This is a genomic window from Neisseria sp. 19428wB4_WF04, assembly GCF_015235335.1.
Taxonomy (GTDB): domain Bacteria; phylum Pseudomonadota; class Gammaproteobacteria; order Burkholderiales; family Neisseriaceae; genus Neisseria; species Neisseria musculi.
The window spans coordinates 1-57,268 of the sequence record NZ_JADGLG010000010.1; the positions used below are offsets into that span (position 1 = coordinate 1).

Annotated in this window: 50 protein-coding genes and 1 pseudogene; 26 read left to right on the forward strand and 25 right to left on the reverse strand. The window is 55.5% G+C overall.

Annotated features, from left to right (window positions below; all coding sequences use genetic code 11):
* Positions 1-255: 255 nt before the first annotated feature.
* The 6 genes and pseudogenes from ribD to IR141_RS03900 all read right to left on the reverse strand — a co-directional run.
* Positions 256-1,350, reverse strand: coding sequence for a bifunctional diaminohydroxyphosphoribosylaminopyrimidine deaminase/5-amino-6-(5-phosphoribosylamino)uracil reductase RibD (gene ribD / locus IR141_RS03875; protein ID WP_135034354.1), 1,095 nt, complete (start codon positions 1,348-1,350; stop codon positions 256-258).
* Between the two features lie 149 nt (positions 1,351-1,499).
* A complete protein-coding gene (locus tag IR141_RS03880) occupies positions 1,500-2,060 on the reverse strand; it encodes a cytochrome C (protein WP_135034355.1) in 561 nt (186 codons plus the stop codon).
* Positions 2,061-2,119: 59 nt separating this feature from the next.
* Entirely contained in the window at positions 2,120-2,587 is a 468-nt protein-coding gene (gene nrdR, locus IR141_RS03885) for a transcriptional regulator NrdR (protein ID WP_135034356.1), read from the reverse strand.
* A 430-nt stretch (positions 2,588-3,017) separates the two neighbouring features.
* Positions 3,018-3,527 (reverse strand): 4-hydroxyphenylacetate 3-monooxygenase, reductase component, encoded by a 510-nt coding sequence (gene hpaC / locus IR141_RS03890; protein ID WP_135034357.1) that lies wholly within the window; start codon positions 3,525-3,527, stop codon positions 3,018-3,020.
* A gap of 8 nt (positions 3,528-3,535) precedes the next feature.
* Positions 3,536-3,979, reverse strand: coding sequence for a homoprotocatechuate degradation operon regulator HpaR (gene hpaR / locus IR141_RS03895; protein ID WP_135034358.1), 444 nt, complete (start codon positions 3,977-3,979; stop codon positions 3,536-3,538).
* A gap of 694 nt (positions 3,980-4,673) precedes the next feature.
* Positions 4,674-6,896, reverse strand: a pseudogene (locus IR141_RS03900) (penicillin-binding protein 1A); the annotation flags it as partial.
* 150 nt (positions 6,897-7,046) lie between these two features.
* On the opposite strand from IR141_RS03900, the gene pilM reads away from it, so the two are divergent.
* The 8 genes from pilM to pta all read left to right on the forward strand — a co-directional run bounded on the left by pilM (position 7,047) and on the right by pta (position 16,197).
* Positions 7,047-8,144, forward strand: coding sequence for a type IV pilus assembly protein PilM (pilM, locus tag IR141_RS03905; protein ID WP_135034360.1), 1,098 nt, complete (start codon positions 7,047-7,049; stop codon positions 8,142-8,144).
* Position 8,145: 1 nt separating this feature from the next.
* Positions 8,146-8,754 (forward strand): PilN domain-containing protein, encoded by a 609-nt coding sequence (locus IR141_RS03910; RefSeq protein WP_135034361.1) that lies wholly within the window; start codon positions 8,146-8,148, stop codon positions 8,752-8,754.
* Positions 8,755-8,757: 3 nt separating this feature from the next.
* The gene (locus IR141_RS03915; RefSeq protein WP_135034362.1) at positions 8,758-9,399 is read left to right on the forward strand and encodes a type 4a pilus biogenesis protein PilO; all 642 of its coding nucleotides are present in this window, start codon (positions 8,758-8,760) and stop codon (positions 9,397-9,399) included.
* A 17-nt stretch (positions 9,400-9,416) separates the two neighbouring features.
* Entirely contained in the window at positions 9,417-9,947 is a 531-nt protein-coding gene (locus tag IR141_RS03920) for a pilus assembly protein PilP (protein ID WP_135034363.1), read from the forward strand.
* 14 nt (positions 9,948-9,961) lie between these two features.
* On the forward strand, positions 9,962-12,133 hold the full coding sequence (pilQ, locus tag IR141_RS03925) for a type IV pilus secretin PilQ (protein ID WP_135034364.1): 2,172 nt from the start codon (positions 9,962-9,964) through the stop codon (positions 12,131-12,133).
* Positions 12,134-12,198: 65 nt separating this feature from the next.
* Positions 12,199-12,759: a shikimate kinase gene (locus IR141_RS03930; RefSeq protein ID WP_135034398.1), complete on the forward strand. Its 561-nt coding sequence runs from the start codon at positions 12,199-12,201 to the stop codon at positions 12,757-12,759.
* A gap of 167 nt (positions 12,760-12,926) precedes the next feature.
* Complete coding sequence (gene aroB / locus IR141_RS03935) at positions 12,927-14,006, forward strand: 3-dehydroquinate synthase (RefSeq protein WP_135034365.1); 1,080 nt, start codon at positions 12,927-12,929, stop codon at positions 14,004-14,006.
* A gap of 679 nt (positions 14,007-14,685) precedes the next feature.
* Positions 14,686-16,197, forward strand: coding sequence for a phosphate acetyltransferase (gene pta, locus IR141_RS03940; protein ID WP_135034366.1), 1,512 nt, complete (start codon positions 14,686-14,688; stop codon positions 16,195-16,197).
* Between the two features lie 437 nt (positions 16,198-16,634).
* Here pta and IR141_RS03945 read toward each other — a convergent pair whose 3' ends face one another.
* Positions 16,635-17,684 carry a metallophosphoesterase gene (locus IR141_RS03945; RefSeq protein WP_135034399.1) on the reverse strand — a complete coding sequence of 350 codons (1,050 nt, stop codon included), beginning with the start codon at positions 17,682-17,684 and terminating at the stop codon, positions 16,635-16,637.
* A 233-nt stretch (positions 17,685-17,917) separates the two neighbouring features.
* Between IR141_RS03945 and IR141_RS03950 the strand changes: the two genes are divergently transcribed.
* Entirely contained in the window at positions 17,918-18,286 is a 369-nt protein-coding gene (locus tag IR141_RS03950; protein ID WP_135034367.1) for a glycine zipper domain-containing protein, read from the forward strand.
* Between the two features lie 53 nt (positions 18,287-18,339).
* On the opposite strand, the gene IR141_RS03955 is transcribed toward IR141_RS03950, so the two are convergent.
* On the reverse strand, positions 18,340-18,537 hold the full coding sequence (locus tag IR141_RS03955; RefSeq protein WP_135034368.1) for a hypothetical protein: 198 nt from the start codon (positions 18,535-18,537) through the stop codon (positions 18,340-18,342).
* A gap of 273 nt (positions 18,538-18,810) precedes the next feature.
* The gene (locus IR141_RS03960) at positions 18,811-19,953 is read right to left on the reverse strand and encodes a class I SAM-dependent RNA methyltransferase (protein WP_135034369.1); all 1,143 of its coding nucleotides are present in this window, start codon (positions 19,951-19,953) and stop codon (positions 18,811-18,813) included.
* Between the two features lie 902 nt (positions 19,954-20,855).
* On the opposite strand from IR141_RS03960, the gene trpC reads away from it, so the two are divergent.
* From trpC to IR141_RS03975, 3 genes are all read left to right on the forward strand, one after another.
* Entirely contained in the window at positions 20,856-21,638 is a 783-nt protein-coding gene (gene trpC, locus IR141_RS03965) for an indole-3-glycerol phosphate synthase TrpC (RefSeq protein WP_135034371.1), read from the forward strand.
* 183 nt (positions 21,639-21,821) lie between these two features.
* The gene (locus IR141_RS03970; RefSeq protein WP_209304406.1) at positions 21,822-22,070 is read left to right on the forward strand and encodes a TM2 domain-containing protein; all 249 of its coding nucleotides are present in this window, start codon (positions 21,822-21,824) and stop codon (positions 22,068-22,070) included.
* A gap of 245 nt (positions 22,071-22,315) precedes the next feature.
* Positions 22,316-23,605 (forward strand): prolyl oligopeptidase family serine peptidase, encoded by a 1,290-nt coding sequence (locus IR141_RS03975; protein ID WP_167743035.1) that lies wholly within the window; start codon positions 22,316-22,318, stop codon positions 23,603-23,605.
* Between the two features lie 653 nt (positions 23,606-24,258).
* On the opposite strand, the gene murU is transcribed toward IR141_RS03975, so the two are convergent.
* The 5 genes from murU to IR141_RS04000 all read right to left on the reverse strand — a co-directional run bounded on the left by murU (position 24,259) and on the right by IR141_RS04000 (position 28,979).
* Positions 24,259-24,963 carry an N-acetylmuramate alpha-1-phosphate uridylyltransferase MurU gene (gene murU / locus IR141_RS03980; protein ID WP_135034373.1) on the reverse strand — a complete coding sequence of 235 codons (705 nt, stop codon included), beginning with the start codon at positions 24,961-24,963 and terminating at the stop codon, positions 24,259-24,261.
* Between the two features lie 744 nt (positions 24,964-25,707).
* Positions 25,708-26,253, reverse strand: coding sequence for a crossover junction endodeoxyribonuclease RuvC (ruvC, locus tag IR141_RS03985; protein WP_135034374.1), 546 nt, complete (start codon positions 26,251-26,253; stop codon positions 25,708-25,710).
* Between the two features lie 98 nt (positions 26,254-26,351).
* The gene (locus tag IR141_RS03990) at positions 26,352-26,714 is read right to left on the reverse strand and encodes a hypothetical protein (protein ID WP_135034375.1); all 363 of its coding nucleotides are present in this window, start codon (positions 26,712-26,714) and stop codon (positions 26,352-26,354) included.
* Positions 26,715-26,914: 200 nt separating this feature from the next.
* Entirely contained in the window at positions 26,915-28,384 is a 1,470-nt protein-coding gene (locus tag IR141_RS03995) for a YdiU family protein (protein ID WP_194198373.1), read from the reverse strand.
* Between the two features lie 388 nt (positions 28,385-28,772).
* Positions 28,773-28,979: a hypothetical protein gene (locus IR141_RS04000; protein WP_135034376.1), complete on the reverse strand. Its 207-nt coding sequence runs from the start codon at positions 28,977-28,979 to the stop codon at positions 28,773-28,775.
* 271 nt (positions 28,980-29,250) lie between these two features.
* On the opposite strand from IR141_RS04000, the gene IR141_RS04005 reads away from it, so the two are divergent.
* Positions 29,251-29,625 carry a hypothetical protein gene (locus IR141_RS04005; protein ID WP_135034377.1) on the forward strand — a complete coding sequence of 125 codons (375 nt, stop codon included), beginning with the start codon at positions 29,251-29,253 and terminating at the stop codon, positions 29,623-29,625.
* 18 nt (positions 29,626-29,643) lie between these two features.
* The gene (miaB, locus tag IR141_RS04010; RefSeq protein WP_135034378.1) at positions 29,644-30,963 is read left to right on the forward strand and encodes a tRNA (N6-isopentenyl adenosine(37)-C2)-methylthiotransferase MiaB; all 1,320 of its coding nucleotides are present in this window, start codon (positions 29,644-29,646) and stop codon (positions 30,961-30,963) included.
* A gap of 822 nt (positions 30,964-31,785) precedes the next feature.
* Here the strand turns inward: miaB and IR141_RS04015 are convergent.
* Together IR141_RS04015 and metK are read right to left on the reverse strand one after the other, a co-directional pair.
* Complete coding sequence (locus IR141_RS04015; protein WP_135034379.1) at positions 31,786-32,364, reverse strand: DUF1043 family protein; 579 nt, start codon at positions 32,362-32,364, stop codon at positions 31,786-31,788.
* A 356-nt stretch (positions 32,365-32,720) separates the two neighbouring features.
* Positions 32,721-33,890 carry a methionine adenosyltransferase gene (gene metK, locus IR141_RS04020; protein ID WP_135034402.1) on the reverse strand — a complete coding sequence of 390 codons (1,170 nt, stop codon included), beginning with the start codon at positions 33,888-33,890 and terminating at the stop codon, positions 32,721-32,723.
* Positions 33,891-34,625: 735 nt separating this feature from the next.
* Between metK and IR141_RS04025 the strand changes: the two genes are divergently transcribed.
* From IR141_RS04025 to hisB, 3 genes are all read left to right on the forward strand, one after another.
* Positions 34,626-35,522, forward strand: coding sequence for a lysophospholipid acyltransferase family protein (locus tag IR141_RS04025; RefSeq protein WP_135034403.1), 897 nt, complete (start codon positions 34,626-34,628; stop codon positions 35,520-35,522).
* A 281-nt stretch (positions 35,523-35,803) separates the two neighbouring features.
* On the forward strand, positions 35,804-36,883 hold the full coding sequence (gene hisC / locus IR141_RS04030) for a histidinol-phosphate transaminase (protein ID WP_135034380.1): 1,080 nt from the start codon (positions 35,804-35,806) through the stop codon (positions 36,881-36,883).
* A 100-nt stretch (positions 36,884-36,983) separates the two neighbouring features.
* On the forward strand, positions 36,984-37,925 hold the full coding sequence (gene hisB, locus IR141_RS04035; protein ID WP_135034404.1) for an imidazoleglycerol-phosphate dehydratase HisB: 942 nt from the start codon (positions 36,984-36,986) through the stop codon (positions 37,923-37,925).
* Positions 37,926-38,606: 681 nt separating this feature from the next.
* Here hisB and IR141_RS04040 read toward each other — a convergent pair.
* Positions 38,607-39,587 carry a PhoH family protein gene (locus tag IR141_RS04040; protein WP_135034381.1) on the reverse strand — a complete coding sequence of 327 codons (981 nt, stop codon included), beginning with the start codon at positions 39,585-39,587 and terminating at the stop codon, positions 38,607-38,609.
* A gap of 432 nt (positions 39,588-40,019) precedes the next feature.
* Here IR141_RS04040 and trmB point away from each other — a divergent pair, with 432 nt between their 5' ends.
* Positions 40,020-40,730 (forward strand): tRNA (guanosine(46)-N7)-methyltransferase TrmB, encoded by a 711-nt coding sequence (gene trmB / locus IR141_RS04045; protein WP_135034405.1) that lies wholly within the window; start codon positions 40,020-40,022, stop codon positions 40,728-40,730.
* 268 nt (positions 40,731-40,998) lie between these two features.
* Here trmB and IR141_RS04050 read toward each other — a convergent pair whose 3' ends face one another.
* Complete coding sequence (locus IR141_RS04050; RefSeq protein ID WP_135034382.1) at positions 40,999-41,955, reverse strand: bile acid:sodium symporter family protein; 957 nt, start codon at positions 41,953-41,955, stop codon at positions 40,999-41,001.
* Positions 41,956-42,109: 154 nt separating this feature from the next.
* Between IR141_RS04050 and IR141_RS04055 the strand changes: the two genes are divergently transcribed.
* The 3 genes from IR141_RS04055 to bioA all read left to right on the forward strand — a co-directional run bounded on the left by IR141_RS04055 (position 42,110) and on the right by bioA (position 45,487).
* Positions 42,110-42,463, forward strand: coding sequence for a hypothetical protein (locus IR141_RS04055; RefSeq protein ID WP_135034383.1), 354 nt, complete (start codon positions 42,110-42,112; stop codon positions 42,461-42,463).
* A gap of 131 nt (positions 42,464-42,594) precedes the next feature.
* Positions 42,595-43,629 carry a Holliday junction branch migration DNA helicase RuvB gene (gene ruvB / locus IR141_RS04060; RefSeq protein WP_135034384.1) on the forward strand — a complete coding sequence of 345 codons (1,035 nt, stop codon included), beginning with the start codon at positions 42,595-42,597 and terminating at the stop codon, positions 43,627-43,629.
* Between the two features lie 562 nt (positions 43,630-44,191).
* A complete protein-coding gene (gene bioA, locus IR141_RS04065) occupies positions 44,192-45,487 on the forward strand; it encodes an adenosylmethionine--8-amino-7-oxononanoate transaminase (protein WP_135034385.1) in 1,296 nt (431 codons plus the stop codon).
* Positions 45,488-45,738: 251 nt separating this feature from the next.
* On the opposite strand, the gene IR141_RS04070 is transcribed toward bioA, so the two are convergent.
* Complete coding sequence (locus tag IR141_RS04070) at positions 45,739-46,134, reverse strand: hypothetical protein (RefSeq protein ID WP_135034386.1); 396 nt, start codon at positions 46,132-46,134, stop codon at positions 45,739-45,741.
* A gap of 250 nt (positions 46,135-46,384) precedes the next feature.
* On the opposite strand from IR141_RS04070, the gene IR141_RS04075 reads away from it, so the two are divergent.
* Positions 46,385-46,918, forward strand: a complete 534-nt coding sequence (locus IR141_RS04075; protein WP_135034387.1) for an NUDIX hydrolase — start codon at positions 46,385-46,387, stop codon at positions 46,916-46,918.
* 413 nt (positions 46,919-47,331) lie between these two features.
* Here the strand turns inward: IR141_RS04075 and IR141_RS04080 are convergent, their stop codons facing one another.
* Together IR141_RS04080 and IR141_RS04085 are read right to left on the reverse strand one after the other, a co-directional pair.
* Entirely contained in the window at positions 47,332-47,622 is a 291-nt protein-coding gene (locus tag IR141_RS04080; protein WP_135034388.1) for a ribosome alternative rescue factor ArfA, read from the reverse strand.
* Between the two features lie 116 nt (positions 47,623-47,738).
* Positions 47,739-48,557, reverse strand: a complete 819-nt coding sequence (locus tag IR141_RS04085) for a pyruvate, water dikinase regulatory protein (protein ID WP_135034389.1) — start codon at positions 48,555-48,557, stop codon at positions 47,739-47,741.
* 456 nt (positions 48,558-49,013) lie between these two features.
* Between IR141_RS04085 and ppsA the strand changes: the two genes are divergently transcribed.
* On the forward strand, positions 49,014-51,401 hold the full coding sequence (gene ppsA / locus IR141_RS04090) for a phosphoenolpyruvate synthase (RefSeq protein ID WP_135034390.1): 2,388 nt from the start codon (positions 49,014-49,016) through the stop codon (positions 51,399-51,401).
* A gap of 195 nt (positions 51,402-51,596) precedes the next feature.
* Here ppsA and IR141_RS04095 read toward each other — a convergent pair whose 3' ends face one another.
* The 4 genes from IR141_RS04095 to ttcA form a co-directional block, all read right to left on the reverse strand.
* Complete coding sequence (locus IR141_RS04095; RefSeq protein ID WP_135034391.1) at positions 51,597-52,913, reverse strand: MFS transporter; 1,317 nt, start codon at positions 52,911-52,913, stop codon at positions 51,597-51,599.
* Positions 52,903-53,097: a cbb3-type cytochrome oxidase assembly protein CcoS gene (ccoS, locus tag IR141_RS04100; protein WP_167743037.1), complete on the reverse strand. Its 195-nt coding sequence runs from the start codon at positions 53,095-53,097 to the stop codon at positions 52,903-52,905. The genes IR141_RS04095 and ccoS overlap by 11 nt, the downstream gene beginning before the upstream one ends.
* Positions 53,097-53,414, reverse strand: coding sequence for a hypothetical protein (locus IR141_RS04105; protein WP_135034406.1), 318 nt, complete (start codon positions 53,412-53,414; stop codon positions 53,097-53,099). The genes ccoS and IR141_RS04105 overlap by 1 nt, the downstream gene beginning before the upstream one ends.
* A 282-nt stretch (positions 53,415-53,696) precedes the next feature.
* Positions 53,697-54,641 (reverse strand): tRNA 2-thiocytidine(32) synthetase TtcA, encoded by a 945-nt coding sequence (ttcA, locus tag IR141_RS04110; protein WP_135034393.1) that lies wholly within the window; start codon positions 54,639-54,641, stop codon positions 53,697-53,699.
* A 274-nt stretch (positions 54,642-54,915) separates the two neighbouring features.
* Between ttcA and lptE the strand changes: the two genes are divergently transcribed.
* The 3 genes from lptE to IR141_RS04125 all read left to right on the forward strand — a co-directional run bounded on the left by lptE (position 54,916) and on the right by IR141_RS04125 (position 57,168).
* On the forward strand, positions 54,916-55,395 hold the full coding sequence (gene lptE, locus IR141_RS04115; protein WP_135034394.1) for an LPS assembly lipoprotein LptE: 480 nt from the start codon (positions 54,916-54,918) through the stop codon (positions 55,393-55,395).
* Complete coding sequence (holA, locus tag IR141_RS04120) at positions 55,395-56,396, forward strand: DNA polymerase III subunit delta (RefSeq protein ID WP_135034395.1); 1,002 nt, start codon at positions 55,395-55,397, stop codon at positions 56,394-56,396. The genes lptE and holA overlap by 1 nt, the downstream gene beginning before the upstream one ends.
* A gap of 352 nt (positions 56,397-56,748) precedes the next feature.
* Positions 56,749-57,168, forward strand: a complete 420-nt coding sequence (locus IR141_RS04125) for a LapA family protein (RefSeq protein WP_135034396.1) — start codon at positions 56,749-56,751, stop codon at positions 57,166-57,168.
* The last annotated feature ends 100 nt before the right edge of the window (positions 57,169-57,268 follow it).

Genomic DNA, 57,268 nt, shown 5'->3' on the forward strand with positions numbered 1-57,268 from the left:
GGTGCATGGGGCGGGGCGGCAGAAAATGCCGCCTGCGGCGCAACGAGGCGGCGCGGGGCGGTATTTGCATATGTGATAAATATTTGAATAGATATTGCAAAAGGATAAACTGCTTCGGAAAGGCAGGGGCCGTTTGATTCGGTTGCGGGCAGCCCGCCTGATTGAAGCAGCCGGCAGGGTTTACAAAAATTTTCGCCGCTTCGGCAGCAAAAGCGCAGTTTGAGTGATATTGCAGAATATTTACAATAAAATAAGTTATTTTTGCAAAACCCATTTGATGTCTTGGCCGCAAGGCTCCAGCAGCGTGGTTTTCCAGCTTGGCTGCGCGGCGAGCATCTGTGGGTTTTCTTTGATTGAAAACAAACCTTTACCTTGCCCGCCCAAAATTTTGGGCGATTGGTAGCACACGATTTCGTCTATCAGGCCGGCTTCGATGAATGCGCCTGCCAGGGTGGCGCCGGCCTCCACCATCACTTCGCCGAACCCCCGCTCTGCCAGCAGAGCCAGCAGGCTGTGGAGGTTGATGCGCCCGTTGAGTTCAGACGGCCTTAGAATTTGCAGATGCTGGTGGTTTGTGTATTTTTGTAAAGATTTCGGTTGGTTATTTAAAGTGGCGATAAGGGTGGGGCTGCCGCCGTCCTGCACCACGCGGCTTTCGAGCGGGGTTTTCAGACGGCTGTCGAGCACCACGCGGGCAGGCTGGCGCAGGGTGGGGAAAGCGCGCACATTCAATTGCGGATTATCCGCCAAAATAGTGCCTGCCCCCGTTATCACGGCGCAGCTCTCGGCGCGCAATATCTGAACATCGGCGCGGGCTTCGGGGCCGGTAATCCATTGGCTGCGGCCGTCTGAAAGCGCGGTTTTGCCATCAAGGCTTGCCGCACATTTGAGGCGAACAAACGGCCTGCCGCGTTCGATACGCGAAAGAAAGCCGCGGTTGAGCGCGCGCGCTTCGGTTTCGAGCAGGCCGCATTGTACTGCTATGCCTGCTTCGCGCAGCCTTGCCAAGCCTTGCCCTGCCACTTGGGGATTAGGGTCGGACATGGCGGCGACCACGCGTGTTACGCCTGCCTGAATTAGTGCTTCGGCGCAGGGCGGGGTGCGGCCGTGGTGGCTGCAGGGCTCCAGCGTAACATAGGCGGCGGCACCGCGAGCCATTTCACCGGCCTGGCGTAGGGCGTGCACTTCGGCATGGGGTTCGCCCGCGCGCACATGGAAACCCTGCCCCACGATTTGTGTGCCGTGCGCCACCACGCAGCCCACGCGCGGATTGGGCGAAGTGGAAAAACGCCCTTGGCGGGCAAGCGCAAGGGCGGTGTGCATCATGGCGGTGTCGTTTGCGTCAAACATTTTTCAGACGGCCTCGGTTGTAAGGGGGGGGAATCTCAGGCCGTCTGAAAGCAGGCGGTATATCTGCGAAACGGTTTTCTTGCGGCAGTGCTACATTTTGTCGAAGTGTTTTGCCGTTGCGTTTGCGGTTTCAGATGGCTCAAATGGCGTTATTTCGTTAAATTCACTTCTTTCAGCACGGCGGCCAAATCTTCCCGGCCGGCGGTGCTGCTCAAAGCGCACACGTTATAGAGGGCGGCAGTTTCGTAAATGGCGATGCAGTTTTCGTGCAACTGCGTATCGGCGCTGTTTTGGGTGAAGCGGTAGTTCATGCGCGTGTCGGTGGCGGCGCCGGTTTGCACTTGGCTCAGAGATTTGTCGGCATGAAGTGCGGCTTTCAGGTTGGCGAAGTAGGTTGCGGCATCGGTTTTGGGGGTGCCGAGATTGGCAACATAAATCGTGATGCCGCTGGATTCATCGCGCTGCAGCAGCGTGAGTTCTCCGGTATCAACGCCATCGGGCAGATCGCCGCCCGAAGCATCGGCAAAATGGCTGCCCTGAATCACGATGCTGATTTTGCCATCGCTGCCGGTGAGGGTTTGCACGGCATCGGCATCGGAGGCTGCGGATACCTGTGCGCTGTCGGCAGGCACGGAAGTTTCGGCTTTTTGGCCGCAGGCGCATAACCCCAACAGGGCGGCGGCAGCCAAAGCAAAAGCATAGGGTTTCATCAAATCAGGTTCCGTAAGTGGGGTAAAAAAACGGTTGGCAGTATATCAAACTTAAAGGCTTAACGCTTGCCTGCACTCTCTTGGGGCAGGGTGGCGATGGCCTGGGTGAATTCCGACACGTCGTTGAAACTTTTATACACCGAGGCAAAGCGCACATAGGCCACTTGGTCGATTTTTGCCAATTCTTCCATCGCCATTTCGCCCACCAGTTGCGAAGACACTTCTTTATGGCCCAGGCGGTAAAGACGCTGTTCGATAAGGGCAACGGTGTCGTCTATGGTTTCATCGTCTATCGGGCGTTTGTGCAGCGCGCGCTCCAGGCTGGTGCGCAGTTTGTGGGGGTTGAACGGCACGCGGCTGCCGGTGCTTTTGATGATTTGCGGCATACGCATTTCGATGGTTTCGAAGGTGCCGAAGCGCTGACCGCAGGCAGGGCAGCGGCGGCGGCGGCGGATGCTGTTGCTTTCCTCTAAAAGCCGCGAGTCGGTAACCTGGGTGTTGGAGTGGTGGCAAAAAGGGCATTTCATATGCGTTGCACGGCTGGTGGTGGTTGGAGCGATTGTAGCGCAAATTATACTGTTTCCGTACAAATATACTGTTGCTGTATAGTTTGCCGGGTGTTCCGGTTTAAAGAGCAAGAGAGCCGTATTTGTCTTGAATTAAGAACATGGCTTTGCAACATTCAAAAGCTGTTTAATCAGTTGGGTTTTCATGATTTTTGCCTGAGCTTAGGCGGCATGGGCGTGAATCCGCTTTATTTTTGGTGCCGGGCAGCAAGCTGAGACAGTATGGAACCGGTTCTGCTGCCCGGGCGGCTGGCAAAGCCGTTCCCCCGGGTTCGGGCGCGGCTGCACTGCAACGGTAATGAAGCGGGTTCACCGTAGGGTGTCTGCGGTGCCTGCGGTGCCTGCGGTGCGGATCAGATGGCAGAGATAAGTTTTTTCAGACGGCCTTGCTTTATTTCAGGCTGTTGAAGTTTCTGCGGAGGTAAACCAGCACCGGTTCGGTGGTGTTGCTTATTTTGATTTCGTTGATTTCCACGTAAAACACATGATGGGTGCCGATTTCGTGCCGGGCGGTGATTTTGCCGTGCAGGTGGGCGGGCGCGCCTTCCACCTGCAGTTGGCCGGTTTGGCCGCGGTGCCAGATATGGTATTTGAAGCGTTCTTCAGGCGACAGCGGGGTAAGGCCGGCGAAGTGTTCGGCGATGTCTTGCTGGCCGGCAGATAGCACATTGATACACAAGTGGTTGTTGGCGGAAAGTATGGGAATGATGGCCGATTGGCGGTTGATGCACAGCAGCATGGTGGGCGGCTGGTCGGTGATGGGGGCGACAGCGGTCATGGTGATGCCGTAGCGCCCCGCGTTGCCGTCTGTGGTGATAACGTGAACGCCGGCGGCGAATGAGGCCATAGCATCGCGAAAGGGCTGTTGCAGGGGGTGTGTTGCGGTGTGTGTGTCGGTCATGGGTGGGATTATGGTTGGTCGAGATGCCCGCTGATGTGGGAGAGTTCGGTCAAAAGGCTTTGCAGTTGCCGCATTTTTTCTTTTGAAAACACGGTTTCGATGCGGTCGTAGCACTTATCGACTTCGGCACCGAGCGAATGGTAAAGCTGCCCGCCTTCGGCGGTGAGTTTCAGATAAACGCGGCGTTGGTCGTTGGAAGGTTTCAGGCGCACCAGCAGTCCGGCTTTTTCAAGACGGGTGAGAATACCGGTGAGGCTGGGGCGCAGGATGCAGGCTTGGTTGGCTAAATCTTGGAAATCCAAAGTGCCGTTTTCGGCCAAAAGGCGGATGATGCGCCATTGTTGGTCGGTTAGGCCGGCGTTGTGCAGAATGGGGCGGAACTGCGTCATCAGGGCTTCACGCGCCTGAATCAGGCTGATGTTCATAGATGCGTGTTTCGAGGGGTGGGGCATGACGGTTCTCCGTTGTTTTTCTGATGTAATGGTATATCGGCTGTTTAGCGGCTAATATTATTCCAATACGCTGTGAATCTCAATGTTATTTGCAGAAGCATTGAAAACAGGCTTTCAGACGGCCCGGTTTAAAATCTGCCGCCTGTGAATTTCCTCCCGGCATCCTGCTTGGCCGGGCGGCCCGGTAAGCGGGCGTTTTTGCAATTATGCCGGCCGTCTGAACGGCAGCTGCGGGCGGTGGCGGATTCGCTTTATTTTTGTTGCGGCGTTGCCGCACCTCGGCGCAAAGGAGGAGGTTTTGGCCGGTCGCCCAAGCACAGAGCCTGTTACGCATGGTTTGAGGTTTGCGTCCGGCACGGGAAATGAAGGGGGATTCGCTATATCGGTTTTGTAAATATGATTAATGTAGGCGGAATTGGCGGGGGAATCATCGGAGTCGTCTGAAAAAGGCCGTCTGAAACTTTTCAGACGGCCTTGGTTTGATGGTTTTTCAGAATAAGTTATCCAACTGTGAAGACTGTGCCGGCGGCCTTGCGGGAGCTTGGTCGGCACCGCTTTCGCCCCGTTCTCCGCTTTCTCTGTTTAAGGGCTCCACCGGAGTTTCTATCGGGCGGTATTGCGGCGCAGAGGGGCGTTGTCTGCCTTCGCCCACCTCGGTGTCGCGTTCGTCACTGCGCACGGGGCGGCTCGAACGGTTATCCAACGGCAGGTCGGGGTTGGTAGTTTGGCGTTCTTTCAAGAAGAAGTCGCCGCCGCGGGCAACCAGGCCGTCGGGAGCCTTCATGCCGACAGCAGGCACGCCTTTGAGCGCAAAGCGCATATATTCCACCCACACGGGTAGGGCGATTCTGCCGCCGTAGCCCGCATTGCCCATGCTGCGCGGTTTGTCGTAACCGATATATACCGCTGTTACTACATCGGGGTTGAAGCCCACAAACCATGCGTCTTTGTTGTCGTTGGTGGTGCCGGTTTTGCCGGCAATATCCGAACGGCCCAATGCCCTGGCTCCGGCGGCGGTGCCCGAACGCACAACGTCCTGCATCATTTTATACATGATAAAGGCGTTGCGCGGATCAATCGCCTGAGGGGCATTGCGTCCGGCTTCCAGCGGCTGCATCTGGGCGCGCAGACGGCCTTGTCCATCGTAAATCCGGTCGATAACATAAGAAGACACTTTATACCCGCCGTTGGCAAATACGGTATAGCCCTCAGCCATTTTGATCGGCGTGGTTTCGCCCGTGCCCAATGCCATCGACAGCCCTGCGGGTATTTCAGACGGCCTGAAGCCGAAGCGTTGGATGTATTCTTGCGCATAGCCCACGCCGATAGACATCAGAATACGGATAGAAACCATATTTTTCGAGGCGGTTAGGGCTTGGCGCAGAGTGATAAAGCCGGCGTAACGGCCGTCTGAATTTTTCGGGCTCCAAACCGTGCCGTTTTTACCCTGCCCCGGCAGGTTGATCGGCGCATCGTTGATGGAGGTGGCCATGGTCATGCCTTTGGCCAGGCCTGCCGAGTAAACAAAAGGTTTGAAAGACGACCCGGGCTGGCGCTGTGCTTGTGTGGCGCGGTTAAACGCTCTGCTGTGGAAATCGTAACCGCCTACCAGCGCGCGGACGGCTCCGGTTTTGGCTTCGAGCGACACCAAGGCACCCTGCAGCAGGGGTTCCTGCCCCACCGACCAGCGTTTGCCGTTTTGCTTCACCCTGATCACTGCGCCGCGGCGTATTTGCGCATCGCCCATTTTCTTGTTGTTTACGGCCTTGACCGCAAAACCGAGCGCGGCCGTGTCTAATGTGGGTTGCTTGCCGTTGGGCAGTTGGATTTTCACTCCTTTTCGGGAAGCTTCAAGCACTACTGCCGGCATCATGCCGTCAACCGTGTAAAGCGTTGACAGATATTGCCCCGCTGTTTCTTCGGCATCATCGGTTTTACTCAGGTCCAAATAATGTTCCGCACCGCGGTAGCTGCTGCCGCGGTCGAAACCGCGCAAAGTTTTGCGCAATGCTTCGGTTGCTGTGCGCTGATTGGCGGAGTTTACCGTGGTATATACCCTGAAACCTTGTGTATAAGCTTCTTCGCCATATTTGTCGTATAACTCTTGGCGGACCATTTCAGCCACATACAAGGCGTTTTGGTTGATTTTCTGCACATAACGCTTGTAGTGCAGCTCTTCTGCCAAAGCCGCATCGCGCTCCTGCGGTGTAATCATCTTTTCCCCAACCATATTGTTGAGAATATACTTCTGGCGCAATTGGGCACGCTCAGGATTGACAATCGGATTGAATGTTGACGGAGCCTTCGGCAAGCCGGCTAAAATTGTGGCCTCGGCCAAGGTTAAATCTTTGACATCTTTATTGAAATAAATTTGTGAAGCGGCTGCGAAACCATAGGCGCGCTGCCCCAGATAAATTTGGTTGAAATAAAGCTCGAGAATCTGATCTTTGCTTAATGACTGCTCGATTTTATAAGCAAGCAACGCTTCGTTGAATTTACGGGTGAAGGTACGCTCGTTGCTCAGATAAAAATTGCGTGCCACCTGCTGGGTGATGGTGCTTGCCCCCGACTGCACGCCGCCGGTCAGATTTCCTACCGCCGCGCGCATCACGCCGATAACGTCCACGCCCCAGTGGTCATAAAAACGTTTGTCTTCGGCGGCGACCACAGCGTTTTTCAACACCTGCGGAAAATCGCCGATTCTGGTGAAAGACCGCCTTTCCTCGCCATAAACACCGATAATCTCACCATCCGAAGAATAAACCGTCAGCGGCATTTTGGGTTGGTAGTGTTGTACGGCATCCAATGAAGGCAGTTTGGGGTAGGTAACCAAAATAGCTATTGCAACCAAACCTACAACAAACAAAACCAAGCCCAAAATCAAACCTATACAGGTCGTTATAATTTTTTTAATCATGACTAATTAATAAAGTTACCATTAAAAGCATCAAATCAAGTAAAATAGGTAAAGATTCATCAATACAAGGTTATGTTTTTGTAAACCCGTATGGAATCCGTTACGGAAGATAAAACTGTTACTCACTCCACATAACAGGGACGTTACATCATGCAATTAGCAAAAAAACAAAAGAATACAAATAGTAAAACGTCATCCAACCTCAGCCACCGCTCAGCGGTCGGTATCGATATCGGCCAACACGCCATCAAGATGGTGCAATTATCAGGGCGTAGTTTAAACCAAATCCAGTTGGAAAAATACGTTATCACCAAGCTGCCTAAAAATATTATCAAGGGCAATAAAATACAAGACTACGAACAGCTTGTTACATATCTGCAACATTCCTATGCGCAGCTTCACGCTTCTGCCAAGAACTTTGTTGCAGCTTTGCCACAGAGCTTGGCTACCATTGAAAACGTTGTTTATAACGCGAAAGAAACCGATTTGGATTTGGACGGTTTTGCGGAGTTCGAAGTTTCCCAAGTTGCGCCTATTGAAGAAATGAACTTCGATTATCAAACAGTCGGCACTTCCGTTATACCTGCAGGGCAACGTGTTTTGCTGACCGCTGCCCGTAAAGACGACATAGAGCCGCGCATCGAAGCCTTTGAGAGTGCAGATTTGCCGCTTGCGGCCATGGATATTGACTTATTCGCGCAAAACAATGCCTTTTCTTTTTGGATTAACCAGCATGCTCCCGAGCTCGAGCATGAAAAAATTGCTGTTTTCGGCATTCATGCCACCCAAATGTACGCGGTGATCGCCCAAAACGGCCAAATTCTTTACCGGCAGGAAACACCGGTGAGTACAGAACAGCTCAACCAGCTCATTCAGCGCACTTATCAGGTTACCGAAGAAAAAGCCGCCCAAATGATGAATGCCTCTGCCAAGCCCTCTGATTACCAAAGTGCTGTTGCCGACCGCTTCAATATCCAAGTGGCTCAAGAAATACAACGGGTATTGCAGTTTTACTATGCTACGCAATCGAGCGAACAATATTCCAACGTAAAACACATCCTGCTTACCGGCACCGCATCACAGCAACCGGGCTTGGCTGAAACCATTTTCTCGCATACCAATACTGCCACCGAATGTGTGCACCCGATTCTGTATGCAAATAACAGCAGTAAAGTAGATATCCCACAACTACAAATAGATGCACCGACTTTAACACTGGCCTTTGGCTTGGCATTAAGGGGACTGTAACATGATTGAATTAACCAAGATTAATCTTCTTCCTTATCGTGAAGAGATTCAGCAAAAGAAAAAGCAACAGTTTAAAACGCTGATGCTGTTTGCCTTGTTGGCAGGTATCGGTTTGTCGGCACTTACTTATTTAGGTATCGGCAACGCCGTGAGCAGCCAGGAAGAGCGTAATGAATTCTTAAGCCGGCAGATTACCAAGTTGGAAGAAGACTTGATTGAAATCAACAAGCTGCAAAAAGAGAAAGAAGATTTTCTTGCCAGAAAGCAAAAGGTAGAAGAGCTTCAGGAAAAAAGGTTTCAGGCGGCCTATATTATTGACACGCTCAATGTATTGATTCCCGAAGGCACTTACCTGACAGCCATTAATGCCGAGAATCCGACTACCTATACTGTCAGCGGCAAAGCCACCAGCGACAACAAAATCGCCATGTTTATGCGTTCCATCCCCAGTACGGGCATCTTCATGCAACCGGAGCTGCTAAACATCAAAAAAGTGGATAACGAACAAGAATTTACATTGAAAGTACTTTTAAACCAAGCTTATTACACATTATCGGCAGCAAACGGCCAGGCTCCCGCCCAAGCCGAAACTGCCGCACAAGGGAAATAAAACATGGCTGCAAATTCACTTAAAAACCTAGACATTAAAACGCTCCATTTGCTGAATATGCCTAGCAAGCTGGCTTTGGCAGGTTTGGTGGTCGCAGGTGTTTTGGTTTTGGGCTACGTTGCCCTTTTCCGTTCTCAATTGGAAGCTTTGGACGCTGCCAGCGCCAAAGAAATCGAGTTGAAAGAAACCTACACTAAAAAAAGTATCGAAGCGGCAAACTTGGATAACCTGAAAGCTGAATTGGATGCCATCCGCTCATCGTTCAACGTTTTGCTTAAGCAATTGCCCACCGATGCCGAAATTCCCAATCTGATTCAGGAGCTTCATCAGGCAGGCGCCACCAACGGGCTGCGTATGGACAGCGTTGCCCCCGGAGCCTCGGTTAATGACGGGCCTATCCAGATTTTGCCGTATGAAATCGCCATCACCGGAAAATACAGCCAAATCAGCCAATTTGCTCGAGATGTCGGCACTCTTTCGCGGATTATTACTTTGGAGTCATTAAAAATCAGCAATAAAGACGACAAAAGCAACCTGCTGACCCTGAGTGCCACGGCCAATACTTATAAAGCCCGCCCTGCCGAAGAAGTGGCAGCCGAGCTTGAAGCAGCCAAAGCAGCCAGCGAAGCACAGAAACCCCAATAACTCCTGAGAGAACCATCATGAAAAACAAAATACTGCTCGCAGGCATATTGGCGTTATCCGCCTGCACCCCGGCTCACGAAGATTTGAACCAATGGATGAACGAAACCCGCCAGCAATCCAAATTGAAAGTGATTCCCTTTGAAGCGCCTTCAGTCAGCCAGGCCAAAACCTATACACCGCCTAACCACAGCGGCCTGAATGCCTTCGACAGCAAGCGTTTGAATGCCGCGCAACAAGGGGCTAACGCACCGAATGCCAACCGTCCGAAAGAAGTGTTGGAAAACTTTAGCTTGGAAACGCTGAAATATGTAGGCACTTTAAGCAAAGGAAACCGGGTTACCGGTTATGTGGAGGCCGATGGCCATGTTTATACCGTACAACCCGGCAACTACATCGGCCAAAACCACGGTCGGATTCAAAGCATCACAGCCGACCTGATTACGATTACAGAGCTTGTAGAAGATACCTACGGCAACTGGACTTACCGAAAAGCAGAACTACCGTTGAGCAGCAGTGCAGACAATAACGCCGCTCAAACCAACAAATAACAAGGGGCTTACTCATGAACTCACGCAACATTAAAAAAATATTTGCCGCCATCAGCATCGGCTTTGCCGTTCAGACGGCCTTCGCAGGCAATATTACCGATATCAATGTATCGTCTTTGCCAAATAACCAAAAAATCATCAAAATCAAATTTGATAAAGATGCAGCCACCCCGCGCGGCTTCATTACCACCACACCTGCGCGTATCGCTCTGGATTTCAGCAACACCAACGTGCAACTGCCGCAGCCCGTGTTGGAATACGCCGATCCGTTGATTAACCAGATCACAGCCGCCCAAAATAATGACCGCACCCGTATTCTGTTGGGTTTGAACAAAGCCGGTCAATACAACACCGAAATCAAAGGCAATGAAGTGTGGGTGTATGTGAGCGAGGCGGCCGGCCAAACCACCCGGTCTCCGCAACAACCCGCTAACCCGGCAGCAGCCGCGCCGGCCGCATTTGCTGCTGCCAGCCCGACCCGTCGCGAGCAGGCGGTTGCATCTGCCAATATCGATTTCCGCAAAGGTGCCCGCAACTCAGGTATTGTTGAGTTGAGCGCTTTGGGCTTTACCGGCCAGCCGGATATCAAAAAGCAGAGCGACCGCATCACCGTTACGCTGAAAAACCACCCGCTGCCTGCCCAGGCGCAACGCAGCTTGGATGTAAGCGATTTCAACACCCCCGTTCGCAACGTAACCATGAAACGCATCGGCAACGACACCCAACTGGTTATCCGCAACCAAGGCAGCTGGGATGTAGACACACAATCCGCCAATGGCCGCTTCAGTTTTGAAATCAGCCGCAAAGCCAACATCGCCTCGCAGGGTTTGTCTGCTACACCCAACAAATCGTTTAACGGCCGCAAAATTTCTTTAGATTTCCAAGATGTGGAAGTGCGTACCATTCTGCAGATTCTCGCCAAAGAATCCGGTATGAATATCGTTGCCAGCGACACCGTTAACGGCAAAATGACGCTTTCCCTGAAAGACGTGCCGTGGGATCAGGCGTTGGATCTGGTGATGCAGGCGCGCAATCTCGATATGCGCCGCCAGGGCAATATCATTAATGTTGCGCCCCGTGAAGAGCTGTTGGCTAAAGATAAAGCCACCTTGCAGGCGCAAAAAGAAATCGATGATCTCGGCCCCTTGTTGTCGCAAACATTCCAGTTGAAATATAAAAACGTAGAAGAGTTCCGAAAAATCCTGCGTTTAGACGAAAGCGGCAGCAGCAGCGACCGCAACACATTGTTGAGCGGACGCGGCAGCGCACTAATCGATCCGGCCACCAACACCTTGATTATTACCGATAACCGTACGGTTATCCAAAAATTCCAAAAGCTGATTGACGAGCTTGATGTGCCTACCCGCCAAGTGATGGTGGAAGCCCGGATTGTTGAAGCCAATGACGGCTTTGCCCGCGATATCGGTGTCAAATTCGGCTACACCGGGATTAACGGCCGTTCCACATGGGCTTCCAATTGGGCAGATGCGACCGGCAACACCACAACCAACTATAACAACAACTTGGCAAGAGCCAATGCGATTCTCAGCGGTTCGAATACGATTCCGTCTGCCTCGCCGCTGACCATGAATCCGAATATCAGCCTGCCGGTTTCCGCCGCCACCTCCAGCATTGCGCTGGTTCGTGCAGTTTCATCGGGTGCGCTGGGCTTGGAGTTGGCTGCGATGCAGGAGCAGAGCAAGGGTAAGATCATTTCAAACCCCCGTGTGCTGACCCAAGACCGAAAAGAAGCCACCATCGAATCGGGCTCGGAGATTCCTTATGAAGAAGCCACTTCGAGCGGTGCCACATCCATCAGCTTCAAGAAAGCGGTTTTGGGTTTAACCGTTACGCCCAACATTACCCCCGAAGGGCAGGTGATTATGACGGTGAAAATCAACCGCGACAGCCCGTCAAGCTGTATTTCAGGCGGCGTAACCACCACATGTATCAGCACCAAACAGCTGCAGACCCAGGCTATGGTGGAAGATGGCGGTACATTGATTGTGGGCGGTATTTATGAAGAAGAAAATGGAAGCACAGTTGCCAAAGTGCCGCTGCTGGGCGACATTCCGGTTTTGGGTAATCTCTTCAAATCGCGCACCCGCAACGAAAAACGCCGTGAGCTGCTGATTTTCATCACACCGAGAATCATGGATCATGTGGGCAGCAATCTGCGTTATTAAAGGCCGTCTGAAAACTGCTTGGCGGAGATGAAGCATTAAACATCATGCCGATATTTTCGTTTACAATGCCTGCTATGGAAAACATAGCAGGCAATTTATTTTTAATCGGTTTGATGGGGGCGGGCAAAACCACATTGGGCAGGCATATAGCCCAAATGCTGAACCGCCCTTTTTACGACAGCGATCAAGAAATCTGCAGGCGCACCGGCGTGTCGGTTCCGACCATTTTCGAATTGGAAGGCGAGCAGGGCTTCCGCGATCGTGAAACCGCAGTGATAAACGAGTTGAGCGCGTTGGATAACATCGTGCTGGCCACAGGCGGCGGCGCGGTGCTGCGTGAGGAAAACCGCCGCAGGCTGCGTGAGCGCGGCACCGTGGTTTATCTGCACGCCTGCCCCGAGGTGCTGATCGAGCGTACCCGCTGCGACACCAACCGCCCGCTGCTGCAAGTGGCAGACCCCCTGGCCAAACTGCGGGAGCTGTATAATCTGCGCGACAGTGTTTACCGCTCCGCCGCGCACATCATTATCGAAGCCAACCGGCAAAGCTGCCATAAAAACGCCGAATATCTGTTGCAGGCGTGGGCGCAGCCGCCTGCATCATCCGTTTGCAACGATAAAAAATAAGCAAACGGCTTTTAGGGCGCAGTCGAAATGTGCGGCATAATAGGCCGATACCTTTGGAAAATATCTTAAAAGCCGTTTGAAACACGATAAGGTTTCAGACGGCATGCCTGATAACCGCAGCCCTGTTGTTGTATTTTCCGTAACCCGATAGAAACGGAGCCGCCATCGTGCAAACCCTGACCGTAGCCACCCCCACCCGCCAATACCCCATCTTTATTGGCGGGAACCTGATTGCCCAAGCCGACATCCTGCTCAAACCTTACTTAAGCCAAAAAGCCGCCATCGTTACCAACGAAACCGTTGCAGCGCTGCATCTGCCCGCTTTTCAGACGGCCTTAAGCAGGCTTGGCATCGGGTATTTCGATATTGTGCTGCCCGATGGGGAGCAGTATAAAAACTGGCAAACCCTCAACCTGATTTTTGATGGTTTGATGCAAAACCGTGCCGACCGCAAAACCACGTTAATCGCCCTCGGGGGCGGCGTGATCGGCGACATCGCCGGCTTTGCGGCTGCCGCCTATCAACGCGGCATACCGTTTATCCAAGTGCCCACTACCCTGCTGAGCCAAGTCGATTCATCGGTAGGCGGCAAAACTGCCATTAATCATCCGTTGGGTAAAAACATGATTGGTGCGTTTTACCAACCGCGCGCGGTGCTTGCCGACTTAAGCACACTCGCCACCCTGCCTGCACGCGAGCTTTCCGCCGGCATGGCCGAAGTTATCAAATACGGCGCATTGGGCGACTGTGATTTTATCGCCTGGCTGGAAGAGCATATGCCCGCGCTCATGCGGCAGGAGCCCGTTCTGTTGGCGGAGGCCGTGTATCATTGCTGCAAAATGAAAGCCGATATTGTTGCCCGAGACGAAACCGAACAAGGCATCCGTGCATGGCTCAACCTGGGGCACACTTTCGGCCATGCCATCGAAGCCGAAATGGGTTACGGCGTATGGCTGCACGGCGAAGCCGTGGCCGCAGGTATGGTGCTGGCCTGTCGCCTGTCGGAAACTTTAGGCCGTCTGAAACCTGCCGACACCCAACGCATTGCCAACCTGCTGAAACAGGCCGGCCTGCCCGCTGCCCCGCCCCGTTTTGCCTTTGAAAAGTGGATAGAACATATGCGGCACGATAAAAAAGTAGATAACGGCACCATGCGTTTTATCGGGCTGAACCGCTTGGGCGAAGCCAATATCACCGAAATCACCGATATGGAAATCCTGCGCACAACCCTGCAGCCCTATCTATAAAAAAAACTGCAACCGCCCGGCGGCGGCGAATTCCGCATCGATATGTCGGAATACATGGAAAAACACGCCGTTGCCCGCATGATTGGTGCGCCCCGCTATGCGGCTGCAGAGAAGGCGGCCGACTCACCGGGCAGGTGTGCCGTAAACTTCACAGCGTGATTCTGCCCATAGTTAAAAAGTTAAAATCGAAACCTTTGCAAGTTATTGAGGCCGTCTGAAATACCCGTTCACCGTCATTTTAGAGCAGGGCGGGAATTCAGACGTTTGGTATTCAAGTGTCTGTTTAAACAATACTTCAACTTTTCAACCCGGATTCCTGCCGGCGAAAGGGCAGCGCAGCGGGCTTGCGAAACCGATGGCGGGATTCAAATATTTCAGACGTCTTTTTTCAGACGGCCTGTTAAGGCATGGTTGCCAAGATCTCAAACCGCTTGCTCAGTAGCCGTTCCGTCATCCCCGGGCCTGACTCGGGTATCTCAAAGCTTACGGTAACCCGAGACAACCGCTTCAAGCCCGGGTATGGCGTATACTTTTTCCGCCCGTCACAGCGGCTTGATTTCAAACAATAAAGCAAACTGAGTGCGGCCGCGCAAAAATTACGGGTATAAACCGCCTAATCAAAGTGATAAAATAACTCCCGATTTTCCCTTTCCGGTTTCAGTTTCTAAAAGGATTATTTATGGCTACCGTATTGATTGTTCCCGTATCTGCCCGTTCAGACGGCTGGGCCGTAACCCAGGCCGTTGCCGCCGCCCTGCCCGATGCCGCCGTTTTCCGCGCGCTTGACGAAAGCGGCGAAGCCGAAAAAATGCTGTGTGCCGGCAAATACGATGATTGGCTCGATATGCTGGTGTCGCGCGTTACCCAAGTAAACGCTGAAAATATCGTTATCAAAGGCATCAAACCCGATGCGGAAAAACTGTTTCTTTCCACCCGCAATCTCGAATTGGCCCTGTCGCTTGATGCCAACGTGGTGTTTTCCGTGTTTTCCGACAACGAAGACATCGAACATCTCACCAACAAGCTGAACATCGCCAAACAAGCCTATGCCACCGCGCCGGGCGTGCTGGCGGGTTTTATTCTTGACGGCAATGCCGATGCGGGCGTAGGTGCCGCCGTGGCCGAAAAAACCGGCCTGGCCTGTTTCGGCTCTTCGCAAAACGTTACCGACACCGATCTGCTGCTGAAAAAAACCGGCCGTATGTCGCCCGCGCAATTCCGCGTCAACATGATGGAATCCGCACGCCGTGCCGACAAACGCATCGTATTGCCCGAAGGAGCCGAGCCGCGCACCGTGCAGGCCGCCGCCATCTGCCACGAAAAAGGCATCGCCCGCTGCGTGTTGCTGGCACCGCGCGCAGAAGTGGAGGCCGTTGCCAAAGAACGCCACATCACCCTGCCCGATTCATTGGAAATCATCGATCCCGCCACCCTGGTCGAGCAATATGTCGAGCCGATGTGCGAACTGCGCAAGAGCAAAGGCCTAACCCCCGAGCAGGCACGCGAACAGCTGCAAGACACCGTGGTGTTGGGCACCATGATGATGGCGCAAAACCATGTGGACGGCCTGGTGTCCGGCGCCGTACATACCACCGCCAACACCATCCGCCCCGCCCTGCAACTGATTAAAACCGCCCCCGGCGCCAGCCTGGTTTCCAGCGTATTCTTCATGCTGCTGCCCAATCAAGTGCTGGTGTATGGCGACTGCGCAGTCAATCCCGAGCCTACCTCCGAGCAGCTGGCAGACATCGCTATCCAATCTGCCGACTCCGCCAAAGCCTTCGGCATCGAACCCAAAGTGGCAATGATTTCCTACTCAACCGGCACATCAGGCGCAGGCCCCGCCGTGGAAAAAGTGGCGCAGGCCACCGCCCTGGTGCGCGAAAAACGCCCCGATATCGATGTGGACGGCCCGCTGCAATACGATGCCGCCACCGTGCCCAGCGTGGCCAAATCCAAAGCACCCGACAGCAAAGTGGCCGGCCAGGCCACCGTGTTGGTGTTTCCCGACCTCAACACCGGCAACTGCACCTATAAAGCCGTGCAGCGCAACGCCAACGTGTTGAGCGTGGGCCCGATGCTGCAAGGCTTGCGCAAGCCCGTAAACGACCTGTCGCGCGGCGCTTTGGTGGACGACATCGTTTACACCATTGCGCTTACCGCCATTCAGGCTGTTCAGATGGCCGGATAAACAACTCGGCGATAACACAGCAGGCCGTCTGAAAGCTTTTTTTCAGACGGCCTGCTGTGTTATCGTTTGAATCCTTTTCACAAAAACCGCTTCAAGCCAACCGTTCCAAACTTGAAAACATAGGTTTCCCGTTAGGGCAACCCTGTTCCGAATGATATAGGCCGGGGGCTTTGCAGAAATACCTCAGGCCGTCTGAAAGGCTGAAATACCGTTGTTTCCGCCATAACGCTGTTCCGGCGCGTGCAGCAATGGGGATGAGAGTTTGAAATATCGGTTAAAACAGATGCGCAGATGCCGAACATTTGGATTTCCGCCTGTGCGGGAATAACGGCCGATAAACTTCTTGCAGAGTTTTCTGCATTCTGCAACCCAGCCTTTTGCAACACTCAGGCCGTCTGAAAACATGATTTCAGACGGCCTGTATCATGGCCAAACCCTTAAACCGTTTGCTCGATATCGCCGTTGTCGAACACCAACACCCGCTCCGGCCAGCACATAGCCGCCAGGCGGAACTGCGATTGTGCGGGCGGGATGCCCTGTTTGCGGTCGCGCCAGCGCGCGCCGGCGGAAAAGTCGGTGCAAAACACATTTCGCTTTGCGCCGTGCCAGGCATTGCCCGCTGCGGGCAGAATGTTTTCGCGGCCGGACTTACCCGGCTGCGGCCGCCAGCTGCGCCAGTAATGGCCGATTAACACGGGCACGGATTCGCGGTAGCTGTTCCACCAGCCGCAGCGGGCGGTGTAACGCCAGCGGCCGCCTGCGTAAAACGGTTGCGGTGCGGGCTGCTCGATGCCGCTGGTGAGCGCGCGTATGGGGTGCAGGCGGCTGCGGTTGAGCTCGTATTGTGCGGTGGCGGGCATGGGCGGCGGTGTCTGATGCGGGTTTTGGGCGGCTTCGGCGTAACGCTGCTGTTCGCGCAGATAGTCGGCATACCAGGGGGCGGTTTGCAGTTGCGCGTCCAGCTCGCGGTCGAAGCGGCGGTATTGTTGGGTGAGGCTTTCGCCGCGCGCTTCTTCCAGCCGGGAAAAGGTGTGCGGCAGCCAGGCGGCGTGGACGATGCGCACATCGCTGCGCGCCCATATCAGCGGTTGCTCGGCCAGGCGGCTTTCGAGCGCGTGGCGCGCGTGGGCGGGCAGGGTGTGCCAGGGGGCGTAAAGGGCGGCATCTTTGGCGGCGCGCTCGGGAAAAAACCAGCCGGATCCGTCTTTGGGGTCGTGCATCAGGGCGTTGAGTTCGTGGTTGCCCAAAACGGTGAAGGCGTTGCCTGCATCGTGCATTTCCCAAAACCATGCGAGCACGGCCGGGCTGTCGGGGCCGCGGTCGCACAGATCGCCTGCGAACACGAGTTTTCTGCCTTTGGGGTGGCTGCCGTTTTCACGGTAGCCGAGATGGTGCAGCAGTGCTTGCAGGGCGTCGATTTCACCGTGAACATCGCCGATGATGTCGAGCGGTGCGGCGGGCAGGGTGCGGCGGTAGCAGTAGGGCATGGTTTGGGTTTCCGTTGTAAGGTGCCGGCCGTCTGAAGGCGGCGGTTCGGTGTGGAAGGCGCAGCGTAGCCGGGGGCTGCGCAATATTACATTGTGTGTGCATATCTTTAAATAGATTGCAGGTATGATGCAGCCGGTTGCCGAAACAGGCCGTTTGTCGGCATTTTATCGGGTGTTGCCGCATTGTGTGGTAAAAGGCAGCCGTTTTCCCGAAACAATACGGAGAGTGTTTTATGAATATGGTCCGCAAATCTATGATAACCGTGTTGGCTGCTTCGGCGCTGGTGCTGGCGCCGCTGGCGCAGGCGCGGATGACCGACCGCACCACGGCTACGATTGTGGGTGCTGCCGTGGGCGGCGTAATCGGCAGTGCTGCCGGCAACAATATGGAAAGCACGCTGATCGGCGCGGCATTGGGCGGTACGGCGGGCAATCTCTACGCCAAACGCAACCAAAAGCGCAAGGCGGCCGAGCGCGTGGTTTACCGCGATACAACGCACCACCATCATCATTATTACGGCCACGGTAACAAACGCCACTACGGCCCGCCGCACGCGCATTACAAACATCACGGCGGACGCGGCCACCGGCACCACCATTAACCGCTTGCTTAACGGTGTCCGCGCGCAGATTGAAAATTTCCGCAGGTTCAACATCAAAGTGCGGCTTTTTTGATATGGAAAGCGGGTCTGTCTGCGATGAACTGCACTCCGAAAATCGGCTTCCAAGCCATTTTCGGGGTGCAGTTTTTTATGGATAATTTTTTATGGGTAATAGGTTTACGGCAAAACATCATAAAACGATACAGTATGGCCTTGCGCTTCCCCTGCTTGGTTTCGGTGTGTTGCGCCATCGGAGCGGTGCCGCGCGGGAATGATGAAAAAGGGCATTTCAGACGGCCGGGTTTTGCCGGAACCTTAGCCTGAATGATGTTTCGGATATTTGGCGCGGCGCAGGCCGGTTTGGGTTTCAGACGGCCTCTGTTAAGCAGATCTCTTTATTTTCGTGCAAGGCCACGGGCAGCGCGGATAATGCGGAACCGGTTTTATAACCGTCCGTGCCGGCAAAACCGTTATTTTGGAGTTGCGGCGCACAACGCCGTAACGGCAAAGGGGATAGGACAGCCTTAACGGTTCGACCCCGCCACCATATCGAGCAGAAACAGGCGGCAGTCGAGATTGCCGTTAAACAGCGGAATTTTGCGTTTGGGCGAGAGGCGCATCAGTTTGGGTATGTCGCGGTCGGCGGTGAACATGCCGGCGCGCCAGCCCGCGTAGTGCTGTTTGAGCCACGTGCCCAGCTGCGGGTAAAGCGCGTGCAGCGCCTGCACTTCGGCCAGCCGCACGCCGTAGGGCGGGTTGGAAACCATGATGCCGTTTGCGCCGTTGGGGCGGGCAGACTGGGCATCCTGCACGCTCCAGCGAATCAGGCTGCCCGCGCCGGCGGCTTCGGCGTTGGCTTGGGCGGTGCCGATGATGCGGCGGTCGTTGTCGCTGCCCGCGATTGGCGCGGGCGTTTGCGGCAAAATCTGCCGCTCTGCTTCGCTGCACAGGCTCTGCCACAGGGCGGCATCGAAGTTGGCGAGTTTTTCAAAGCCGAAACGGCGCATCAGGCCGGGGGCGCGGCGCAGGGCAATCCAGGCCGCTTCGATGGCGAGGGTGCCGCTGCCGCAAAAGGGGTCTTGAAACGGCTGCGTGCCGTTATAGCCCGCCAGCTGCAGCAGGCCGGCGGCGAGGTTTTCGCGCAGGGGGGCTTCGCCCGTGTCTTGGCGGTAGCCGCGTTTGAACAGGGCTTCGCCGCTGGTGTCGATAAAAATCTGCGCGGTTTGCCCGCCGATAAAGGCGTGTATGCGCACATCGGGTCGGGTTTTGCTGACACTGGGGCGAGAGCCGAGCGCATCGCGGAAGGCATCACACAGGGCATCTTTAATTTTCAGGGCGGTAAAATCAAGGCTTTTCACCCGCGCGTGCCTGCCTTCCACTTTCACTTTGAAGGTGTGTTCCAGCCCGAACCAGCTGCTCCAACGGATATTGCGGGCGAGGGTGTAAATGTCGGCTTCGCTGCGGTAGCCGCCTTCGGCCAGCTGCAGCAGCACGCGGCCGGCGGTGCGCGAATGCAGATTGATGCGGTAAGCCTGTTCCAGTGCTCCTTTGCAGGCTGCACCGCCGTCTGTGGGTTTGATTTGGCCGCAGCCCAGCGCGAGCAGCTCTTGCTGTAAAACGCTTTCAAGGCCGCGCGGGCAGGTGGCGAAGAGGGAATAGTGGGTCATAGGGGCTTCCGGGACGGCGCCGGTTCAGGCCGTCTGAATCGTTAAAAATCACATGGTGCGGCCGATTATAGCCGTGCGCAAGGCTCTGCGGCAGAATATTTCAGACGGCTTGTTTGTTTTGTGTGTCGGAAAAATCGGGCTGTTTGCGCTGTTTGTGTCAAACGGCTTGTTTTTGCAGTAACGGCGGTTCCGTAATTTTGAGTATCCCCAAGCACTACACGGCTTTGCCGTACTTTTCGGTGTTTCTTGCAGCTTTTCACAACCCTGACACGGGTTTTCAGACTGAATACGGAAAGTGCAAACCAAGCCGGGTTTTTCTACATTTTTTATGATGCTTTTTTCCACGGGTTATTGCGAATGCAGCCATATTATCAGCACCGCCGCTACCACACGGTTGCGCGGCCGGTGTGTGCAAACGGCCGGATATGGGCGCGCAGTGGCAGTTATACCCTCCGCCCGCCGCTATGGAGAGCCCGCTGCATTTCCATGATGGTGCCGCCATCCCGTCTCAAAGAGAACGGTTTTATGCGCTGCTGAATCCTCGTCAAAATTTTGTACTGCCTGTATGGTTTGGGGCTTGCCCTGCGCCGAAAATACAGTAAATTCACGATAGCGGCATGATGTTGTCGGCCACACATCGGTAATGTTTGCCCGAAATACAGCCCGGCGGTTAACCGGCATCACTTTTGCTGCCGGTATGGAGATTCAAACTGCAAGCGTTTGCAGGCGCGGGTTGGCGGAGTGGATCGGCGTGTGGGTGCCGGCCGTCTGAAACGGTGGCTTTCCAACGGCCTTATCTTTTATACTTCGGCATCTGTTTGCCAATATCTGCCGATTCCGCTCCGTTTCAGACGGCCTGATGCAGGCGGCCGTCTGAAAACCTATCTGACCGAAAGTTTGCCATGTCCGACATCTTAAACAAAATTCTCGCCACCAAAGCCGAAGAAGTCGCCGCCGCCCGAGCCGCGTTGCCGCTAAACGAGCTTAAGCCACAGGCGCAGGCGGCCGAACCGGCGCGCGGATTTGTCGAAGCCATCGCGGCCAAACATGCCGCCGGCTTGCCGGCAGTGATTGCCGAAGTGAAAAAAGCCAGCCCGTCTAAAGGTTTGATACGCCCCGATTTCGACCCCGCCGCCATTGCGCAGGCATATGAACGTGCCGGCGCAGCCTGCTTGTCGGTGCTCACCGATGAGCAATATTTCCAAGGCTCGCCAAACTACCTCAAACAAGCGAAGGCCGCCGTGGCCCTGCCCGTGTTGCGTAAAGATTTCATCATCGACAACTATCAGCTTTACCAAGCGCGCGCCTGGGGTGCCGATGCAGTGCTGCTGATTGCCGCCGCGCTTAAGGCGCACGAATTGGAGCAGTTCGAACACACTGCACACGAATTGGGCATGGCGGTGCTGCTGGAGCTGCACCACCCCGCCGAGCTGGAAAAATGCCGCAACCTCACTACACCGCTTTGGGGCGTAAACAACCGCAATCTGCACACATTTGATGTGTCGCTGCAGCAAACGCTCGAGCTGCTGCCCGCACTTGCAGGCAAAACCGTCATCACCGAAAGCGGCATCCGCAATAAAGAAGACGTAACCCTGATGCAAAACCACGGCGTACACACCTTTCTCATCGGCGAAACCTTTATGCGTGCCGGCAATATCGAAGCAGCGGTGAAGGCTCTGTTTTGATACCGAGGCCGTCTGAAAACTTTCAGACGGCCAAAAGCACCGGCCAAACCGGCTTTCCGTTTCAGGGCGGATTTCAAAATTAAACCAGCGCGTTTGCCTGTTTTTACGAAAAAACACTTTGAATTTAAAGCCGCGCACACCATTTGGAAAATGTTCAAACACCCCACAACGCAAGGAAAAACCATGCACGCCCCGAATGTTCCCGTTTCTTATGCCGCATCTTATCCGCACACCTGCAACAAAGCCCTTTATGTGGCGATGGCACTACTGTTCGGCACCTTCGGCGTACACAAATTCTGCGCCGGCCGGGTGTGGATGGGGATAGGATATTTTCTACTCAGTTGGACGTTTATCCCGACCATTGTCGGCATTATCGAGGGTATATTTGCCGCATTCAAACCCACCGACTCGCTGGGCGCCATCGTGGTGTGAGCGGTCGGACATTGAATCTGCCCAATTCCGCTGCCCCATCCCTGCGCCCCCATTGCCAGCGGCCTTAACGGTATCGAAAAAGTGCAGATTCACGATACGGAAGGCCGTCTGAAATATTCAGACGGCTTTTTTGATTTTTTAACGCTTAGGCGATAAAACCGCCGTTCCGTATGGTGGTGCACACAAACTTCGGGGGAGCGGTTATAGTGGCATATCATCCCTGCCGGTTTTTGAAAGTATGGATTATGAAAAAAATCACTGCTGTTTTAGCCGCCGCCGGTTTGGTTGCGGCCTTGTCGGGCTGCCAGGCCTTATCTTCCGTGTTTCCTGCCGAGCATGCTGCTGCGGCCGACCTTGTGCAGGAAGTGGCCGCGGTAACCGAAGTGTTCGGCGATGGCCAGAAAATTACTGCTGCTGTGGTGAAATACGCGGCCGAAATCAGCAATGCTTCGTTGCAGCCTGAAGATTTCGCCGTGGCAAACCGAACGGTAACCAAAGTGTATGCCAACAATGCGCCGGTTACTGCCGAGCAGCCTAAAAACGGCCGCTATGTGGTGCTGGAGCTTTCTAAAAACGATGAAGATGCCGTAGCCTTCGGTATGGAAGGGCGCGACATTATCCGCCGCAGGCCCGAGCTGAAAGTTACCCAAACCGGCGATATTGCCGATACGAGGGGTAACACCATTGCCGCCAACGGTAATGAGCGGCAGAGCAAAACGGCGCTAAATCTGGTGGTGGACGATTTCAAACAGGCTTCGTTTGCCGACCCGCAAACCGGTGCAACCGTTCATTACAATTTGTTTGTGCCGAAAAATTACAATCCGAAGAAAACCTATCCGCTGGTGTTGTTTATCCACGATGAGGGCATTGCCGGCAGCGATGTTAAAGCTACCCTGCAACAGGGCTTGGGTGCGGTGGTTTGGGCTTCGCCCGAGTCGCAGGCCAAAAATGAAGCGTTTGTGCTGGCACCGCAGTTCGGCCGTCAAACCGCAAACGGCAAAACTGCAGCCGCCAATGATGCGGATGCTGTGATCAATCTTATCAAATATCTGCAAACACGATACAGCATCGACACTGCGCGCCGCTACGCTACCGGCCAGGCAGAAGGCGGCATGGCGGTAATGGCGATGGGCGGCAAACACCCTGATTTCTTTGCCGCTTCTTACATTGTGGCTGCGCAGTGGGATGCCGTCAAAGCTGCTCTGCCGGCGAAAGGCAAAATGTGGATGATGGTTGCCGAAGGCGATGAAAAAGCCTACCCGGGCATGAATGTTGTTGCCGGCGTTCTTGAAAAAGGCGGTGCCAAAGTGGTGCGTACAATATGGAGCGGCCTGTCTGCCGCCGCAGAGTTTGATGCCGAAGCGCGGGCGGTGGGCAGCCAAAATGCCGACATCAACTACACCGTTTTGCAGAAAGGCACGGTGGTGCCCGCCGGCCAAACCGACAGCAGTGCGGCCAACCACACTCACACCTGGCGCATCGCCTACACCATCGAAGGCATACGCGATTGGCTGTTTGAACAGCGCAAACCTTAGTGTGCCGGCACGGTTCCCATGCGAAGCAGGCCGTCTGAAACGTTTCAGACGGCCTGGTTTTCTTCAGGCGCGGTGTGTGCAAATGCAATGCCCGATTTTACCGGCGCGGCATGTTCAGACCATAAAAGGCGGCGCACCCGCCGGTTGCGCCTGCTGTGCCGCAAGCATTCGTTTTAACCGGAGTAAAAGCGATAAGGGCAGGAAATTCCCGCAATTTTGGGTTTGGAGCGGCAAACCTGATGCGGCGGCCAAGGGCATCGGTCTGCCCGATATGAATCGGACCGCCAATGTGGCAACCGCGGGTTCGGTGAAAATCAACGGCTAAAACCGTGATGCTCCCGAATGGCGGCGGCAACGCTGTCTAAAACACCGCCGGCAAATATGTGATTGCCAGGTACGGGAAATTCTGAACCGTGCCCGCTTGGAAGCAGGCGGGCTGGGACCCTTGCAAAATTCAAAAAACTATCACAAAAGGCTTTTCTGTCATGCCCGGGCTTGACCCGGGTATCTCTGCACTTCTTTTGAAAAAAGGATGCCCGAGCCAAGCCCGGGCATGATGCAGGGGTTTTAAGATATTGAAAGGAGTTCTGCAAAAATCTCAAGCCGTCTGAAAACAGTTTTTTCAGACGGCCTGAAGTTTTCGGCAAAGCCGCTCAGCGGCAGCCCATTCTGCCCTGCATTAATTTATCTGCTTCGGCCAGCCGCTCCACCGTGCCCACGTCCAGCCACAGGCCGGTGTGTTTTTCACCGCAAACCAAGCCCGCATTCATGGCTTCGCGCAGCAGCGGGGCAAGTTTGGCCGCCCGGTGAGGCGGTGTGTGGCGGAACAAATCGGGATGGTAAACTGCCATGCCGGAAAACGTGAGCCGCTCTCCGACTGCGTCTGCCGCCACCACCGCACCGTTTTCCTGCAAAATAAAATCACCTTCCGGATTGTGCGCGGGGTTGGGCACCAGCCATAAATGCGCCAGCCTGCGCTGCCGGCGCAGGGAATCGGCTGCGGCAAAGGCCGTCTGAAAATCAAGGTCGGCCAACACATCGCCGTTCACCACCAAAAACGGCTCTCCCAACAGCGGCAGCGCAGTGGCGATACCGCCCGCCGTTTCCAGGCCGGTTTCCCCTTCGGGAGAATAGCGGATGTTTACGCCGTAAGCCGCGCCCGAGCCCAAGGCCGCTTCGATTTGCGCACCCAGCCAGGCATGGTTGATAACGATTTCGACTATGCCGGCGGCACGCAGGCGGCGCAGATGCAGGCCGATGAGCGTTTCACCCGCCACTTTCAACAAGGGTTTCGGACAGGTGTCGGTAAGCGGGCGCATACGCTCGCCGCGTCCGGCCGCTAGAATCATGGCTTTCATAAGGTTTTACAGTGGTTTCGGAAAAAAGCGGATTGTATAACAAAAGGCCGCAGGCTTTGCCGTATTGTTTCTGCAGGATGCGCTGCAGCGGCCGGAGGTTGCAGTGTCGTGGGCGGAATGCTTCTGCGATAGCCGGTTAGTTTTAAAGTTATAGCACTGCCGCACCCTATATGGTTTGTATCTGCGGCCTGCCGCAGATATTCCGTTTGATACAGCTGCCTGCCCCATCTTAATACCGTTTGTCTTGTAGTGAATCGGTGCGGCTTTACTGCAGGTAGGTTTAGAATAGGCAAGATTCAAAAACAGCACCAAAAATTTATTTACCATTATTTCCGTTACAGCAGAATGGCGGTATTTCGGTTTTTCAGACGGCATCAAGTATTTTTGCAAAGGCTTGGTGCCGTCTGAAAACAGGAGGCGGGTATGGTGAATCTACATATTTCAAATACCGGAAGGCCGCAGAAAAATGTGCAGAACTGGTTTTGTTGCTGTTTTGGCGGCTTGAAATATGAGTATATCCATTATTACTATCATGATAGGATTAATCTCAAATAAAAGGTCCGAGTCCACTGTTCTCTTCGGGCTAAGGCGCAGCAATGTAATGAGGCAGTGTCAGAAAATTCACGCTCTTTGCGGTTTGCTTTGTGCCGGGTTTTATCGGATTTGCTATGAAATGTGTGCAGACTTGCAGGTTGGTGTTTGCAGGTTTTGCGGCCGTTTGAAACTGCCGGTTTCCGTTCCGGGTTATTTTTTTTGAAAACGCCCGCGCTTGATTTGCAGGCTGCCTTGTTGCAGTTGTGCGGCCAGGCCTTGATTGCGCAGTGCATGGGTGAGGGCAACGGCCAGGCCGTCGGCAGCATCGGCCTGCGGCGTGCCCGATAAAGCCAGCATCTGCACCACCATGTGCTGCACCTGCTCTTTGGCGGCTTTGCCTTTGCCGACTACGGCCTGCTTGACTTGCAGGGCGGTGTATTCGAAAGTGGGCAGGCCGTGCATCACCAGCGCCGCGAGCGCTGCGCCGCGCGCTTGACCGAGCATCAGTGTGGCGGCAGGATTAACGTTCACAAACACCTGCTCCACTGCCGCCTGCTGGGGGCGGTAGGCGGTGATGATTTCATCGATGTGTTTCACAATCACGGCGATGCGTTCGGCCAGCGGCGCATTCGGCGGGGTTTTGATACAGCCGGAAGCCACATAGAAATGCCCACGCCCGCGCACGTCCACCACGCCGAAGCCGGTAACGCGGCTGCCGGGGTCGATGCCGAGAATGCGGGTGGGGCGGGTATTCATATTTTCAGACGGCCTGGGGCAGGGGGCAAAGATGTGGATTATAGCAGGGATAAACGGCAGCCCCGGCCTTTTGCATCATTCAAAAATATCATAGCGTTTTATTTGCCGCCGTTCCCGCGCCGGCGGGTGCGGATTTTAAAAAACAACAAATGCTTGGTTTCCATAACGTGTGAAGTTGGGATTGGCCTGCGGCCTGCGCGCGTGCGGTTGGGTATTTCAGACGGCCTGAGCGGGGGTAAAGGGCGGGGCCGTCTGAAAAGGTGTTTTAGGCGTTTGCAGGGCGAGATCGGATTTTGGCTTGCGCGGGCGGCGGTGATTGGGTATTTCAGACGGCCTGAGCGGAGGGCAAAAGGCGGGGCCGTCTGAAAAAGTTTTTCAGGCGTTTGCAGGGCGAGATCGGATTTTGGCTTGGGCGGGCAGCAGCGGTTGGGTATTTCAGACGGCCTGAGTGGGTGGCGCAAAGTCTGAGGCCGTCTGAAAAAGTTTTGCCATGAACCGATTGGGTATGAGACAGGCACGGCAGTATCAAAAAACGCAGGCCGTCTGAAAAAGTGTTTTAGGCGTTTGCAGGGCGAGATCGGATTTCGGCTCGCGTGTGCGGCAGCGGTTGGGTATTTCAGACGGCCGGCGGCTTTTTGAAACGGGCGCAGCGGCTAAGCGGCTAACTCGAACAGCTCACGCAGATGCCGCCTGCCCATTGCGGCGGCCGTTCGGCAAAATCTGCAAATTCCTGCCGCTCTTCAAACGGGTTCTGCATGCAGCGGTGCAGGCGTTCGATTTCGCGGAAGTCGCCGTTTTTGGCTTGTGTGATGGCTTGTTCGAGCAGATAGTTTCTCAAGATATACAGCGGGTTGACGGCGTTCATGCGCACGGCGCGCGCTTCGGGGTTGCTGTTTTCGGCGCGCAGCCTGCCTCGGTAGCGGCCGAGCCAGTGGACAAAGGCATCGGCGGAACCTTCAAACAGGGAAGCCAGCTCGGGCGGCGGCGGTTCGCCGTGGGTGTTGCCGATTTTAGACAAGTGCCTGAAAAACAGGGTGAAATCCACTTTTCTGCCTTGCAGGGCGGCAAACATATCGCCGATTAGCCCATGGTCTGCCGGCTCTTCGGTTTGCAGGCCGATTTTGGCGCGCATTCTGGCGGTATAGGCCGTCTGAAACGCTTCGGGAAAGCGTTCCAACTCATCGGTTAGTGCGCTTTCGGGCACCAGCGGCAGCAGGCAGGAGGCGAAGCGGATCAGGTTCCAATGTGCCACATGGGGCTGCTCGTTGTAGGCATAGCGCCCTTCGTGGTCGGAATGGTTGCACACATGGTGGCGGTCGTAGTGGTCGAGAAAGCCGAACGGGCCGTAATCTATGGTGAGCCCGAGTGCCGACATGTTGTCGGTGTTCATCACGCCGTGGCAGAAGCCCACGCTTTGCCAGGCGGCTATCAGGGCGGCGGTGCGCTGCGAAACGGTTTGGAAAAACGCCAAATAAGGGTTATCGGCCCGGCGGCATTCGGGGAAGTGGCGGTCAATTAAAAAGTCGGCCAGCACGGGCAGGTTGTGGTGCCGGCCGGTGTGGTAGAGGTATTCGAAGTGGCCGAAGCGGATAAAGCTCGGCGCGATGCGCGTGAGCACGGCGGCGGTTTCGGCTTCTTCTCGGTACACCGCATCGTTGCTGCCGGTGAGCGCGAGTGCGCGCGTGGTGGCGATGCCCAGGCCGTGCATGGCTTCGCAGCAGAGGTATTCGCGTATGCTGGAACGCAACACGGCGCGGCCGTCTGCAAAGCGCGAATAGGGCGTTTTGCCCATGCCTTTGAGCTGCCATTTCCAGCGTTGCCCGCCGCTGCCGCTCTCGCCCAGCAAAGCCGCGCGCCCGTCGCCGAGTTGGTGTACATACACGCCGAACTGGTGGCCGCTGTATACGGTGGCGATGGGCGTGGGGTCGTAGGCGGGCGCGCTGCCGGCCAGATAGAGCAGATTGTCGGGGTTGTCGAAGATTTCAGACGGGCTCAAGCCCATTTCTGCCGCCAGTGCGTGATTTTGCACTACCCAATAAGGTTGGGAGAGCGGCTCGGGGCGGATGCGGCGGTAAAAGGTTGCGGGCAGCCCGGCAACGGCGGACTCGGTAAGCGGGAGGGTGTGCGGCATAATCAATCCAGGTGTCGGTGGTGTCGGAGTGAGCTGGTTTGGGTGCTTTTGCATACTGCGCGGTTTGGTATGCCGAAGTGTCAAAGCTCCCGGAACGGGCATCGGCATCATAATAACCATAACCAGTGAATCCGCTTTATTTTCGGCAAGGCAAGCCGCAGCCGGTGCAGAAGATGCGTAGCCGGTTCTGTTGCCGTTTGGGCGGCTTGCAAAACCATTCTTTGGGCTGGAGCGCAGCCATGCCGCAACGGCAATAAAGCGGGCTGACTATAACCGGCGGAATATACAGGCAAAAGGCTGCAATTTCCACAGACAGGCCGTCTGAAATGCCGCCGCAATGCAGGCGGGAAGCAGCTTCCAACCCGAATGTTCTTCAATCTGAACGTTCTTATTGAGGACGGATTTTCGGATTTTCAAGAGCCGCCGCGCCGAACCCGTTGCAGATCATACAGCCCGCCTGCACACCGTCTGCCGCCTTCCCGCTCCGCCGCCGCCTGCTTTTTTCAGACGGCCGGCATCGCTTGTCTGCCACTGCCCGTATGCCGCCGCGCATATTTAAAAACGGCAAACCTACCCTGTGGTTCAAATGAGTCATTCCATATTCTGTATCAACGGATCGGCAAAACTTTCTGTGCAGACTGTTTTCAGACGGCCTGTTTCCGGCTCTTCTGCATCATTGTGCCCCCCGTTATCCGTAGCAGGTTCCCATCTTGCCGACACGGGCGGCAGGCGGCGCAAGACACTCCCCGGCAAACCGGAGCAAATCGGCCGCCAAGATAAATCTCTATTGGAAACAAAGATTACGCCTTGCTTCTCTATGTTATAATCCCCCCGCTGTATTACTCACATTACGGTAGAAAAATATCATGAAAAAATTATTTACCCTTTTGATTTTATTGTTTTCTTCTCTAACCTGGGCGCAACGCGCCGTGCCGGCCGATATGGATGTGGCCGTGTTGAAGCAGGTGGCATACCCGCAGATTGTATTGGGCAACGGCGGCCTTTCTTGGTTGAAAATCCTCACTCTAGGCTGGATTGACGGCAATGCCGAAACCTTTACCGCCACCCATGATTTGCGCATCAAAGACGAACGCAACCGCTTTATTGTGCGCGGCAAGCTCACCGGCCATACCGGCAAAGCCGTTGCCGTGCGCCGCAACGAAGCCGGCAACATCAGCGAAATCTGGGTGCTCACCGATGCCGAAAAGCAGGCTTTCGAGCAGCGTGCCGCCCGCCAGTAAACCATTTATCCGTTTGATATGAAAAAAGTATTTATCCGCACCTTCGGCTGCCAGATGAACGAATACGACAGCGAAAAAATGCTCTCCGTGCTCGCTCAGGGAGAAGATTTGGTGCAAGTGGGCGAGGCCGAAGAGGCCGACATCATTCTCTTCAACACCTGCTCCGTGCGCGAAAAAGCGCAGGAAAAAGTGTTTTCGGATTTAGGCCGCGTCAAACCCCTGAAAGCGAAAAAACCCAACCTGATTATCGGCGTGGGCGGCTGCGTGGCCTCACAGGAGGGCGAAGCCATCGTGAAACGTGCGCCCTATGTGGATGTGGTGTTCGGCCCGCAAACCCTGCACCGCCTGCCGCAGATGATTATCGACAAAGAAACCACCGGCCTCTCGCAAGTGGATATTTCCTTTCCCGAAATCGAAAAATTCGACCACCTGCCGCCCGCCCGCGTGGAAGGCGGCAGCGCATTTGTGTCGATTATGGAGGGCTGTTCCAAATATTGCAGCTTCTGCGTGGTGCCCTACACCCGCGGCGAAGAGTTTTCGCGCCCCCTAAACGACGTGCTCACCGAAATCGCCAATCTTGCCCAGCAGGGCGTGAAAGAAATCAATCTGCTGGGGCAGAATGTAAACGCCTATCGCGGTGAAACAGACAACGGCGGAATTTGCGATTTTGCCACTTTGTTGCGCATCGTACACGAAATCCCCGGCATCGAGCGCATGCGCTTCACCACCAGCCACCCGCGCGAATTTTCCGATGCCATCATCGAGTGCTACCGCGATCTGCCCAAACTGGTTTCCCACCTGCACCTGCCGGTTCAGAGCGGTTCCGACCGCGTACTTTCAGCAATGAAGCGCGGCTATACTGCGCTGGAATACAAATCCATCATCCGCAAACTGCGCGCCATCCGCCCCGATTTGTGTTTGAGCTCCGACTTTATTGTCGGCTTTCCCGGCGAAACCGAGCCAGAGTTCGAGCAAACCTTAAAGCTGGTGAAAGACATGGCTTTCGATCTGAGTTTTGTGTTTATTTACAGCCCGCGCCCCGGCACGCCCGCCGCCAACCTGCCCGACGACACGCCGCACGAAGAAAAAGTGCGCCGCCTTGAGGCACTCAACGAAGTGATCGAGGCCGAAACCGCGCGCATCAACCAAACCATGATCGGCACCGTGCAGCGCTGCCTGGTGGAAGGCATTTCTAAAAAAGATCCCGACCAGCTGCAGGCGCGCACCGCCAACAACCGTGTGGTGAATTTCACTGGTTCCGCCGATTTGATCAACCAAATGATTGATCTGAAAATCACCGAAGCCTACACGTTCTCGCTGCGCGGCGAACGGGTTTGAAATACACCGTCTGTATCACAACAGGCCGTCTGAACATATTTTCAGACGGCCTGAAATCTTTGCAAAATTCATTTAGGCCGTCTGAACCATTCAACCATCGTCATCACGTCATCAGCGTAGCGGACTTGCGAAGCTAATGGCGGGATTAAGTTAATGGCGGGATTTAAGCATTTCAGACGGCCTTAAAGTAGTTTTGCAAAGGTTTCGGCCCGGGCATATTTGCAAAAGCATGGATAACGAAACCGCACCCGAATCGAAGAGGGCAAGGCAGCGGGATTGCGGCCGCGCGGGCAGTGCAGAATCCGTTCTGCTGCCGCCCGGGCAGGCGGCAAAATTTCAGAGACAGAAACGGGGTTGGGGCGGGCAGGGCAACCTGCCTGCATCATCCGGCACGGTTTGACCATCGCGAACCCGCTTCATTTTTGGCGTAAAACAGCAGGCCGCAGGCAGCGCAAAACGGTATGGAGCCGATTCTGTTGCCGTTTAAGCGGCCGGCAAAACCATTTTTGCCTAAAACTAAGGCAGCAGCAATGCCTTAGCGGAAATGAAGCAGCCCCGCGCAGTTGTTGGCATTTGAGTGTTGGGTTGACTGATATTTCAATCTTTTCACTGGATGCCTGCTGTGCAGGGTAACGCAGCGGACCGGCGAAACTAATGGCGGTATATCAGTTTTTCAGACGGCCTCGGGGTATTTTTTCCAAGGCATCGGCAGGCCGTATTTTTTAGAACCAAAATACCCGGGACAGAACCGGGTGCGGCTGCTTGATACCAATAAAGCCGTAACCATAAACCCGGTCGCGCGCTTTTTTATTCGCCGCAAACTTATGCTTTGTTTGCGGAGGCCGGCTCGGATTCCGACACCGTTTCAGCGGTATGTTCTTGTTTGGCAGCCCCGGTTTGGCCTGCTTCGGGCGGCACGGCAGCATCACCGGCCAGCGGCGGCGGGGTAATCACCGGGGCATCGCTCACAGGGGTTTGCTCGTCCAAATCGACATCCGGCTGCGGGGTAGCAACGGCATCGGCAGTAACGGCGGCGGTTTCGGGCGTGTCGGCCGTTGCGGCGGCTTCGGCGGCCAGATAAGCCACAGTAATGGAAGCGTTGCCGCGCTTGGTGAGTTGTTCCTGCAGGGTTTTTTTGTCCATCAGCGAGTGGGCGCCGCTGCTTAAGTGCCGGATAACTTTTTGATAGCTGCGGTTTAATTCATCGACAGCGGCGGCGGTTTCTACGAAATGTTCGTCTACTTGGCGGCGGAACCGGCCGAACTCCTGCATCAGCATTTCGCGCTCCTGTTTGTGCCGGCCGGTTTTCGGGCGTAAAACCAGCCACATTACCAGCAGGCCGGCGGCAAAGCCGGTAACGGAGGCTGCGGCGAGTTGGATTTCCCAGGGTAACGCATTCATTTTGTTCTCCTTTGGCGGTGGATAATCGGAAATTGCCGCCCGTATCTTACCAATGATACGGCTGCGGAAACAATGGCAGCCGCATGATGTTGCCTAACCGTTTTCCGCTTTTCCGCTGCCGGGCGTTGCTTCGATTTAACGGTAGGGTGCTTTTTATTTTCAGGCAGGGCAGTAAGCTACAGACGGCGCAGCCCCGATTCTGCTGCTTGGGCAGGCAAAGACGTGTGTTTCGAGCAAGGCGCAGCAATGCCGTAACGGAAATAAAGGGCGAAACCACCATACCGGCGACCGGTGTGAAAGGCCGTCTGAAAAACATCAATCTTTCAGACGGCCTTTGCAGAAGGGCGGCAGATTTTTTACCAGCCCGATGCGGCTTTTAAGGCGGCGGCTTTGTCGGTGCGCTCCCAGGTGAATTCCGGCTCTTCGCGGCCGAAGTGGCCGTAGGCGGCGGATTTTCCGTAAATCGGGCGCAGCAGGTCGAGCATTCGGATAATGCCTTTAGGGCGCAGATCGAAATGTTCGCGCACCAGTTTGATTAATTCGGCTTCGTTTAATTCGCCGGTGCCGAAGGTGTCGATGGCGATGGAGGTTGGTTCGGCAATGCCGATAGCGTAGGAAATCTGAATCTGGCATTGGCGCGCCAAACCCGCGGCCACGATGTTTTTGGCCACATAGCGGCAGGCATAGGCGGCGGAGCGGTCCACTTTGGTGGGGTCTTTGCCGGAAAACGCGCCGCCGCCGTGCGGAGCCGCGCCGCCATAGGTATCGACAATGATTTTGCGGCCGGTTAAACCGCAGTCGCCCTGCGGGCCGCCGATAACGAAGTTGCCGGTGGGGTTGATCAGATATTTGGTTTCTTTGGCGAGCATTTCTTTGGGCAGCACGGGGAAGATAATGTGTTGTTTCACGGCATCAATCAAATCTTCCCGGCCGATGTCGGGGCTGTGCTGGGTGGAAAGCACCACCGTGTCGATGCGTTTCACCTTGCCGGTTTCGCTGTCGTACACGCAGGTGAGCTGGGCTTTGGCATCGGGGCGCAGCCACGGCAGCAGGCCGCTTCTGCGCACTTCGCTCTGGCGCTGCATCAGGCGGTGGCTGTAATAAATCGGAAACGGCATCAGCGCGGGCGTTTCATCGCAGGCATAGCCGAACATCAGCCCCTGGTCGCCCGCACCCTGGTTTAAGTCTATGCCTTCGCCTTCGTTTACACCTTGGGCAATGTCGGGCGACTGCCGGCCGTAGTTCAATACCACTTTGCAGGAGTCGGCCGAAAAGCCCCATTCGGGGTTGTTGTAGCCGATGCGGGCGATGGTTTCGCGGGCAGTTTGTTCGTAATCGACTTCGGCAGTGGTGGTGATTTCCCCCGCCAGCACACACAAATCAGTGGCCACCAGCGTTTCGGCGGCCACGCGGGCTTTAGGGTCTTGCGCCAGAATGGCATCTAAAACAGCATCGGAAATCTGGTCGGCCACTTTGTCGGGGTGGCCTTCCGACACAGATTCCGAAGTAAACACATATTCGCTCATACACACACTTTCATGTTTTAACACCGCGCATTTCCGCGCGTGGGGCTGATACGGCAGGCATTGCGCCTATCAGGCAAATGCGGATTCTACCGCCATGAACGGCGGGGCTTCAACCACTATCAATCCTGCCGTGCATGGCGTTAAATTTTTCATTGAAACTCAATGATATAAATATCGAGTCAAGCGGTTGGCCAGGCTTTGTGCAGAGGCGGCAGCCCGGCGGTCGGATAACGGCAAACGGGCGGGCAAGCGGGCGCGGAAGCTGCGCGCAGCAAACAACCCTTTGCCGGCATGACATACGCCTACCCGATGCGGAATCGAGCCCGAGCCATGAAAGGAGTTTAGACAGACATTTCAGACGGTCATACCGCAGGGCAGGGGCCGTCTGAAAACTGCTTGCAACATTTTGCCGCTGCACCATCTAATCCGGCCGTCTGAAAAACAGCTTGGCGCATTTTGCCCTTGCACCGTTGGGCAAAGGCCGTCTGAAAAGCCTGCCCGAAGTCCTTTCAGACGGCCGCACCTACAACCGAAGGGCAGGTTGTTTGAAATAGGTTTTCAATATCTTGCCGCCTCATCCTCTAACCCGGCCGTCTGAAAAACAGCTTGGCGCATTTTGCCCTTGCGCCGTTGGGCAAAGGCCGTCTGAAACGCCTGCCCGAAGTCCTTTCAGACGGCCGCACCGTGCTGCAGCCTTTTCCATTACAATGCCGTTTTTATCCGCCGGTGCCTGCTATGCAAACTTTGGTTTTTCTGCTGTTCCGCCTTGCCGCCGTGCTGCCTCTGCGCGTGCTGCACGCCATCGGCGATGTATTGGGCGTTTTGGGCTTTTATTTTGCCCGCAAAGACCGCGAGCGGATACGCAGCAATTTGCAGATTGCCGGCCTTGATGCCGGCGATGCCGCCGTGAAAGCCGTGCTGCGCGAAACCGCCAAAGGCGGGCTGGAGCTGCCGGTGGCTTTTTTCAGACAGCCTCAACAAGTGGCCGGGCTGTTCAAAGCCGCGCACGGCTGGGAGCATATCCGGCAGGCGGTGGAAAACGGCGAAGGCCTGCTGCTTATCACGCCGCACATCGGCAGCTACGATATCGCTGGGCGCTATATCAGCGAGCAGTTGCCGTTTCCGCTCACCGCCATGTATAAGCCTCAGAAAATCAAGATTTTAGACCAAGTGATGCAGGCCGGGAGAGTGCGCGGTAAAGGGCGCACCGCCCCCGCCAATATCCAAGGGGTGAAGCAGATTATCAAAGCCCTGCGCGCGGGTGAGGCCACCATTGTTTTGCCCGACCATGTGCCCGATCCCCAAGAAGGCGGCGAAGGCGTGTGGGCCGGTTTTTTCGGCAAGCCCGCCTACACGATGACGCTGGCAGGCAAACTCGCGCAGGTAAAAGGCGTGAGGGCGCTGTTTTTTGCAGGCGAACGTTTGCCCGCAGGGCAGGGCTTTGTGCTGCACATCGAGCCTTTGCAGGGCGCGCTTAACGGCAACAAGGATCACGATGCTCAGGTGATAAACAGCAATGTGGAATACTGGATCAAACGTTTCCCGCACCAATATCTGTTTGCCTACAACCGCTACAAACACCCCGCCGGCGCCTCCGAACCGCCGTCTGAAAGCCGGGTATCTGAAAGCTAGGCAGATGTTGCACTTCAGCACCGCAGAAACCGCTTTCCTTTTGGAAATTGGGTTTTATTGGGCTAAGGTGCAGAGATGATGTAACGGAAAGGAAGAGGGTTTGCTATATCACCCATGCTTAAAGGTTTCTTTAAATAAATCTATGAAAAAATAAAACGAAACGTTAACTTTCAATAAAAAAATATGTTATATTTATCGAAAGTTATGCTGAGAGACTGAATATTATATTTTCCATGCGTGCGGTTTCAATCCGCTGCGCCGGTTTTTACAGAAGCCGAGATATGACTGCTTTTTCCGATTTAATCCGCCCGGATATCCGGGCTTTAACCGCCTATCGGGTGGCTGATTTGCCCGAAGGCTTTATCAAACTTGATGCGATGGAAAGCCCTTATCATCCGTTTGCCGATGATGAAGCGTTATTAAACGAATGGGTGGGGCTGTTGAAAAATGTGCCGATACATCTTTATCCCAACCCTGCAACCAGCGGCCTGCAGGCGGTTTTGCGCGAGGCCTTTGCCGTTCCGCCGGCGGCCGAAATTGCGTTGGGCAACGGCTCGGACGAGCTGATACAGCTGTTTGCCATGCTGCTGGCAAAGCCCGGTGCGGCCATGTTGGCGGTGGAGCCGGGCTTTGTGATGTACCGGCACAATGCTGCTTTATACGGTATGGATTATATCGGTGTGCCGTTGAACGAAGATTTCACGCTCAATCTTCCGGCGGTGTTGGCTGCTGTCGAAAAGCATAATCCCGCGCTGATTTTTATCGCCTATCCGAACAACCCCACCGGCACGGGTTTCGAGCGCGAAGATGTGCAGGCCGTTATCTGCGCTGCCAAAGGACTGGTGGTGGTGGATGAGGCTTACGGCGCTTTCAGCGGCGACAGTTTTCTGCCGCAGGCAGGCAGCATTGAAAATCTGGTGGTGATGCGCACCATCAGCAAAATCGGCTTTGCCGGCCTGCGGGTGGGGTATGCCTGCGGTTGTGCGGGCGTGATGCGTGAGTTGGCGAAAATCGTGCCGCCCTACAATATGAACCAATTGTGTTTGGCAACGGCCAAATTCGCCCTGCGGCATGCAGACAAAATTGCTCAGACTACGACCGTTTTGAAAGCCGAGCGCGAACGCCTGTTTCAAGCGCTTTCTGCCATCGGCCGTCTGAAAGTGTTTCCCAGCGAGGCCAATTTCATTACCGTGCGCGTGCCTTGTGCCGACACGGCGCAGGAAACCTTAAAGCGCAATAAGATTTTGGTGAAAAAACTGCATGGTTCGCACCCGCTGCTGGCGCAATGCCTGCGCCTTACTGTGGGTGCGCCGCAACAAAACAATGCGGTTTTAAACGTTATCCGCGATTTATATGCCTGATAAAGCCGCCTGATGATGTTTTCAGACGGCAAACCGGTCCGGTGTGAATACATCAGCCCGGTTTCATTAATAAATATTGTGTGAACAGAAAGATTGTATGATGAACAAAACCCAACTTCACCTGAACAACCTGAAACTGCTGGCCAAAGAGGCCGGCTCGATGGTCGAGCTGGCACGCCGCTGCGGTTACGACAATTCGGCTTCGCTCTCGCAAATCAAACGCCGCCTGGAGCAGCAGTCGGAAGACGAAAACGGCAGGGGCATCCGCCCTTCGCTGTTGGCCAAGCTCGAAGCCGGCATGGGCAAGCGCAAAGGCTGGATGAACCGCGAGCACGATCCTGAAGCAGAACAACGCCGCAAAGAAGTTGCCGCAGCCCGTGCGGCCGCAGCCGGGCAGGCGGAGGGTGCTGCTTCTGCGCCGGCACTTGGTTTCGACTCTGCCGAAGGCCGCACGGCCGTGGTCAGCCGCAATACCTGCGAAACCCAAATTACCGTGGCCGTTAATCTTGACGGTACGGGCAAAAGCCGTTTCGATACCGGCGTGCCTTTCTTGGAGCATATGCTCGACCAAGTTGCCCGCCACAGCCTGATCGACATCGACATCACCTGCAAGGGCGATCTGCATATCGATGACCACCACACTGTAGAAGACATCGGTATCACTTTCGGCCAGGCATTGAAACAGGCGTTGGGTGGCAAAGCGGGCATCCGCCGCTACGGCCATGCCTATGTGCCGCTCGATGAGGCCTTAAGCCGGGTGGTTATCGATTTGTCCGGCCGCCCCGGTTTGGTTTACAACATCGAGTTCACCCGCGCCTTGATCGGGCGGTTTGATGTGGATTTGTTCGGCGAATTTTTCACAGGGTTGGTCAATCACGGCATGATGACGCTGCATATCGATAATTTGAGCGGCAAAAACGCCCACCATCAGGCCGAAACCGTGTTCAAAGCTTTCGGCCGTGCCCTGCGTGCAGCAGTGGAATTTGATCCGCGTATGGGCGGCCGGATACCCTCCACCAAAGGCATGCTCATCGAAGCATAACGGCGGGGCCTGCCTGATTGGAAAATGCCGGGCAATCTGCTGCCGTTGTCTGATTGCGGCGGGAAGTCTGTAATATCTTGATATTGTTATGAAGCCCCTGTTTTACAGTTGCGCCGATAAAATAACGGCTTCTGGCATTTCAGACGGCTCTGCGTATTTTACCGAAATTTCAACCTGCCTTATTTTATGGTGAAACAGAAGCCTAAGGCCGTCTGAATATTCTTTCAGACGGCCTTGAGTTTTCAGAACGCAGGCTGGCGCGGGGATTTTGCAGCCTTGAATCAAAGCCGTTTACATAAAACAGGGGCTGAATAAAATCAGCCCCTGAGCGGTAATGGAGACACGGCAGCCGATAACAGCAGTGGGCGGCAAAGTGCGGCCGCATGATTGCGCAATAAGGGGGAGCCCGTCCGCTTTAAAATCATGGCAAGGCGAAGATTTTACCGGCCGTCTTAAATCCGCTTCATTTCCGTTGCGGCGTTGCCGTGTGCGCTTTAGCCTAAAGTGAACGGTTTTACAAACCGCCCGGGCAGCAACAGAGCCGGTTGCCACTGTTTTCACGGCATGCGGTTTGTGCCTTAAACCGAAAATAAAGCGGGTTGGCTAGATTGCCGTGCGGGCTGATGCGGTGATTGTGGGAAAGCGGCGGCGGTGAAAGGCAGGCGCAACCGCTCCGCAAAACTATGCCGGCGTGCCTTCGGCCTTTTCTCCGCACCCGTCTGCGGCATCGTAGGCCTCCACGATTTTCTGCACCAACGGGTGGCGTACCACATCTTCGCTGGTAAAGGTGTGGAAATACAGCCCTTCGATGCCGGCGAGTTTTTCTCTGGCATCTTTTAAGCCAGATTTGATGTTGCGGGGCAGGTCGATCTGGCTCAAGTCGCCGGTAATCACGGCTTTGGCACCGAAGCCGATGCGGGTTAAAAACATCTTCATCTGCTCGGGTGTGGTGTTTTGCGCCTCGTCTAAAATCACATAGGCACCGTTGAGGGTGCGGCCGCGCATATAGGCCAAAGGGGCGATTTCGATCAGCCCTTTTTCCAACAGCTTGGTTACGCGGTCGAATCCCATCAAATCATAGAGCGCATCGTAGAGCGGGCGCAGATAGGGATCGACTTTCTGAGCCAGATCGCCGGGCAGAAAACCAAGTTTTTCACCGGCTTCCACTGCAGGGCGTACCAAAACAATGCGCTCGATTTGGTGTTTTTCCACCGCATCAACGGCGGCGGCCACGGCTAAATAAGTTTTACCCGTGCCGGCAGGGCCCAGGCCGAACACCACATCGTGATTGAGCAGGGCGCGGATATAGCCGTTTTGGCGCGGTGTACGCCCGCCTATACTGCCGCGCTTGGTGCGCAGATAATATTGTTGGCCGTGGTGTTTTTCTTGGTGGGACGCATCGGCGGTTTTGGCTTCAACAGCGGCAAGTTGGATATCGCTGTCGTCCAAATCACGCTCTCGGGCGGTGTCGGCCAGCGAAAGCAGCGCACGGCGGCCGGCGTGGGCGAGCCCGCCTAAAAGCGTGAAATCGGAAAAGCGGCGGCTGATTTGGATGTCGAGCGCGCGGGCAAGAGTGTTCAGATTGGCATCAAGCGCACCGCAAAGGCGTTGCAGCGCGGCGTTGTCGGTATGTTCCAATTGCAGGCGGACGGTATGGCTCATGTGGCAGGGCAGCTTTCGCGGCAGGTTTGAAGATGGTGGGGTTATAAGGTTTAAGCAGTAAAAAATCAAGGCCGGAGCCTGATAATGAAAGCGCAGATATTCAAACCGACCATTATCTCTGTTTTAGACGGCTCGAACCATCCAAACCAAGCCACTTTACATCATGGCGGCGTTGCGCGCTTTTGCCCCGTTGCGCTGCCTGCGGCACGCCGCTTTGCGCCGGTTTGGTTGCGGGCCCGCTGTGTTTCCGTTGCGGCGTTATCCATACAGCCCGCCGCCCGGTTCCGGAAAGGTGCGGGTTTGCTTGCAGGTTTACTGCAAAGTGAAGGGCAGAACAATCAAACAGGCATCGGGCCGTCTGAAAAGTTTTTATCTTTCAGACGGCCCGATATTTTTGTAGAATCGCGGTTTTTCACCTTTTTGCGCCCCGCCATGACCAACCCGCAACCGCCCCGCGATGCCGAAACGGCAGAACACCAACGCAGCATCCGCAGTTTCGTGCTGCGCCAAGGCCACATGACCGCCGCGCAGCAGCGCGCCATCAACACGCTGTGGCCGCAGTTCGGCCTCGATTACCAAACCGCGCCGGTAGATTTGAATGCCGTGTTCGGCCGCGCCAACCCGAAAGTGTTGGAAATCGGCTTCGGCATGGGCGCAGCCACGGTGGAAATCGCCAAACGGCTGCCGCAAACCGACTTTCTGGCCGTTGATGTGCACGGCCCGGGTGTCGGCAATATTTTGAAATTGATTGACGAGCAAAGCGTGAATAATATCCGCGTGATGCGGCATGACGCCGTAGACGTGGTGGAAAACATGCTCTCCGACAGCTCGCTTGAGGGCATTCATATTTTCTTTCCCGACCCGTGGCACAAAAAACGCCACCACAAACGCCGCCTGATCCAAGCCCCGTTTGTGGACAAGCTGCTGCCCAAGCTCAAACCCGGCGGCTATATCCATCTGGCAACCGACTGGGAAGAATACGCCGTTCAGATGCTGGAAGTGTTAAGCGGTTTCGACAGCCTGCAAAACACCGCCGCCGGCTATGCGCCCACCCCCGGCTACCGCCCCGAAACCAAATTTGAGGCGCGCGGCAGGCGGCTGGGACACGGTGTTTGGGATTTGGTGTTTGTGCGCAAAGCCTAAGCGGCCGACCGAAAGTTATTTGCGCCGCAAACAGAATATGCCGGGCAAACCAAAGATAGTGTGTGAAAGTGTCAATGCCGTTGGTGTATTCTTTCGGCAACAATCAAGCCGTCTGAATGTTTCAGACGGCCTTGCTCTCTGCAATATAGGGCGGAACAAGGCAGCAAAGCCGGAAAACCATGCAGCAAGTGCGCAAACACCCGGTCTGCCGTTTCCGCAGCCGGCAAAAGCCATGTTTTTCAACCACGGGCAGTTTGGTTTTACGGTCTTAGGCCGAATCATCGGGGCTTTCTTGCTTTTTGCCGGCCTTGGCCGCCCAATAAGAAGCCAGCAGCGAGCCGGAAATATTGTGCCACACGCTGAATACCGCGCTGGGCACGGCGGCCAGCGGCGTGAAATAAGCCGATGCCAGCACCGCACCCAAGCCTGAGTTTTGCATACCCACTTCAATGGCCAGTGTTTTTTGCGCACTGAAAGGCAGGCGGCACAGTCTGGCAGCGAGAAACCCCAGCAGATAGCCGATGCCGTTGTGCAGAACCACCACACCCAGAATCAGCAGGCCGCTTTCGAGGATTTTCGGTTTGGCCGCACCCACCACCGCGCCGATAATCAGCACGATGGCCGCCACCGACACCAACGGCAATGCCCCTGCCGCAGCCTCGGCCTGCTTTCTGAACAGCAAATGCGCGGCCACGCCCGCCACCACCGGCAGCAGCACCATTTGGGCAATCGAGCCGAACATCGCGCCGGCAGAAATATCCAGCCACTGGTTGGCCAGCAGGTAGAAAACTGCAGGCGTGAGCACGGGCGCCAGCAGCGTACTCACAGAAGTTACCGCCACCGAAAGCGCCACATCGCCCCGCGCCAGATAGGTGATAACATTAGAAGCCGTGCCGCCGGGGCATGCCCCCACCAAAATCACGCCCACGGCAATTTCAGGCGGCAGATTGAAACCCGCCGCCAACGCATAAGCGGTGAGCGGCATAATCACAAACTGTGCCGCCACCCCCACCAACACCGCTTTCGGATGGCGGCCGAGAATTTTAAAATCGGCAGGCGAGAGCGTCAGCCCCATGCCGAACATCACCACACCCAGCAGCAGCGGAATATGCGGCAGCACCCATTTGAAAGTTTCCGGCGCGGCAAAAGCAATGCCCGCAAACAGTGCCGCCCACAAAGCAAAAGTTTGGCCGACAAAGCGGCTGAAACGGCTCAAAGATTCCATAACATTTTCCAACCAAACAAAAAAGCGCAGCATACGCGCATTTCTAGGCAGGTGAAAGACACGCGCGCAAGCCTGCGCCGTAAACGTTTAAATTTCGGCTATAATTCCAACCTGCCCGCTTTCTTTCAGACGGCCTTCAGAGAATATCCGGCAAATGAACAACCACACCGATTTACTGCACGATAAAATCAGCAACAGCGGCTATATCCGCCTGATTCGCGATAACAGCCGCAACTTCAGCGCCGCCGAACACGCCCTGCTGCGGGAAATACTCGGCAGTTTCGAATTTGATGCCGTGCAGGCGCAGGCATTGGCGCAGGCAGTGGTGCAGCAGGCGCGTTTCGACCCCAACGCCCTGCACATTGGCAGCGATGACGAAGACACCGCCGGCATTTGTCCCCACTGCATCAACCCGCCCATGCCGCCGCTGCGCGACTATCTGGTTTGGCGGCAGCGCACCGCCGGGCAATCCAAAAGGCCGTCTGAAACCCCGCCGATACGCTTTTAAACCAATGCACAACGGCAGGCTGCAAACACGATAACCCGTGCAAGGCCGACACCATTATTATAATGGCCGGGCAGGCCGGTCATAATAATACGCCCCGCCTTCAGACGGCCTCTAACAACACGCAAACACCTATGCTGCAAACCGACAATCTTTCCGCTGCCCAACCGCAACGCATCATCACCGCGCAAAGCATCTCCGCCCAAGAAGAGCTGCTCGAACGCGCCCTGCGTCCGAAAACCCTGGCCGACTATATCGGGCAGGCCAAAGCCAAAGAGCAGTTGGCGATTTTTATCGCCGCCGCCAAAAAACGCGGCGAGGCACTCGACCACACCCTGCTGTTCGGCCCGCCCGGCCTGGGCAAAACCACGCTGGCGCACATCATTTCCAAAGAATTGGGCGTAAACCTGCGCCAAACCAGCGGCCCCGTGATCGAGCGCGCCGGCGATTTGGCTGCCCTGCTCACCAATCTCGAGCCGCACGATGTGTTGTTTATCGATGAAATCCACCGCTTAAGCCCCGTGGTAGAAGAAATCCTCTACCCCGCGTTGGAAGACTACCAGCTCGACATTATGATAGGCGAAGGCCCCGCTGCCCGCTCGGTGAAAATCGACCTGCCGCCGTTTACGCTGGTGGGTGCCACCACCCGCGCCGGCATGCTCACCAACCCGCTGCGCGACCGCTTCGGCATCGTGTCGCGGCTGGAGTTTTATGAAACAGCCGACCTGGCCACCATCGTTACCCGCTCCGCCCAACTGCTGCAGCTGAATATGGGCGAAGAAGGCGCGCTGGAAGTTGCCCGCCGCAGCAGGGGAACGCCGCGCATCGCCAACCGCCTGCTGCGGCGCGTGCGCGATTATGCCGAAGTGAAAAACGGCGGCCTGATCGATGCGGCCACCGCCGATGCTGCTTTGGGTATGCTCGATGTGGATTCGGAAGGCCTCGATGTGATGGACAGAAAATTTCTCGAAGCCGTTATCGGCAAATTCGGCGGCGGCCCGGTGGGGTTGGACAACATCGCCGCCGCCATCGGCGAATCCACCGACACCATCGAAGACGTTATCGAACCCTATCTGATCCAGCAGGGCTTTTTGCAGCGCACCCCGCGCGGGCGCACCGCCACCGAACGCAGCTATCTGCATTTCGGGCTGAAAACCGAAAAAACCTAGTCGAACCAAAGCCACACCAAACGGCACCGCGTCCTTGATTAAAGCGCGCAAACCGCCAAAGCGGCAACGGCCCCGCCACCCTGCCGCCCATACTGCCTGCGGTTACGCTGCCATGTTCAAGCCGTGCGGAAAACCCCGCCCCGATAAAATTTCAGACGGCTTGCGGTGCGGAAAACCTCCGTTTTCCGTATTGTTTGCATTTTACGTTTTCCACCCATATACCCGTTTGAGGATGTTTGCCGGGCGTGCCGCAAGACAGTAAAACCGCACAGTTTCGAGCATGGCAAAAACCAAGCCATTGTTTCCGCTAAAAAACACAAGCCGTTTGGCCTGGCGGAGGTAAGCAGCCCAACCCAACCTTTACCGACAACCCAAAGTCCTTTGCAAAACAAATTTCCGGAGCCGTTTTCAGGCCGTCTGAAATGCTGAAAAACCCTGTTTTACAGATTTGCCGGCCCACCCGCATTCCCGGCAGGCGTGTAAAGCCGGCAGGAAGCCGTTTTCAGGCAGCAGCCCGGCTGTTGCAAAGGTTTCAACATTTTTTCTATTGACACCAACCGCCATGTTTACATCCGCCGACTCTGATTTCGACCGCCGCCATATCTGGCATCCCTACACTTCCATCACCGCCCCGCTGCCCGTTTATCCCGTTGCGCGCACCGAAGGCGTGTATATCGAGCTTTCAGACGGCCGCAGGCTGATAGACGGCATGTCGTCGTGGTGGTGTGCACAACACGGCTACAACCACCCCGAGCTGGCCGCTGCCGCGCAACGGCAGCTCGAAACCATGCCCCATGTGATGTTTGGCGGGCTCACCCACCAACCCGCCGTGCGCCTGTGCCGCAGCCTGAAAACCATGCTGCCAGCCAACCTCGACTGCATTTTTCTGGCCGACTCCGGCTCGGTGGCGGTGGAGGTGTCGCTGAAAATGGCTCTGCAATACTGGCACGCGCGCGGTGAAGCGCGCAGCAAATTTCTCACCATCGAGCGCGGCTACCACGGCGACACCTTCGGTGCCATGAGCGTGTGCGACCCCGTTAATTCGATGCACAGCCTCTACCGCAGCTTTCTGCCCGAACACATCTTCGCCCCCGCCCCGCAAAGCCGCTTTAACGGCGAATGGCTGCCCGGCGACATCATTGCGTTTCAGACGGCCTTAGCGCAAAACCACCGCAGCATTGCCGCCGTGATACTCGAGCCCATCGTGCAGGGCGCGGGCGGTATGCGCATCTACCACCCCGAATTTTTGCGGCAGGTGCGCGCCTTGTGCGATGAATACGGCATCTTGCTGATTTTAGACGAAATCGCCACCGGTTTCGGCCGCACCGGCAAACTGTTTGCCTGCCAACACGCCCAAGTGCAGCCCGACATCATGTGCATCGGCAAAGCCCTCACCGGCGGCATGATGACGCTCTCCGCCGCCGCCGCTGCCCGCCGTGTGGCCGAAACCGTGTGCAGCGGCGAAGCCGGCGTGTTTATGCACGGCCCCACCTTTATGGCCAACCCGCTGGCCTGCGCCGTGGCCGAAGCCAATATGCAGATCTTGCAGCGCAACCAATGGCCGCAGCAGGTGGCCGCCATCGAGCGGCATTTTCAGACGGCCTTATCAAGCCTGGCCGGCCACCCCAATGTAGCCGATGTGCGCATCATCGGCGCAGTCGGCGTGGTCGAAACCCGCCACCCCGCCGATATGGCCGCCATGCAGAAATTTTTTGTAGAGCAAGGCGTGTGGATCAGGCCGTTCGGCAAACTGATCTACCTGATGCCGCCCTTTATCACAGCCCCGCAGCAGATGCTCAAACTCACCGGTGCCGTGGCAGCGGCCGTTGGCGAAAACAGGCTGTTCCGGCAGCCCTAACCCGCGCCGGCAGGGCAGAACCGATGTAAAACCGATGCAGCCGGCGGGTATGGTTCCGCGCGCACCCGGCAAAAGTTCCGTAAAACAGCCGGATAAAGATGCGGATCAAAACACAGCGGCGCGGTCGGGGCAGACATGGCAACAGGACGGGGCAGATTCGCCTTTTTGACACAAGGCAGCAAACCGCAGACCGTGCAGGCAGTACGGAACCGTTTCTGCCGCCGCATCAACTGCCGGCAAAACCGCCTTCTTTAAGCCAAAGTGCAGTACCGTAACGGAAGGGAGAGAAGCCGGAACACAATGCCCGCGCCAGGCCGTTTGGCAAAAATCTTAGGCCGGGGTTTCCTGCAAAAACTACCTTCAGGCCGTCTGAAAGCTTTCAGCACCGCCATTGCCGCAATACCGCCATTCCCGTGCAGATGGGAACCCAGATGAAAATACACAAACCAATCCGCTATAATCAGGCAGTGCGCAATGCCTGCACCAAACCGTTTTGCAAAAAATCTCAGGCCGCAGCCCGTTGCAAAAATACCTTCAGGCCGTCTGAAAGGCTTAAATACCGTTATCGGCTCGGCAAGCTTGCGAAGCCGATAGCGGCAGATAAACGTGTGATGTTTTGTTGCATGCGGGGTAGAAAAATCCAGCATTGTTTACATTTTTCGTTTTTTGCCTGAAGCCCCGTTTGGGGGTTTTCGAGGATTGTCGAACCTGCCGAAAGGCACGGCAGGGCGGCATGTTTTTTGGGTATACACGCAAATCACAAAACCGCCGTTTCAGCAAAAACAAAAGCTTTCCGGCAAAAAAAGTGTAAACAGCCCGGCCTTTTTCAACATAATCAATCAGGCCGTCTGAAAGCATTATCTCTCTCCGAAACCTATTCCCACCGAAAGGAACACCATGAATCTGGCCGAAACCCGCCTCAGCTCCGAGCCGATTTTCAAAGGCTCGTTTATCGACATCGCCCGCGACACCGTGCGCCTGCCCAACGGCAACGAAAGCACCCGCGTGGTGATTCGCCACCCCGGTGCCGCCTGCGTGCTGGCCGTTACGGGCAACGGCGAAGTGGTGCTGGTGCGCCAATGGCGTTACGCCTGCGGCCGCGCCCTGCTCGAGCTGCCCGCCGGCAAACTCGATGCCGGCGAAAACCCTGCCGCCTGCGCCCTGCGCGAATTGGCTGAAGAAACGCCCTACACCGCCGACAGCGTGAAACTGCTCCACACTTTCTACACTGCCCCCGGCTTCTGCGATGAAGTGATGTATCTCTACCAAGCCGAAGGCGTGCGCGAAGGCAGCACCCTGAAAAACGATGAAGACGAGCTCACCGAAACCGTGCTGATGAGCCGCGAAGCCGTTAAAACTGCTCTGCAAAACAATGAAATTGCCGATGCCAAAACATTGGCGGGATTGCAATATTGGCTGCTGAACAGTTGATTTTGGATTTCGGCGAAGCCCAAAAAAACACTGTAAAACGTTACCCAGCCCGCGTGGGAATAACGATGGCTGAATCTTTCAGACGGCCTGAACGAATTTTGCAAAGGTTTCGGCATTGGGCATTTCAAAAGGCTCCGTGCGTTTTGACCCCAACGCCGGCCTAGGCAGTTGGAAAAGCACCCGAGGCCGTCTGAAAACATTCAGACGGCCTCGGGTTAATGGAGGGCAAAAATCAACAGCCTGCTTGTTTTCTGAGGGGCAGCGGTTTTTTGAACGGTGTCTAAATGCTTTGTCGGGCAGGTTTTTGGCGTTTGCGGTTTTCTTTTATGTGTTGCCGGTGTGTGGTTTGATATCGGATAGGGTTTGCGGGCGGCGGGCAGATATTGTGTGATGGCGGATTGACTTAACTTCCGCTACAGCGTTGCTGCGCCTTGCTGCTTTCTATCGAAGTCATTGAATCTGCTGTAGAAATGATTGGAGAGATAAAAGCTTGGGGCAGGCGGCGGTTGGCGGCGGCATAAAAAAATCAGGTTTTCCAAGAGAGGAAAACCTGACGGGTTGTTGTGGCGGCCTTTGCGGCTGTATGCGCCTTTGCCTTTTTTGTTTTTAAACACCTTGTGGCGGAAGAGATTGGATTTAACAAGGGCTTTCAAGGCGTTATCTTGAATTTTGCCTTTGTTGGTTTCGATTTTGCGTTTGCTCATTTTGGTTGAACCATATATGTTTTCAGACGGCCCGCATTTTAGCACAAGGCCGTCTGAAAGAGATATAACGCTATGTTTCAACAGGGCAATAATGTTGTAAAACAGTTGGCCGGCGTTTAGAAACGCCGCTTCAGATGGCAGGCCTGCATAATGTTTACGGCCAATTCTTCCACCGATTTGTCGGTGGTGTTGGTGAACGGGATATTGTGGGTGCGGAACATGGCCTGTGCATCGGCAACCTCGCGCCTGCAGGTGTTGAGCTGCGAATAGGTGGAATCGGGGCGGCGTTCGTGGCGTATGGCCTGAAGGCGCTCGGGCAGAATGGTGAGGCCGTAGAGTTTGTGTTTGTGGGGTTTGACCATGCGCGGCAGATCGCTGCTTTCCAAATCATCCGGGGTGAGCGGATAGTTGGCGGCGCGTATGCCGTATTGCAGCGCGAGATACAGGCAGGTGGGGGTTTTGCCCGAGCGCGACACGCCCATCAGAATCACATCGGCGTCTTTCAAATCTTTGCCGCTGATGCCGTCGTCGTGGTTGAGCGAAAAATTCACCGCTTCCATGCGCGCATCGTAACGCTGGGTGTCGCCGATGCCGTGGGTGCGGCCGACCGAATGGCGGGCGGTCAGCCCCAGTTCGCGCTCTATGGTGCCGAGAAAAGCATCGAAAAAGCTCAAATGCAGCCCTTCGCAATTTTTAATGATACTGCGGATTTCGTCATTGATGATGCTGGTGAACACCAGCGGGCGCAGGCCGCTTTCGGCTGCGGCGGCATTGATAATCCGTACTGCTGCACGGGCTTTGTCGGGCGTGTCCACAAAAGGATAGGTGGCACGCTTGAAGCTGATGCCTTCAAACTGGTCGAGCAGAGCCTCGCCCATGCTCTCCGATGTGATACCGGTGCGGTCGGAAATAAAAAAAGCAGAACGGCGCGCCATGGTGTTCCTCTCAAACTGCCCAATAAAGGGGTGGGTTGCGGGTCAAAATATCTACCATCATACTACATAATATTCCGGCAACAAACCGTTTCGGCTGAATTGGAAACCGGCTGCAACGGCCTGACTACAAACTGTTACAATAAAATAACTATATTTTTTAAACACACATTTCATTCAGCGAGTGGGGGTTTATTGGCATTTTATGCCGATTATTTTGCCTTGAGCAGGCGGCAAGATTTTGTTAACTTATTTCAAGCCCCATATTTAACAAGGGTTAAGGAAAAAACAACAACGGATTATCATATTGTTTCATGGTGCTACACGGTGCGTTGGCGGCAATTTTTTCAGACGGCCGCAGTGCCTGCCTGCATAAAAATACATGACACTACACGCCCGAGTGGTTAGAATACCGCTGCGGATTCATTTCTTTTTTTAACTTGTTAATGGACTGAAAACATGGCTGCAAATTACGTGATTTGGTTTGAAAACCTGCGCATGACCGATGTGGAAAGCGTGGGCGGTAAAAATGCCTCTTTGGGCGAAATGATCAGCCGGCTTACCGAAAAAGGTGTGCGCGTGCCGGGCGGTTTTGCCACCACTGCCGAAGCCTACCGTGCTTTTTTGGCGCACAACGGCCTGAGCGGGCGTATTTCCGCCGCTTTGGCTGCTTTGGATGTAGAAGATGTTACCGAGCTTGCGCGTGTGGGCAAAGAAATCCGCCGGTGGATTTTAGACACGCCTTTTCCCGCAGAGCTGGATGCAGCCGTTGAAGAAGCCTGGAACAAAATGGTGGCCGATGCCGGCAGCAGTGAAATTTCGGTAGCGGTGCGCTCTTCGGCCACGGCCGAAGACCTGCCCGATGCTTCGTTTGCCGGGCAACAAGAAACCTTCTTAAACATCAACGGGCTGGAAAACGTTAAAGAAGCCATGAAACACGTTTTCGCCTCACTGTATAACGACCGCGCCATTTCCTACCGCGTGCACAAGGGTTTTGCGCACGACATCGTGGCTTTGTCGGCAGGTGTGCAGCGCATGGTACGCTCCGACAGCGGTGCGGCCGGCGTGATGTTTTCTATCGACACCGAAAGCGGTTTCGACCAAGTGGTGTTTGTAACCTCTTCATACGGCCTCGGCGAAACCGTGGTGCAGGGTGCGGTGAATCCCGATGAATTTTATGTGCACAAACCTACACTGAAAGCCGGCAAGCCCGCCATTTTGCGCAAAACCATGGGTTCCAAGCTGATTAAAATGACCTTCACCGACCAGGCGCAGGCAGGCAAATCGGTGCAGGTGGTGGAGGTGCCCGAAGCCGACCGCAAAGCCTTTTCGATTTCCGATGAGGAAATCACCGAATTGGCCAAATATGCGCTGATTATTGAAGAACATTACGGCCGCCCGATGGATATCGAATGGGGACGCGATGGTGTGGACGGCAAACTTTATATTCTGCAGGCGCGCCCTGAAACCGTTAAATCGCAGGAAGACGGCACCCGCAGCCTGCGCCGCTACAGCATAGGCGGTCAAAAGAAAATCTTGTGCGAAGGCCGCGCCATCGGCCAGAAAGTCGGCCAGGGCAAAGTGCGCCTGGTGCGCGATATATCGCAGATGGAGAGCGTGCAGGCCGGCGATGTGCTGGTTACCGATATGACCGACCCCGATTGGGAGCCGGTGATGAAACGCGCTTCGGCCATTGTAACCAACCGTGGCGGCCGCACCTGCCACGCCGCCATTATTGCCCGCGAGTTGGGCATTCCCGCCGTGGTGGGCAGCGGCGATGCAACCTCAACCCTTTCAGACGGCCAGGAAGTAACCGTGTCTTGTGCAGAGGGCGACACAGGCTTTATTTATGAGGGCCTGCTGGATGTGGAAGTAACCGATATCGCTTTGGACAATATGCCCAAATCGCCGGTAAAAATCATGATGAATGTGGGCAATCCCGAGCTGGCATTCAGCTTCTCCGGCCTGCCCAACGAAGGCATCGGCTTGGCGCGGATGGAATTTATCATCAACCGCCAAATCGGCATCCACCCCAAAGCACTGCTTGAGTTTGACCGCCAAGATGCCGGCTTGCAGGAAGAAATCCGCGAGCGCATTGCCGGTTATGCTTCACCGGTGGATTTTTATGTGGACAAAATCGCCGAGGGCGTGGCCACGTTGGCGGCATCGGTTTACCCGCGCAAAGTGATAGTGCGCATGTCTGATTTCAAATCCAACGAGTATGCCAACCTGCTGGGCGGCAGCCTGTACGAGCCGCACGAAGAAAACCCGATGTTGGGCTTTCGCGGTGCCGCCCGCTATGTTTCAGACGATTTCAAAGAATGCTTTGCACTGGAATGCCGTGCGCTCAAATATGTGCGTGATGAAATGGGGCTGACCAATGTGGAAATCATGATTCCGTTCGTGCGCACCCTGGGCGAAGCCGAGGCCGTGGTGAAGGCCTTGAAAGAAAACGGCTTGGAGCGGGGTAAAAACGGCCTGCGCCTGATTATGATGTGCGAGCTGCCGAGCAATGCCCTGCTGGCTGAGCAGTTTCTGCAATATTTCGATGGTTTCTCCATCGGCTCCAACGATATGACCCAGCTCACCCTGGGCGTCGACCGCGACAGCGGCGGTGCGATTGCCGGCACGTTCGATGAGCGCAATCCCGCTGTGAAAGTGATGCTGCATCTGGCCATCTCGGCCTGCCGCAAACACAACAAATATGTCGGCATCTGCGGCCAAGGCCCGTCTGACCACCCCGATTTTGCCAAATGGCTGGTGCAGGAGGGCATTGAAACCATCTCGCTCAACCCCGACACCGTGATTGAAACCTGGCTGTATTTGGCGAAAGAATTGAACCAATAAGGCCGTTTGAAAACCAAACCGCCGTATCTGCGATGAAGATACGGCGGTTTCTGCTTTGGTTTGGCGGCGGTAATGAACGCACACATTTTTCGTGCGAAGCACAAGCTGCGGGCGGCAATACTGCCAAGCTGTTTTACAACCGAGGCAGCATCGGCCTGCCCTTGGCCGTCTGAAATGTTTCAGACGGCCTGAGACTTAGCCGGATGATTTTTTCAGACAACTTTTCAAATCACTGAAAAACTGCGGTTCGAGTTTGACCAAATAAGCAATCAGCGGCAGATTGCCCGCCGCCACCGTCAGATAAAGCAGGGTGATGCTGTCAAACAGCCACAGCAGGGCGGCGCTCAAGAGGGCGGCAGTAACCATAAACAGACCGTTTACGATATTGTTGGCGGCTACGGCATGGGCGCGGAAAGCATCGCTGCTGGCGGTTTGCAGCCAAGTGTAGAGCGGCACCGAGAAAAAGCCGCCGAAAAAGCCGATGGCAACCATGGCAAGGATAACGGGGTAAGCGTTGGCCTGCGACAAAAACCAGCCCAAGCCTTGCAGTTCGGTAAAGTGCCGGCCGTGCGTGAGCCAAACCAGCACCAGCCCGCTGACGGTGAGGCCGAGTGCGCCAACCACCACCCATCCCAAGTGCAGCCGCCGGTGGCTGGCTTTGGCGCACAGCAGGGAGCCGGCGGCGATGCCGACAGAAAACAGCGTCAGCATCAGATTGAACACATTATCGTTGCCGCCCAGATGGATTTGCGTGAACGTGGGCAGTTGGGTGGTATAGACCGAGCCGACAAACCAAAACCACGAAATGCCGATGATGGCGGCGCAGAGTTTGCGTTGGGCGAAGGTTTCTTCCAGCAGCACCCAAGTGCCTTTGGCGATGTTGGGTTCGAGGCGGGCGGCAGGGTTTTTGGCGGGTACAGACGGCATAAACAGGCTGGTAAGCGTGCCTGCCGCCGCCACTGCCACCACCATGATGCCGATGATGTGCGGCGGAATGCCCGCCACGGCGGTGCCGAGAATCTGGCCGGACAAAATCGCCAAAAACGTGCCCGATTCAATCAGGCTGTTGCCCATAATCAGCTCTTTATCGTTGAGATAATCGGGCAGTATGGCATATTTCAGCGGGCCGAACAGGGTGGATTGCGCGCCCATGCAAAACAGGCAGAACAGCAGCAGGGGGGCGGAGCGGATATAAAAGCCAAACGCTGCCGCCGCCATTACCGCGATTTCCAACAGTTTGACCGCGCGGGCGAGTTTGGCTTTGTCGAACTTGGTGCTCAGTTGCCCCGAAATGGCCGAAAACAGAAAATAGGGCAGGATAAACAGCAGCGCACCGAGATTGAGCATCTGGCCGGCGGGCAGAAAATCGTTCTGCCCCAGGCCGTAGAAACTGATCATCACAAACAGCGCGGTTTTAAACAGATTGTCGTTGAACGCGCCGAGAAACTGCGTGCCGAAAAGCGGGGCAAAGCGGCGGCTGGTGGAGAAATCCAGGTTGTCTTTAAGGCTCATTTTGCTGCGTTTCCCAAGGTTTGCCGGCATCCGGCCGGTCGGTAGAATCATCGTCCATCAAGATGCGGTGTGCCGGGCCTTCCAAATCGTCAAACTGGCCGCTTTTGCCCGACCACCAGAAAAAATAGGCAATCAGAAAGGCCAGAATAATGCTGATGGGTATCAGAATAAACACGCTTTCCATCACAGGGTTCCCGTTAAATCGTTGAGCAGCAGCGTTTGGCCGGCAAGAGTGAGGTATTCGCCGCGTATGCGGCCGAGGGCGGCATTGTCGTCAAACAGGGCGACATGGTCTTTTTCGAGTGCCCAATAAAGCGGCGCTGCGGCGTTTTGGCAGGCCGCAAGCGCGCGCACGGCGGCGGTCGGCGGCGGCAGGTTTTCGCTTTGCAGCTTCACGGCGAAACGCCCGCTTTGCGGCGGGTTTTCGGATTCATTGTCGGGCAGCATGATAAAAAAGCCCAAATGATCGCCCTCTTGGGTGTGGATACTGAAATAATGCATATGTTCAGACGGCCTTTTGCAGATGGGGTAATGTAACAGTTTGTGTGCGGGATAAAAAGGGGAAAATACGCAGAAACAAGGTGTTTTGCTTTTCAGACGGCCTGCATGGTATTTGCCGTCCGGCACTTAAAACATCTGCGTCATGCTTTGGCGCGGTCCGGCCGTCTTTTGTTGTTTCATAACTTTCCGGCAAATCGAGATACTCGGGTCAAGCCCGAGTATGGCGGAGTCGGGCGTTTCAGACGGCCTGAATGGTTTTGGCCGTCTGAAACATTTGCAGCCTTATTGGGGTTTGCTGGCCAAAATATTGATCACTTTTTTCGGCACGGCGGCGGGCAGTATGGTTTCGCCGTTTTCTGCTCTGCGGCCGTCTGAAAACCGTGGCGGCAGGATTTCTTTATCGAAAGCCAAATCGCCGCCGTGTTTCAGTTTCTGGCCGCGCTGCAAGCCGGCAAAGTCAAACAAACCGGTGTCGGCCAAGTGAGAGGGCACCACGTTTTGCAGCGCGGCAAACATACTCTCGATGCGGCCGGGAAAGCGCTTGTCCCAATCTTGCAGCATTTCTTTAATGACCTGCCGTTGCAGGTTGGGCTGCGAGCCGCACAAGTTGCAGGGGATAATCGGAAACTGCTTCAGCTCGGCATAACGTGCCAAGTCTTTTTCTTTCACATACGCCAGCGGGCGGATAACGATGTGTTCGCCGTTGTCGCTCACCAGTTTGGGCGGCATGGCTTTTAGTTTGCCGCCGTAAAACATATTCAGAAACAGGGTTTCGAGAATATCGTCGCGGTGGTGGCCCAGCGCGATTTTGGTGCAGCCCGATTCTTTGGCCGCGCGGTAAAGCACGCCCCGGCGCAGGCGGCTGCACAGCGAGCAGGTGGTTTTGCCTTCTCCGATCACGCGTTTGACCACAGAATAAGTGTCTTCTTCGATGATTTTATACGGCACGCCGATGCTTTGGAGATATTCAGGCAAAACATGCTCGGGAAAACCGGGCTGTTTTTGATCGAGATTGACGGCCAGCAGATCGAAATCCACCGGCGCAGATGCCTGCAGCTGGCGCAGAATATCCAAAAGCGCATAGCTGTCTTTGCCGCCCGAGAGGCATACCATGATTTTGTCGCCGTTTTCAATCATGTTGAAATCGTTTACGGCATCGCCGACAGCATGGCGCAAACGTTTGTTCAATTTATTGTTTTCGAGTTCGTGTTTGGGTTTTCTAGACATGGCGGAAAACGGGCTGGAAAAAGCCGTGATTATACCCAAAAACCGGGAAGGCCGTCTGAAAACAAGCGGCGGAAACCAGATGAGGCGCGGCTTTTCGGGCAGTTTTTTCGGGCAGTTAAAGTGAAACCGTACCGGCACGGTTCCGGCATCATATACCGGCGTAGTGCCGAACAGGCGGCAAGCGGCACCCGGCCGTTCGGACGGCCTGACAAACCTTCGGCCGCTGGGCTATAATCCCAACCCGGTTTGTTTCCACAGGCTACGGAAGAGCTTTATGAAAAAGATTTTATCGGCTGCCGCCGTGATGCTGGCGGCCGGCTGCGGTTTTCATCTGAAAGGCACAGGCGGCATCTCCGGCGCGCTGCCTTACCCGTCTTGGTATATAGCCAACGGCCAATCCATGCAGCGGCCGCTCGAAAACGCCTTGCGCCGCGCCGGCGGCAAACCGGTGCAGGCATCCGAAGCACAGGCCACGGTAACGGTAAACCATATCGGCACCCGCCGCGATGTGTTCACCGTTACCCGCGCAGCAGTCATCAACGAATACCTGCTGGTGTTGCAGGTGCAGGCGCAGGCCTATGCCGGCGGCAGAGCGCTGGGTGAGCCGGTAACGGTGCAGGTGGCGCGCAAAATCGATTATTCCGACAGCGAAGTGCTGGGCAAGGCCGAAGAAGAAAACACCGTTTGGGAAGAAATGCGTGCCGATGCCGCCGGGCAGATTGTTACCCGGCTGACTTTTCTGAAAGCGCAGTAATGGCGGCAGCAGACACCGGCGGATTTTCGCCCGATCAGCCGCTCAAATCCCTGTATGTGATACACGGCGAAGAAGACCTGCTGCGTGTGGAGGCGTTGGACAACCTGCGCGCCGCCGCCAAAAAGCAGGGCTATCTCAACCGCGAAGTCTATACCGCCGACAACAGTTTCGATTGGAACGAACTTCTGCAGTCGGCAGGCAGCATGGGGCTGTTTGCCGATTTGAAACTGTTGGAAATCCATATCCCTAGTGGCAAACCCGGCAAAAACGGCGGCGATGCGCTGCAAACGCTGGCCGCGCGCCTGCCCGAAGACACAGTAACCGTGGTGGTGCTGCCCAAGCTGGAGCGCGCCCAAACCCAGGCCAAATGGTTTGCTTCGCTGGCGGCGCACGGTGTGGTGCTGGAAGCCAAAGCCGTTACCGGTGCCGCGCTGCCGCAATGGATACGCAGCCGTCTGAACCGCCTCAATCTCGATATCGAAGCCGATGCGCTGGCATTATTTGCCGAGCGTGTAGAAGGCAACCTGCTGGCCGCCAAACAGGAAATCGACAAACTCGCACTGCTGCACCCGGCAGGACATTTAGTCGATCTGGCCGATGCCGAAGCTGCCGTTGCCAATGTGGCCCGTTTTGATGTGTTCCAGCTTGCCGGCGCATGGATGGGCGCAGATGCCCCCCGCGTAGCGCGCCTGCTCGACAGTTTGGAGGCGGAAGGCGAAGAGCCCGTGTTGCTGCTGTGGGCAGTGGCCGAAGATGTCCGCACCCTTATCCGCCTTGCCGCCGCGCTGAAACAGGGGCAGAGCGTGCAGGCCGTACGCAACAGTCTGCGTCTGTGGGGTGAGCGGCAGACACTCGCGCCGGCCGCACTCAAACGCATCGGTGCCGCCCGCCTGATTGAAGCCCTGCAAACCTGCGCCCGTATCGACCGCATCATCAAAGGCGCAGAAGCCGGCAATGCATGGAGCGAGTTCAAACAATTGGTTACGGGATTGGCACGATAAAGCTATAATGCCGTGCGCCTGAAGCTGAAAGGCCGTCTGAAAAAATTTTACCGTGCAACAACTGTTTTTCAGACGGCCGCCGCAGGTTGATAGTGCTGCCGCAAAGCGACAAACCGTAGGCACCTATCGCGCACGTATCACCCAACCGGTTTTATACCGCTTCGCAGCTTGCAAAACCTTCTTTGAGGGCAGGGCGTGTACGCCGCAGCGCAGCCATCCGCTATAGCGGTTCAATGCAAACCGACACGGTATTCATCCGCTTGGACATACTTGATATTAGCCGCAGCCTGCCATCTTGCCTTTATTGAATTTAATCTATATCGAACCGTGAAGATGATGATAAGGAATACACATGGATAACAAAACCAAACTCCGCCTGGGCGGCTTGGCCGTTTTAGCCACAGCCGTGCTGAGCCTGATATTCGTTTTATTCACCGACTCATGGCCGGTGGCCATTGTGTTGGCCGTTGCCGTAATGGCGGGCGTAATCGGCGGCATGATTTGGACAACGCGCCGCCAGCAGCGCCAGTTTCTCGAGCGTCTGAAAAAATTCGATATTGATCCCGAAAAAGGCCGCGTCAATGAAGCCAACCTGCGCCGAATGTACCACACCGGCGGCCAGGCACAAAAAGACGCCGTTACCGTTATCTGCCTGTCGCAGAAATGCTCGGTGGAGGAGGCGCACGCCATGATGAAAAACCGACCGACCCGCCAACAGATGAACCAAATGGTGCAACAGCAGATGAAAGGACAACGCAGGCCACACCGCTGATAAAGTGTGCTTCAACAGCCAAAGGCCGCTTAACATTCACCCAACAAGTGCAGCCCTCCACCAACAGAAAAGGCCGGTATGCGACAGCATACCGGCCTTT

Excerpts from the sequence above, each read along its gene's own strand:
- ribD (WP_135034354.1), bottom strand. The coding sequence starts at position 1,350 with ATGTTTGACGCAAACGACACCGCCATGATGCACACCGCCCTTGCGCTT.
- IR141_RS03880 (WP_135034355.1), bottom strand. The coding sequence starts at position 2,060 with ATGAAACCCTATGCTTTTGCTTTGGCTGCCGCCGCCCTGTTGGGGTTA.
- nrdR (WP_135034356.1), bottom strand. The coding sequence starts at position 2,587 with ATGAAATGCCCTTTTTGCCACCACTCCAACACCCAGGTTACCGACTCG.
- hpaC (WP_135034357.1), bottom strand. The coding sequence starts at position 3,527 with ATGACCGACACACACACCGCAACACACCCCCTGCAACAGCCCTTTCGC.
- hpaR (WP_135034358.1), bottom strand. The coding sequence starts at position 3,979 with ATGCCCCACCCCTCGAAACACGCATCTATGAACATCAGCCTGATTCAG.
- pilM (WP_135034360.1), top strand. The coding sequence starts at position 7,047 with ATGCAATTAGCAAAAAAACAAAAGAATACAAATAGTAAAACGTCATCC.
- IR141_RS03910 (WP_135034361.1), top strand. The coding sequence starts at position 8,146 with ATGATTGAATTAACCAAGATTAATCTTCTTCCTTATCGTGAAGAGATT.
- IR141_RS03915 (WP_135034362.1), top strand. The coding sequence starts at position 8,758 with ATGGCTGCAAATTCACTTAAAAACCTAGACATTAAAACGCTCCATTTG.
- IR141_RS03920 (WP_135034363.1), top strand. The coding sequence starts at position 9,417 with ATGAAAAACAAAATACTGCTCGCAGGCATATTGGCGTTATCCGCCTGC.
- pilQ (WP_135034364.1), top strand. The coding sequence starts at position 9,962 with ATGAACTCACGCAACATTAAAAAAATATTTGCCGCCATCAGCATCGGC.
- IR141_RS03930 (WP_135034398.1), top strand. The coding sequence starts at position 12,199 with ATGCCTGCTATGGAAAACATAGCAGGCAATTTATTTTTAATCGGTTTG.
- pta (WP_135034366.1), top strand. The coding sequence starts at position 14,686 with ATGGCTACCGTATTGATTGTTCCCGTATCTGCCCGTTCAGACGGCTGG.
- IR141_RS03945 (WP_135034399.1), bottom strand. The coding sequence starts at position 17,684 with ATGCCCTACTGCTACCGCCGCACCCTGCCCGCCGCACCGCTCGACATC.
- IR141_RS03950 (WP_135034367.1), top strand. The coding sequence starts at position 17,918 with ATGAATATGGTCCGCAAATCTATGATAACCGTGTTGGCTGCTTCGGCG.
- IR141_RS03955 (WP_135034368.1), bottom strand. The coding sequence starts at position 18,537 with ATGGCGCAACACACCGAAACCAAGCAGGGGAAGCGCAAGGCCATACTG.
- IR141_RS03960 (WP_135034369.1), bottom strand. The coding sequence starts at position 19,953 with ATGACCCACTATTCCCTCTTCGCCACCTGCCCGCGCGGCCTTGAAAGC.
- trpC (WP_135034371.1), top strand. The coding sequence starts at position 20,856 with ATGTCCGACATCTTAAACAAAATTCTCGCCACCAAAGCCGAAGAAGTC.
- IR141_RS03970 (WP_209304406.1), top strand. The coding sequence starts at position 21,822 with ATGCACGCCCCGAATGTTCCCGTTTCTTATGCCGCATCTTATCCGCAC.
- IR141_RS03975 (WP_167743035.1), top strand. The coding sequence starts at position 22,316 with ATGAAAAAAATCACTGCTGTTTTAGCCGCCGCCGGTTTGGTTGCGGCC.
- murU (WP_135034373.1), bottom strand. The coding sequence starts at position 24,963 with ATGAAAGCCATGATTCTAGCGGCCGGACGCGGCGAGCGTATGCGCCCG.
- ruvC (WP_135034374.1), bottom strand. The coding sequence starts at position 26,253 with ATGAATACCCGCCCCACCCGCATTCTCGGCATCGACCCCGGCAGCCGC.
- IR141_RS03995 (WP_194198373.1), bottom strand. The coding sequence starts at position 28,384 with ATGCCGCACACCCTCCCGCTTACCGAGTCCGCCGTTGCCGGGCTGCCC.
- IR141_RS04000 (WP_135034376.1), bottom strand. The coding sequence starts at position 28,979 with ATGACTCATTTGAACCACAGGGTAGGTTTGCCGTTTTTAAATATGCGC.
- IR141_RS04005 (WP_135034377.1), top strand. The coding sequence starts at position 29,251 with ATGAAAAAATTATTTACCCTTTTGATTTTATTGTTTTCTTCTCTAACC.
- miaB (WP_135034378.1), top strand. The coding sequence starts at position 29,644 with ATGAAAAAAGTATTTATCCGCACCTTCGGCTGCCAGATGAACGAATAC.
- IR141_RS04015 (WP_135034379.1), bottom strand. The coding sequence starts at position 32,364 with ATGAATGCGTTACCCTGGGAAATCCAACTCGCCGCAGCCTCCGTTACC.
- metK (WP_135034402.1), bottom strand. The coding sequence starts at position 33,890 with ATGAGCGAATATGTGTTTACTTCGGAATCTGTGTCGGAAGGCCACCCC.
- IR141_RS04025 (WP_135034403.1), top strand. The coding sequence starts at position 34,626 with ATGCAAACTTTGGTTTTTCTGCTGTTCCGCCTTGCCGCCGTGCTGCCT.
- hisC (WP_135034380.1), top strand. The coding sequence starts at position 35,804 with ATGACTGCTTTTTCCGATTTAATCCGCCCGGATATCCGGGCTTTAACC.
- hisB (WP_135034404.1), top strand. The coding sequence starts at position 36,984 with ATGAACAAAACCCAACTTCACCTGAACAACCTGAAACTGCTGGCCAAA.
- IR141_RS04040 (WP_135034381.1), bottom strand. The coding sequence starts at position 39,587 with ATGAGCCATACCGTCCGCCTGCAATTGGAACATACCGACAACGCCGCG.
- trmB (WP_135034405.1), top strand. The coding sequence starts at position 40,020 with ATGACCAACCCGCAACCGCCCCGCGATGCCGAAACGGCAGAACACCAA.
- IR141_RS04050 (WP_135034382.1), bottom strand. The coding sequence starts at position 41,955 with ATGGAATCTTTGAGCCGTTTCAGCCGCTTTGTCGGCCAAACTTTTGCT.
- IR141_RS04055 (WP_135034383.1), top strand. The coding sequence starts at position 42,110 with ATGAACAACCACACCGATTTACTGCACGATAAAATCAGCAACAGCGGC.
- ruvB (WP_135034384.1), top strand. The coding sequence starts at position 42,595 with ATGCTGCAAACCGACAATCTTTCCGCTGCCCAACCGCAACGCATCATC.
- bioA (WP_135034385.1), top strand. The coding sequence starts at position 44,192 with ATGTTTACATCCGCCGACTCTGATTTCGACCGCCGCCATATCTGGCAT.
- IR141_RS04070 (WP_135034386.1), bottom strand. The coding sequence starts at position 46,134 with ATGCTGGATTTTTCTACCCCGCATGCAACAAAACATCACACGTTTATC.
- IR141_RS04075 (WP_135034387.1), top strand. The coding sequence starts at position 46,385 with ATGAATCTGGCCGAAACCCGCCTCAGCTCCGAGCCGATTTTCAAAGGC.
- IR141_RS04080 (WP_135034388.1), bottom strand. The coding sequence starts at position 47,622 with ATGAGCAAACGCAAAATCGAAACCAACAAAGGCAAAATTCAAGATAAC.
- IR141_RS04085 (WP_135034389.1), bottom strand. The coding sequence starts at position 48,557 with ATGGCGCGCCGTTCTGCTTTTTTTATTTCCGACCGCACCGGTATCACA.
- ppsA (WP_135034390.1), top strand. The coding sequence starts at position 49,014 with ATGGCTGCAAATTACGTGATTTGGTTTGAAAACCTGCGCATGACCGAT.
- IR141_RS04095 (WP_135034391.1), bottom strand. The coding sequence starts at position 52,913 with ATGAGCCTTAAAGACAACCTGGATTTCTCCACCAGCCGCCGCTTTGCC.
- ccoS (WP_167743037.1), bottom strand. The coding sequence starts at position 53,097 with ATGGAAAGCGTGTTTATTCTGATACCCATCAGCATTATTCTGGCCTTT.
- IR141_RS04105 (WP_135034406.1), bottom strand. The coding sequence starts at position 53,414 with ATGCATTATTTCAGTATCCACACCCAAGAGGGCGATCATTTGGGCTTT.
- ttcA (WP_135034393.1), bottom strand. The coding sequence starts at position 54,641 with ATGTCTAGAAAACCCAAACACGAACTCGAAAACAATAAATTGAACAAA.
- lptE (WP_135034394.1), top strand. The coding sequence starts at position 54,916 with ATGAAAAAGATTTTATCGGCTGCCGCCGTGATGCTGGCGGCCGGCTGC.
- holA (WP_135034395.1), top strand. The coding sequence starts at position 55,395 with ATGGCGGCAGCAGACACCGGCGGATTTTCGCCCGATCAGCCGCTCAAA.
- IR141_RS04125 (WP_135034396.1), top strand. The coding sequence starts at position 56,749 with ATGGATAACAAAACCAAACTCCGCCTGGGCGGCTTGGCCGTTTTAGCC.